Origin of the sequence: Nonomuraea sp. WAC 01424, assembly GCF_003947315.1 — a bacterium.
GTDB classification, from domain to species: domain Bacteria; phylum Actinomycetota; class Actinomycetes; order Streptosporangiales; family Streptosporangiaceae; genus Nonomuraea; species Nonomuraea spiralis.
On record NZ_QHHZ01000010.1, the window covers coordinates 397,221 to 452,802 of the forward strand.

General features: G+C 72.2%; 53 protein-coding genes (1 of these 53 running past the window's edge). 14 read left to right on the forward strand and 39 right to left on the reverse strand.

Going from position 1 to position 55,582, the window contains the following annotated elements; translation table 11 throughout:
* Positions 1-516, reverse strand: the 5' portion of a protein-coding gene (locus tag DMB42_RS55210) for a diacylglycerol kinase family protein (RefSeq protein WP_125638049.1). It extends 360 nt beyond the left edge of the window; the window shows 516 of its 876 coding nt (coding positions 1-516); the start codon lies at positions 514-516; its stop codon lies beyond the left edge, outside the window.
* 183 nt (positions 517-699) lie between these two features.
* Here DMB42_RS55210 and DMB42_RS55215 point away from each other — a divergent pair, with 183 nt between their 5' ends.
* The 3 genes from DMB42_RS55215 to DMB42_RS28260 are packed head-to-tail and all read left to right on the forward strand — an operon-like array spanning position 700 to position 3,320.
* Positions 700-1,266: a hypothetical protein gene (locus DMB42_RS55215; protein WP_125638050.1), complete on the forward strand. Its 567-nt coding sequence runs from the start codon at positions 700-702 to the stop codon at positions 1,264-1,266.
* A 51-nt stretch (positions 1,267-1,317) separates the two neighbouring features.
* Positions 1,318-1,989 carry a response regulator transcription factor gene (locus tag DMB42_RS28255; protein WP_125638051.1) on the forward strand — a complete coding sequence of 224 codons (672 nt, stop codon included), beginning with the start codon at positions 1,318-1,320 and terminating at the stop codon, positions 1,987-1,989.
* Positions 1,986-3,320: a cell wall metabolism sensor histidine kinase WalK gene (locus tag DMB42_RS28260; RefSeq protein ID WP_125638052.1), complete on the forward strand. Its 1,335-nt coding sequence runs from the start codon at positions 1,986-1,988 to the stop codon at positions 3,318-3,320. The genes DMB42_RS28255 and DMB42_RS28260 overlap by 4 nt, the downstream gene beginning before the upstream one ends.
* An 86-nt stretch (positions 3,321-3,406) precedes the next feature.
* Here DMB42_RS28260 and DMB42_RS28265 read toward each other — a convergent pair whose 3' ends face one another.
* From DMB42_RS28265 to DMB42_RS28275, 3 genes are all read right to left on the reverse strand, one after another.
* A complete protein-coding gene (locus DMB42_RS28265; RefSeq protein WP_125638053.1) occupies positions 3,407-4,381 on the reverse strand; it encodes a hypothetical protein in 975 nt (324 codons plus the stop codon).
* Positions 4,382-4,473: 92 nt separating this feature from the next.
* A complete protein-coding gene (locus DMB42_RS28270; protein ID WP_125638054.1) occupies positions 4,474-5,586 on the reverse strand; it encodes a low temperature requirement protein A in 1,113 nt (370 codons plus the stop codon).
* Positions 5,587-5,621: 35 nt separating this feature from the next.
* Entirely contained in the window at positions 5,622-6,773 is a 1,152-nt protein-coding gene (locus tag DMB42_RS28275; protein ID WP_125638055.1) for an IS701 family transposase, read from the reverse strand.
* Between the two features lie 330 nt (positions 6,774-7,103).
* On the opposite strand from DMB42_RS28275, the gene DMB42_RS28280 reads away from it, so the two are divergent.
* On the forward strand, positions 7,104-7,982 hold the full coding sequence (locus DMB42_RS28280; protein ID WP_125638056.1) for a sensor histidine kinase: 879 nt from the start codon (positions 7,104-7,106) through the stop codon (positions 7,980-7,982).
* Positions 7,960-8,598, forward strand: a complete 639-nt coding sequence (locus DMB42_RS28285) for a response regulator transcription factor (protein ID WP_125638057.1) — start codon at positions 7,960-7,962, stop codon at positions 8,596-8,598. The genes DMB42_RS28280 and DMB42_RS28285 overlap by 23 nt, the downstream gene beginning before the upstream one ends.
* Here DMB42_RS28285 and glgB read toward each other — a convergent pair.
* The 17 genes from glgB to DMB42_RS28370 are packed head-to-tail and all read right to left on the reverse strand — an operon-like array spanning position 8,581 to position 27,469.
* A complete protein-coding gene (glgB, locus tag DMB42_RS28290; RefSeq protein WP_125638058.1) occupies positions 8,581-10,470 on the reverse strand; it encodes a 1,4-alpha-glucan branching protein GlgB in 1,890 nt (629 codons plus the stop codon). The two genes, DMB42_RS28285 and glgB, sit on opposite strands and share 18 nt — an antisense overlap.
* Complete coding sequence (locus DMB42_RS28295) at positions 10,470-12,452, reverse strand: alpha-1,4-glucan--maltose-1-phosphate maltosyltransferase (protein WP_125638059.1); 1,983 nt, start codon at positions 12,450-12,452, stop codon at positions 10,470-10,472. The genes glgB and DMB42_RS28295 overlap by 1 nt, the downstream gene beginning before the upstream one ends.
* Positions 12,453-12,455: 3 nt before the next feature.
* Positions 12,456-13,763 (reverse strand): NDP-sugar synthase, encoded by a 1,308-nt coding sequence (locus DMB42_RS28300; RefSeq protein WP_125638060.1) that lies wholly within the window; start codon positions 13,761-13,763, stop codon positions 12,456-12,458.
* Entirely contained in the window at positions 13,760-14,932 is a 1,173-nt protein-coding gene (locus tag DMB42_RS28305; protein ID WP_125638061.1) for a PP2C family protein-serine/threonine phosphatase, read from the reverse strand. The genes DMB42_RS28300 and DMB42_RS28305 overlap by 4 nt, the downstream gene beginning before the upstream one ends.
* 9 nt (positions 14,933-14,941) lie before the next feature.
* A complete protein-coding gene (locus DMB42_RS28310; RefSeq protein ID WP_125638062.1) occupies positions 14,942-15,373 on the reverse strand; it encodes an ATP-binding protein in 432 nt (143 codons plus the stop codon).
* On the reverse strand, positions 15,357-15,677 hold the full coding sequence (locus DMB42_RS28315; protein ID WP_125638063.1) for an STAS domain-containing protein: 321 nt from the start codon (positions 15,675-15,677) through the stop codon (positions 15,357-15,359). The genes DMB42_RS28310 and DMB42_RS28315 overlap by 17 nt, the downstream gene beginning before the upstream one ends.
* Before the next feature lie 19 nt (positions 15,678-15,696).
* A complete protein-coding gene (gene glgX, locus DMB42_RS28320) occupies positions 15,697-17,829 on the reverse strand; it encodes a glycogen debranching protein GlgX (RefSeq protein ID WP_221762373.1) in 2,133 nt (710 codons plus the stop codon).
* A complete protein-coding gene (locus tag DMB42_RS28325) occupies positions 17,826-18,185 on the reverse strand; it encodes an STAS domain-containing protein (protein WP_125638064.1) in 360 nt (119 codons plus the stop codon). Before DMB42_RS28325 ends, glgX begins: the two co-directional genes overlap by 4 nt.
* An 11-nt stretch (positions 18,186-18,196) precedes the next feature.
* Complete coding sequence (locus tag DMB42_RS28330) at positions 18,197-19,999, reverse strand: AGE family epimerase/isomerase (RefSeq protein ID WP_125638065.1); 1,803 nt, start codon at positions 19,997-19,999, stop codon at positions 18,197-18,199.
* Positions 20,000-20,007: 8 nt separating this feature from the next.
* On the reverse strand, positions 20,008-20,607 hold the full coding sequence (locus DMB42_RS28335) for a DJ-1/PfpI family protein (protein ID WP_125638066.1): 600 nt from the start codon (positions 20,605-20,607) through the stop codon (positions 20,008-20,010).
* The gene (locus DMB42_RS28340) at positions 20,604-22,247 is read right to left on the reverse strand and encodes a thiamine pyrophosphate-binding protein (protein WP_125638067.1); all 1,644 of its coding nucleotides are present in this window, start codon (positions 22,245-22,247) and stop codon (positions 20,604-20,606) included. Before DMB42_RS28340 ends, DMB42_RS28335 begins: the two co-directional genes overlap by 4 nt.
* Positions 22,248-22,256: 9 nt before the next feature.
* Positions 22,257-23,084 (reverse strand): type 1 glutamine amidotransferase domain-containing protein, encoded by an 828-nt coding sequence (locus DMB42_RS28345; RefSeq protein WP_125638068.1) that lies wholly within the window; start codon positions 23,082-23,084, stop codon positions 22,257-22,259.
* Positions 23,081-23,782, reverse strand: coding sequence for an EthD domain-containing protein (locus DMB42_RS28350; RefSeq protein WP_125638069.1), 702 nt, complete (start codon positions 23,780-23,782; stop codon positions 23,081-23,083). The genes DMB42_RS28345 and DMB42_RS28350 overlap by 4 nt, the downstream gene beginning before the upstream one ends.
* The gene (locus DMB42_RS28355; protein WP_125638070.1) at positions 23,779-25,386 is read right to left on the reverse strand and encodes a GMC family oxidoreductase; all 1,608 of its coding nucleotides are present in this window, start codon (positions 25,384-25,386) and stop codon (positions 23,779-23,781) included. The genes DMB42_RS28350 and DMB42_RS28355 overlap by 4 nt, the downstream gene beginning before the upstream one ends.
* A gap of 6 nt (positions 25,387-25,392) precedes the next feature.
* Positions 25,393-26,922, reverse strand: a complete 1,530-nt coding sequence (locus tag DMB42_RS28360; protein WP_125638071.1) for a GMC family oxidoreductase — start codon at positions 26,920-26,922, stop codon at positions 25,393-25,395.
* Positions 26,919-27,227: a Nif11 family protein gene (locus tag DMB42_RS28365; RefSeq protein WP_125638072.1), complete on the reverse strand. Its 309-nt coding sequence runs from the start codon at positions 27,225-27,227 to the stop codon at positions 26,919-26,921. The genes DMB42_RS28360 and DMB42_RS28365 overlap by 4 nt, the downstream gene beginning before the upstream one ends.
* On the reverse strand, positions 27,224-27,469 hold the full coding sequence (locus DMB42_RS28370) for a hypothetical protein (RefSeq protein ID WP_221762374.1): 246 nt from the start codon (positions 27,467-27,469) through the stop codon (positions 27,224-27,226). The genes DMB42_RS28365 and DMB42_RS28370 overlap by 4 nt, the downstream gene beginning before the upstream one ends.
* Positions 27,470-27,752: 283 nt before the next feature.
* Here DMB42_RS28370 and DMB42_RS28375 point away from each other — a divergent pair, with 283 nt between their 5' ends.
* On the forward strand, positions 27,753-28,133 hold the full coding sequence (locus DMB42_RS28375) for a MerR family transcriptional regulator (RefSeq protein ID WP_125638074.1): 381 nt from the start codon (positions 27,753-27,755) through the stop codon (positions 28,131-28,133).
* The gene (locus DMB42_RS28380) at positions 28,130-29,377 is read left to right on the forward strand and encodes an MFS transporter (protein ID WP_125638075.1); all 1,248 of its coding nucleotides are present in this window, start codon (positions 28,130-28,132) and stop codon (positions 29,375-29,377) included. Before DMB42_RS28375 ends, DMB42_RS28380 begins: the two co-directional genes overlap by 4 nt.
* A 59-nt stretch (positions 29,378-29,436) precedes the next feature.
* Here the strand turns inward: DMB42_RS28380 and DMB42_RS28385 are convergent, their stop codons facing one another.
* From DMB42_RS28385 to DMB42_RS28400, 4 genes are all read right to left on the reverse strand, one after another.
* Entirely contained in the window at positions 29,437-30,522 is a 1,086-nt protein-coding gene (locus DMB42_RS28385) for a hypothetical protein (protein ID WP_125638076.1), read from the reverse strand.
* Positions 30,523-30,655: 133 nt separating this feature from the next.
* Positions 30,656-31,117: a nuclear transport factor 2 family protein gene (locus DMB42_RS28390; protein ID WP_125638077.1), complete on the reverse strand. Its 462-nt coding sequence runs from the start codon at positions 31,115-31,117 to the stop codon at positions 30,656-30,658.
* A 25-nt stretch (positions 31,118-31,142) separates the two neighbouring features.
* Complete coding sequence (locus DMB42_RS28395) at positions 31,143-32,039, reverse strand: alpha/beta fold hydrolase (protein WP_221762375.1); 897 nt, start codon at positions 32,037-32,039, stop codon at positions 31,143-31,145.
* A gap of 180 nt (positions 32,040-32,219) precedes the next feature.
* Positions 32,220-32,711 carry a GNAT family N-acetyltransferase gene (locus tag DMB42_RS28400; protein WP_260478001.1) on the reverse strand — a complete coding sequence of 164 codons (492 nt, stop codon included), beginning with the start codon at positions 32,709-32,711 and terminating at the stop codon, positions 32,220-32,222.
* 259 nt (positions 32,712-32,970) lie between these two features.
* On the opposite strand from DMB42_RS28400, the gene DMB42_RS28405 reads away from it, so the two are divergent.
* Positions 32,971-33,642, forward strand: a complete 672-nt coding sequence (locus DMB42_RS28405) for a hypothetical protein (RefSeq protein WP_125638079.1) — start codon at positions 32,971-32,973, stop codon at positions 33,640-33,642.
* Positions 33,643-33,655: 13 nt separating this feature from the next.
* Here the strand turns inward: DMB42_RS28405 and DMB42_RS28410 are convergent, their stop codons facing one another.
* Both DMB42_RS28410 and manA read right to left on the reverse strand, forming a co-directional pair.
* The gene (locus DMB42_RS28410; RefSeq protein WP_125638080.1) at positions 33,656-34,279 is read right to left on the reverse strand and encodes a flavin reductase family protein; all 624 of its coding nucleotides are present in this window, start codon (positions 34,277-34,279) and stop codon (positions 33,656-33,658) included.
* A 59-nt stretch (positions 34,280-34,338) separates the two neighbouring features.
* Complete coding sequence (gene manA / locus DMB42_RS28415; protein ID WP_260478002.1) at positions 34,339-35,508, reverse strand: mannose-6-phosphate isomerase, class I; 1,170 nt, start codon at positions 35,506-35,508, stop codon at positions 34,339-34,341.
* Positions 35,509-35,624: 116 nt separating this feature from the next.
* Here manA and DMB42_RS28420 point away from each other — a divergent pair, with 116 nt between their 5' ends.
* Positions 35,625-36,230, forward strand: a complete 606-nt coding sequence (locus DMB42_RS28420; RefSeq protein WP_125638081.1) for a TetR/AcrR family transcriptional regulator — start codon at positions 35,625-35,627, stop codon at positions 36,228-36,230.
* Here the strand turns inward: DMB42_RS28420 and DMB42_RS28425 are convergent.
* On the reverse strand, positions 36,170-37,249 hold the full coding sequence (locus DMB42_RS28425; RefSeq protein WP_125638082.1) for a hypothetical protein: 1,080 nt from the start codon (positions 37,247-37,249) through the stop codon (positions 36,170-36,172). The two genes, DMB42_RS28420 and DMB42_RS28425, sit on opposite strands and share 61 nt — an antisense overlap.
* Before the next feature lie 136 nt (positions 37,250-37,385).
* On the opposite strand from DMB42_RS28425, the gene DMB42_RS28430 reads away from it, so the two are divergent.
* A complete protein-coding gene (locus tag DMB42_RS28430; protein WP_125638083.1) occupies positions 37,386-38,114 on the forward strand; it encodes a ThuA domain-containing protein in 729 nt (242 codons plus the stop codon).
* Position 38,115: 1 nt separating this feature from the next.
* Here the strand turns inward: DMB42_RS28430 and DMB42_RS28435 are convergent, their stop codons facing one another.
* Entirely contained in the window at positions 38,116-39,090 is a 975-nt protein-coding gene (locus DMB42_RS28435; protein ID WP_125638084.1) for an NAD(P)-dependent alcohol dehydrogenase, read from the reverse strand.
* A gap of 331 nt (positions 39,091-39,421) precedes the next feature.
* On the opposite strand from DMB42_RS28435, the gene DMB42_RS28440 reads away from it, so the two are divergent.
* Entirely contained in the window at positions 39,422-41,278 is a 1,857-nt protein-coding gene (locus tag DMB42_RS28440; RefSeq protein WP_125638085.1) for a serine protease, read from the forward strand.
* Positions 41,279-41,351: 73 nt separating this feature from the next.
* Positions 41,352-42,494: a Glu/Leu/Phe/Val dehydrogenase dimerization domain-containing protein gene (locus DMB42_RS28445; protein ID WP_125638086.1), complete on the forward strand. Its 1,143-nt coding sequence runs from the start codon at positions 41,352-41,354 to the stop codon at positions 42,492-42,494.
* A gap of 118 nt (positions 42,495-42,612) precedes the next feature.
* On the opposite strand, the gene DMB42_RS28450 is transcribed toward DMB42_RS28445, so the two are convergent.
* The 8 genes from DMB42_RS28450 to DMB42_RS28485 form a co-directional block, all read right to left on the reverse strand.
* The gene (locus DMB42_RS28450) at positions 42,613-43,401 is read right to left on the reverse strand and encodes an alpha/beta fold hydrolase (protein WP_125638087.1); all 789 of its coding nucleotides are present in this window, start codon (positions 43,399-43,401) and stop codon (positions 42,613-42,615) included.
* A gap of 182 nt (positions 43,402-43,583) precedes the next feature.
* The gene (locus DMB42_RS28455; RefSeq protein ID WP_125638088.1) at positions 43,584-44,405 is read right to left on the reverse strand and encodes an SDR family NAD(P)-dependent oxidoreductase; all 822 of its coding nucleotides are present in this window, start codon (positions 44,403-44,405) and stop codon (positions 43,584-43,586) included.
* Between the two features lie 92 nt (positions 44,406-44,497).
* Positions 44,498-44,974 (reverse strand): NUDIX domain-containing protein, encoded by a 477-nt coding sequence (locus DMB42_RS28460; RefSeq protein ID WP_125638089.1) that lies wholly within the window; start codon positions 44,972-44,974, stop codon positions 44,498-44,500.
* 321 nt (positions 44,975-45,295) lie between these two features.
* On the reverse strand, positions 45,296-46,894 hold the full coding sequence (locus DMB42_RS28465; RefSeq protein ID WP_125638090.1) for a CotH kinase family protein: 1,599 nt from the start codon (positions 46,892-46,894) through the stop codon (positions 45,296-45,298).
* Between the two features lie 9 nt (positions 46,895-46,903).
* A complete protein-coding gene (locus tag DMB42_RS28470; RefSeq protein WP_125638091.1) occupies positions 46,904-47,581 on the reverse strand; it encodes a DUF4956 domain-containing protein in 678 nt (225 codons plus the stop codon).
* A gap of 6 nt (positions 47,582-47,587) precedes the next feature.
* Positions 47,588-48,499: a polyphosphate polymerase domain-containing protein gene (locus DMB42_RS28475; RefSeq protein ID WP_125638092.1), complete on the reverse strand. Its 912-nt coding sequence runs from the start codon at positions 48,497-48,499 to the stop codon at positions 47,588-47,590.
* A gap of 90 nt (positions 48,500-48,589) precedes the next feature.
* Positions 48,590-50,047 (reverse strand): cell wall metabolism sensor histidine kinase WalK, encoded by a 1,458-nt coding sequence (locus tag DMB42_RS28480; RefSeq protein ID WP_125638093.1) that lies wholly within the window; start codon positions 50,045-50,047, stop codon positions 48,590-48,592.
* A complete protein-coding gene (locus DMB42_RS28485) occupies positions 50,044-50,745 on the reverse strand; it encodes a response regulator transcription factor (protein WP_125638094.1) in 702 nt (233 codons plus the stop codon). Before DMB42_RS28485 ends, DMB42_RS28480 begins: the two co-directional genes overlap by 4 nt.
* Before the next feature lie 150 nt (positions 50,746-50,895).
* Between DMB42_RS28485 and DMB42_RS28490 the strand changes: the two genes are divergently transcribed.
* Positions 50,896-51,801, forward strand: coding sequence for a hypothetical protein (locus DMB42_RS28490; protein WP_185844904.1), 906 nt, complete (start codon positions 50,896-50,898; stop codon positions 51,799-51,801).
* Positions 51,802-51,855: 54 nt separating this feature from the next.
* On the opposite strand, the gene DMB42_RS28495 is transcribed toward DMB42_RS28490, so the two are convergent.
* Positions 51,856-52,806 (reverse strand): sulfotransferase, encoded by a 951-nt coding sequence (locus DMB42_RS28495; protein WP_125638096.1) that lies wholly within the window; start codon positions 52,804-52,806, stop codon positions 51,856-51,858.
* Positions 52,807-53,015: 209 nt separating this feature from the next.
* On the opposite strand from DMB42_RS28495, the gene DMB42_RS28500 reads away from it, so the two are divergent.
* Positions 53,016-54,044 carry a hypothetical protein gene (locus DMB42_RS28500; RefSeq protein ID WP_221762376.1) on the forward strand — a complete coding sequence of 343 codons (1,029 nt, stop codon included), beginning with the start codon at positions 53,016-53,018 and terminating at the stop codon, positions 54,042-54,044.
* A 49-nt stretch (positions 54,045-54,093) separates the two neighbouring features.
* On the opposite strand, the gene DMB42_RS28505 is transcribed toward DMB42_RS28500, so the two are convergent.
* Entirely contained in the window at positions 54,094-55,539 is a 1,446-nt protein-coding gene (locus DMB42_RS28505) for an MFS transporter (protein ID WP_260478003.1), read from the reverse strand.
* Positions 55,540-55,582 lie beyond the last annotated feature (43 nt).

Sequence of the window (55,582 nt, forward strand, 5' to 3'; positions counted from 1 at the left end):
CCGTACGCGCAGCCGCCAGCCTCCGGTGCCCGTCCCGGCCAGCGCCGCGCCCACCGCGTACGCGGCCCGATGCAGCAGCGGCTTCAGCGGGGCCGCCCGCTCGGCGGCGCGGGCGCCGACGCCGAGGTGCACGGCGTTGACCACGACACCGCCGTCGTCGTCGATCAGCAGGTCCATGGCCCGCTCGTGCCCCGCCAGCACGACGCGGACCGCCTCGGCCGGGTCGAGCGGGAGGCCCAGCGTACGGGCCAGGTCGTTGCCGGTGCCCATGGGGATCAACCCGATCGGGGCGGCGTTCAGCCGTCCGCGTTCCAGCAGCGCGGCGACCAGCGCGTGCACGCTCCCGTCGCCGCCCAGCACGACCGGGACCCGGTCGTCGCCGGAGGAGCGCGCGGCCTCCGTACCGGTGTGGCAGACCTGGACGTCGGCCTCGGCCCGCAGCAGCCGCAGCACCTCCCGCGTACTGTCGTCGCCGGCGCGGCCGGCCCGGGGGTTGCAGATCACCAGAAGTCTCACGGGGTCCTCGCCTTCCTTCCGCTCGGGCGGATGGCCACTCTTCCCCGTGCACCCGCGACAATGCCGCGCCGGCGCTTCTATGGCGTTTCTAAGGTTCCCCGACGGTGGGGTGAAGGTGGCCGCGGTTGAGTTGCCCGCAGCGCGCCGGGCCACTGGGGACCGGCCGTCAGAAGGGTGACCGACATGAACGCACGAAGGACGGCGCTGGTCGTCGGGACGGCGGTGGCGCTGACGCTGACCGGGTCCGGCGCGGTGTCGGCCGCGGCGCTGCGCGGCGCGGCGGCCGACCCCTGCGCCGACGTCCCGGCGACCTGCTCGCCCGCCGACGTCGCCAAGGCCCCGGCCCCCAAGGACCCCAAGGACCCCGCTGGCAGGGACTACGGAGGCAAGGGTTTCGACGGCGAGAAGCCCGGCGACGGCAAGCCCGGCTGCGGTCCGGGCAAACCAGGACCGGGCAAGCCGGGCCCGGACGACCTCGGCAAGCCTGGCAAACCCGGCAAGCACGACAAGAAGGACCATGGCATCTCGCAGGAGGCGTTCGCCAAGATGCTGGCGGCCGAGCTGGGCGTCGGCTACGACCGCGCGCTCCGCGCCGCCAAGGCGCTCGACGCCCTCGCCGGGGACGGCCGCCTGGACCCGGACTCGGCCGGTTTCCGCGCCGTGGCCAGGCAACTCGGCGTGACACCCGAGCGGCTGCTCCAGGCGTTGCGCAACGTCAAGCGCGCCCTGTCGGAATCCGAGCCCGCCTAGACTCCGGGATCGATCTTCCTCACCCGGGGGTGCGGAGGGGAGAGTGGCACCATGCACGTCCTTGTTGCCGACGACGACGAGGCGGTCCGCCGCTCGCTGACCCACGCGCTCACCCGCGAGGGCTACGACGTCAGCGTCGCCGCCGACGGCCTGCGCGCGCTGGAGGCGGCGAGCGGCGGCCGTCAGGACGCGGTGGTGCTGGACATCATGATGCCCGGCCTGGACGGCCTGGAGGTGTGCCGCCGCCTGCGGGCCGGGGGCGACCGCACCCCGATCCTGATGCTCACCGCCCGCGACCTGGTCGGCGACCGGGTCGCGGGGCTGGACGCGGGCGCCGACGACTACCTGGTCAAGCCGTTCGCGCTGGAGGAGCTGCGGGCCAGGCTACGCGCGCTGCTGCGCCGCAGCGCGCCCGCGCAGGGCCTGCTCCGCTACGCCGACCTGGAGCTCGACCCGGCCGCCTGCCGGGCCGCGCGCGGCGTCCTGCCGCTCGACCTGACCAGGACCGAGTACACGCTGCTGAAGGTGTTCCTGCGCAACCCGGGCCGGGTGCTCAGCCGCGAGGTGATCTTCAACTCGGTCTGGGGCTACGACTTCGGCCCCTCCTCGAACGCGCTGTGGGTCTACGTCAGCTACCTGCGCGCCAAACTGGAGGCCGGGGGAGAGCCGCGGCTGATCCAGACCGTGCGCGGCCTGGGGTACGTGTTGCGGGAGGAGCCGTGAGGCTGCGCAGCAGGGTCGCGCTGACGGTCGCCGCCGTGGTCGCCGCCGCGCTGCTCGCGGTCTCGCTGGTGGTCTACCCGGCGATCGCGGCGGGGCTGGCCGGGCAGCACGACGGCGAGCTGGTGCTGGCCGCCGGGCAGGCGCCGCGGCTGCTGGAGTCGCTCAAGGGCGCCGATTCGCCGCTGCCGACCACGCCGATCCCGGTGGGCAACACGGTGTTGCAGTTCTGCCCCGGCCCGTTCCGCGCGGGCCCGACCGACGGGTTCGTGCCGCTGGCCGAGCAGGACGAGGCGGTCGCGTTCGGCAAGCTGCCCCCCTACTACCGGGACGTGACGTACGGCGGCGTGCGCTACCGGCTCTACACCGCCCCGCTGAACCTGGGCAAGGGCATCCTGGTGCGCACGGCGTTCCCGCTGGACCGCGACGAGCAGACCCTGAACACGCTGAAACTGCTGCTGGCCGCGCTGACCGTGGGCGGCGCGCTGGTGGCCGCGGCGGGCGCGCGCTTCCTCGCCGGACGGGTGCTGCGGCCCATCGCCCGTCTGACGGCGGTGGTCGAACGGATCACGGTCACCGGCACCCTGACCGCCGACGGCCTTGAGGGCATGGGCGCCGGACGGGACGAGGTGGCCCGCCTGGCGGGCTCGTTCACGGCGATGACGCGGGCGCTGCGCGAGTCGGTGCTGGCCCAGCGGCGCCTGGTCGCCGACGCCTCCCACGAGCTGCGTACGCCGCTGACCAGCCTCACCACGAACCTGGAGCTGCTGGAGGAGGGACGCGGCACGGCCGACCCGCAGGCCCCGGCCCTGGTGCACGAGGCCCGCGTGCAGGCCGGGGAGCTGCGGGTGCTGGTCAACGACCTGGTCGAGCTGGCCAGGCACGGCGACGTCCAGTTGCACCTGGAGGACGTGCGGCTCGACCTGGTGGCCGGTCGCGTCCTGGCCAGGGCGCAGGCCCGCGCCCCGCACGTACGGCTGCGCGGCGAGCTGGCCGAGTGCCTGGTGTGGGCCGACGCCGACGCGGTCGAGCGCGCGGTCTCCAACCTCGTGGACAACGCGATCAAGTGGAGCCCGCCCGGCGGCGAGGTGCTCGTACGGGTGGACGCGGCGGGCGCGCTGTCGGTCAGCGACCAGGGGCCCGGCATCGCGCCGCAGGACCTGCCGTTCGTGTTCGACCGCTTCTACCGCGCCGAGTCGGCCCGTTCGCTGCCGGGCTCCGGTCTCGGCCTGGCCATCGTGCGCCAGATCGCCGAGGCGCACGCCGGGTCGGTCCGGGCCGAGCCGCTGCGGCCCGGCGTGCGGCTGGTGCTCGCGCTCACCCCATCCGCCTGACCCGCTGGGCCACGCGGACGGTCCGGTGAGGGCGCGACCACGGAAGCGGACCCCCGCATCCGAGGCCGCGCCGGTCAAGGGGCCGGTCAGTGGGCGCCCGGCGCGGCCCCGGCGACGGGCACCGCCGCGGGGGCGGGCGCGGCGGGCCGGGGCATCGCCCGCGGCGGCAGCGCCATCAGCACCAGGCCGAGCGCCGCCCACAGGCCGAGCACCGTCAGCGGCGTGGCCAGGGCGGCGCCGTCGAAGTAGACCACGCTGCGCACCAGTTCGAGCGCCGACCGGGTGGGCAGCACGTAGCCGAGCGCCGCGTACCACGGCTCGATGAACGCCGCGCCGAACGGGCCGCCGCTGGCGGGCAGGCCGATGGGGATGAACAACACCGCCGCCGCGATCACGCCGCGCGGCCCGAAGCGGCGCATCAGGCCGTTCACCGCCACCGAGACCAGGAAGATCACCCCGCAGGAGACGCCCAGGAGCGCGAACGGGGCGCCGGTGAGCGCGCCGAGCAGGCCGTCGACAACCCAGGTGAGCGCCAGGCCGCCGGTCACCGCGCCGAGCGCGAGCACGGCCAGCCGCAGCGCCCGGTTCATCATGGGCGCCATCCGCATGGTCAGCACGGTCGTCGCCAGCGCGGCCAGCAGCAGGCCCAGCACGTAGAACATGCCGGACACGCCGGAGGAGTCGCCCTCGGACAGCGGCCGGACGTCCTCGACGGCGAGGTCGCGCCCGGTGGCGCGCCGCATCGTCGCGGCGAAGTGCGGGGCGGCCGTGTCGCCGCCGGCGCTGGCGACCAGCAGACGGCCCTCGCCCGCCAGGTAGGCGGCCTCGACCTCGCGTCTCAGCACCGCCGTCCGCGCGCTCGCCGCGTCGCCGTACGGGCGCGCCTCCACGGCCCCGGCCGCGGCCCGCTCCAGCTCGCCGGCACCCTGGCCCACGACGGCGAGCGGCACCGCGTGCGGAACCGGGTGGTGCAGTGCGCCGACGAACGAACCGATGATCACAGCGCCGACGACCGCGGACACCAGATAGGCGACCGCGACTCGAACAGCGGGACTCTTCATGACGCTCCTCAGCTCTCCAGCCGGCTCATGTCCTGGCGCGGACGCCCTTCACGACGACGCCGCCGCCCATACCCTGCCTGTTAGAGCGCGCGCTAAGTCAAGGCGTCGCTCTCGGATCTGGCCCGCGAATGTTCCAGGAAGTTGAACGTCGTCACCACGAGCACCAGCGCGGCCACGGACAGCAGCGCCGGGGCCTGCAGCGAGATCGGGATGATCGCCAGGATGGCCACCGGCATCGCGAGCTGCGGCCCCGACCACCTGCCGAAGATGTGCCAGCGGGCGTAGCAGAACGTCGCGAAGTACAGGGCGCAGCCGCCGAACAGCAGCGCGGTCACGGGGGCGGAGAAGGTCTGACCCGGATGCGAGACGACCTCGGCCATGCCGACCGCCATCGCCATGATCGAGCCGATGAAGGCCAGGTGGCCGTAGGAGAAGACCCGCCGGATCAGGTCGGTGCGGATCACGGCCTCGTCCAAGGCCTTGGGCAGCGACTCGGCGGCGAAGATGAAGTACACCCACCACAGCGCGCAGGCCAGCACGAACGTCGCGGCGACCGCGGTGATCGAGCCCACGGCCAGCGGGCGGGCCGCCGAGGCCTGGGCGCCGATGGCCAGGATCGGCTCGCCCATCGCGATGATCAGCAGCAGGCCGAAGCGCTCGGGTAAGTGATGGGGGTGGAAGTTGACCCGTACGAGGTGGCTGCGGGTGAGCACCGGCGCGGCCAGGTCGATGGCGGCGGCCGCGGCCCACACCCACACCCGCGTGCCGCTGTCGAGCAGGCCCCCGGCCAGCAGCAGCGGCCCGGTCACGCACACCGACAGCGTGAAGGGGTTGACCAGCTCGAACGGCCTCCCGCGGAAGTACAGGGCGGCCAGCAGCGTGCGCTGGGCGAAGTACGCGGCGCCGAACATCAGCCCGCGCTCCTCGTAGGCCAGGGGGGTGGCCAGCGCCATGAACAGGCCGCACAGGCTGAGCGCCAGGATGCCCAGCCGGTCGGGGGTGTTGTTGACGTCGCGGGTGTTGGCGTGCACCGCCATCCCCACCCAGGCCCAGTACGTCGGCACCAGCACGACGACGGCCTGCCCCACGCTGCCCCATCCGTGGCCCCGGTGCAGCAGGTCGGACAGCTGGGTGACGGCGAACACGAAGACCAGGTCGAAGAAGAGCTCGACCCAGGTGACTTGCTTGTCTGCTTTCGGCTTCATCGAGCGGTGTGACTCCTCGTGGGTCGTACGGTTGCTCAGGCCGGCAGCAGCGCGGCCTCGTCGCCGGCGGCCAGCCGCCAGCGCACGTCGAAGGCGTAGGCGGCCGAGGCCAGGGTGACGTGGTGGTGCCAGCCGTGGAAGGAACGGCCCTCGTAGTCGAACAGCCCGAAGCCCCCGGCCAGCTCGCCGATGGCGTGGGCCGCCCGCCACCGCGTCTTGGCCAGAGCGACCAGCTCCTGCGCCGGCACGGACATGTTCGTCAGCCAGAACGCCCGCGGGCGGGGCCGGCCGAGCGGCCACTCCACGAGCAGGCGGCGCGAGCGCGCCTGCTCGTCGGCGACCGGCAGGGTGACGAACTGGGAGCGCAGCGACCGCCCCCGCGGCCCCTCCCCCCAGGCCACCGTGCGCCGCTCCAGCCCGGCCACGGCCTGCGCCGACCCGGCCAGGGGCACCTGGCCCCGCGGCCCGCCGCCGCGCACCACGCTCACCGAGGCCCTGACCCGGTGGCGGGGGTCCACCTCGACCACGTAGTCGAGGCCGCGGTCCTCCAGACCGCGCAGCAGGTCGGCGACACCCCGGACGTGGGTGAGGTCGGCCACCAGCGGCGCGACGGGGGTGCCCCAGTCGAGCGTCAGGTCGTCCACCAGGTCGATCACGTGCTCGCCGAAGGACCGGTGGCGCTCCTGGTCGGGCACGTGCGCCTTGGTGCGCCGGTCGTGGTCGGCCTCCCACGACTTCGGCAGGCACAGCCGCCAGTTGACCGGCACGGCCGCCTCGCCGGTCGTCATCAGCACCGCCGCCCCCACCTGGCAGTTCACCGTACGGCCGAGCCCGCGTACGTACTGCCGCTCGACGCCCGCCGACCAGCGGCCGTGCTTGGCGAAGGCCACCTCCTCCACCAGCCACGCGGCCGGCGGCGCGCAGGCCGACAACACGTCGGCGACGGTACGGCGGACCGGCCGCGGGTCCCAGCGGCTCTGGTTGACGAACTGCTGCAGCGACTGGCCGTTGTGCGGTCCGCCCACCTCGTCGGCGATACGCTGGATGGACTTGCGGCCGCCCGCGTGCAGCAGCCCGAGGACGTATGATTCAGCCGCGCTACGTTGGTCGGAGCGCGGCAGCGAGCCGAATATTGTTCCGAAGAATTCCGCGAACTCTTCGCGTTCGTTCACCGCGAGTTCTCTCATGACCGCCCCTCACCTGCATTAGAGAAGATCCGTAATGGCGAACGCGGTCAGGATCGCAGTTAAGTTTTGGTTCGCACAAGAGAGTAACACCAAGGTGGTAGCGGAGCTGCCGGGAGTATTAAAGGGGAGTACTCCGGGAGGCATCCTCGGCGTGCTCATCGATATCCCGGTATTGCATCACACCGGGCGCGAGTCAGGTGTGCGGTTAATGGCTCGAGGCCATGCCGGTCCTCGAGTGCACTCTTGCGTCCGCCGGAATCATGTGATCATATGATGCGGGGATCTGCGCCGGTGACAGAGTAAGGCGACACACACTACGGGGGATGACCAGTGCAGTGCAACATCCAGCCCACGGTTGTGATAGCCGAGCGGATCGAAGCTCATAAGGCGGCGATCTTGGCACAGCTGTGCGGCGAAATTGAAGAATCAACTTCCGGGGCCGTTCCGGAAGGATGCGCGGAGTTGGCGGAAGAGATACTCGACCTGATCGTCGCCCGCCTCAGGGCCGGTACGGCGCAGGCCCCGGCGGCCTTGTTCGCGCCTCCGGCGGCCGCCGGCGACGAACGGGAATGGCGGCGTATCGCACGTGATCTGCATGACCGGGTGGGGCATGAGATCAGTGTGGCGAGCCGGCAGCTGGAGCTCGCCGAAATTGGTCACGCACGCGGCGGAGCCGGTTTCCCTGTGCACATCAAGGAGGCGAAGGCGGCCCTCCTCAGAGCACACCAGGAAATCCGTGACGTCATATCCGACCTGCGTGTTCACGCCCATTGGCCGGGAATGGAACGAGCTCTCCAGCGGCTCATGACAACCATTGTGGACCCGCGGCTCGCATATCGGATAACCCTTATCGGCGATGTCGACGACTTACCCGGCCGCATTCGGGACGAGCTATTCCTGATATTACGCGAAGCCATTACCAACAGTATCTCCCACGCCGGTGCCGATCTGCTCGAAGTATGCGTCAAGGTGGCCCACGACCGGATCACGGCGATAGTGCGGGACAATGGCCGGGGTTTCTCGGGCTGGCGTGCGAAACATGGGAACGGCCTGACCTCAATGCGCGAGCGAGCGGTCGCTCTGGGCGGCCTGGTGACCATCGAGAGCACCCCCGGGAAGGGCACCGAGGTCGTCTTCCGTGCCTCCGTCCGGGCGGTCCGGGAAGAGCGGCCGAAGGAAACAGCGGATGCGAAGAGAAGGCAGCATTGACGTCCTGATCGCCGACGACCACACGATCCTTCGGGAGACGCTCAAGCAGACGCTGGAGCTGGAGCCCGATATCTGTGTCGTCGCCACCGCGGGGGACGCGCGCGCGACGGTGACGTCGGCGGAGGCGCTGCGGCCGGACGTCGTGGTGCTCGACGTCGAGATGCCCGGCGACGGCGTCGTACGCACCACCAAGCACATCCACCGGGTCTCGCCCCGCTCCCGCGTCATCGTGCTGAGCATGTACGACGACCCGGTGCTCGTGCAGGAGCTCATCGCCCACGGTGTGCGCGGCTACCTGCTCAAGAGCGTCGGGCGGGAGGAGCTCGTCCAGGCCATCCGCGGCGTGTGCGCCGACGCCGAGCGGGTGGTCCTGTCGGTCTCGCGCGAGAGCCTGATGATGTCCCGGCGGCCGCGCGCCGGCAAACTGTCCGAGCGGGAGCTGAGCGTGTTGTCCCTGGCCGCCCAGGGCCTCAGCAACGCCCAGATCGGCACCCGGCTGATGATCGCCGAGGGCACCGTCAAGCGTCACCTGCGCAACATCTTCACCAAGCTCGACGCCACCTCCCGCCTCGACGCGGTGAACAAGGCCATGGCCGCCTCACTGCTGACGCTCTGACACCTCCTCCACGGGGGCCAGCCAGAGCGTCGCCAGCGGCGGCAGCAGCACCTCGGCGACGCCGTACCCGCCGGTGACCGTGCCCAGGTTGCCCAGGTTCCCTCCGCCGTAGCAGGCGGCGTCGGTGTTGAGCACCTCCTGCCAGCGCCCGCCGGAGGGGAGCGCGAGCCGGTGCCCGTGGCGCGGCACCGGCGACAGGTTGCTCACGCACACCAGCGGCGCCCCCCACCGGTCCCATCGGACGAAGGAGTAGACGTTGGAGTCGGCGTCGTCGGCGTCGATCCAGGTGAAGCCGTCCGGGGAGCAGTCCAGCCGCCACAGGGCGGGAGTGGCGGCGTAGTGCCGGTTCAGGTCCCTGACCAGGTCGCGCACTCCCTTGTGCCGGGGGTCGCGCAGCAGCGCCCAGTCCAGCTCGCGATCGTGGGACCACTCGCTCTCCTGCGCGAACTCCTGGCCCATGAACAGCAGCTTCTTGCCCGGATGCGCCCACATGAAGGCCAGGTACGCGCGCAGGTTCGCCAGCCGCTGCCAGTCGTCGCCCGGCATCTTGCCGGCCAGCGAGCCCTTGCCGTGCACCAGCTCGTCATGGCTGAGCGGCAGCAGGAAGTCCTCCGCGTACGCGTACGTCAGCCCGAACGTCAGCGCGTGGTGGTGGTGCCGCCGGTGCACCGGGTCCTGCCGCATGTAGCCGAGCGTGTCGTGCATCCAGCCCATGTTCCACTTGAAGTCGAACCCCAGCCCCCCGGCGGCCGGCGGCCGGGTCACCCCCTCCCACGCGGTGGACTCCTCGGCGATCATGAGCACGCCGGGGCAGCGCCGGTGCACGGTGTCGTTCAGCTCCCGCAGGAACGAGATCGCCTCCAGGTGCTCCCTGCCGCCGTGGGCATTGGGCCGCCAGGAGCCGTCCGGGCGCGAGTAGTCCAGGTAGAGCATGGAGGCGACGGCGTCCACCCGCAGGGCGTCGACGTGGAACTCCTCGCACCAGTACAGCGCGTTGGCGATGAGGAAGTTGCGCACCTCGGCGCGGCCCAGGTCGAAGGTGAGGGTGCCCCAGTCGGGATGCTCGCCGCGCAGCGGGTCGGGGTGCTCGTACAGCGGGCCGCCGTCGAAGCGGGCCAGCGCCCAGTCGTCCCGGGGGAAGTGCGCCGGCACCCAGTCCAGAATCACCCCGATCCCGGCCAGGTGCAGCGCCTCGACCAGGGCGCGGAAGTCGTCCGGGGTGCCGTAGCGGGAGCTCGGCGCGTAGTAGGAGGAGATCTGGTAGCCCCACGAGCCGCCGAAGGGGTGCTCGGCCACCGGCATCAGCTCCACGTGGCTGAAGCCCATGCCGCGCACGTACCCGGGAAGCTGCTCGGCCAGGTCGCGGTAGGTCAGGCCGCGCCGCCAGGAGCCGAGGTGCAGCTCGTACACGCTCATCGGCGCCTCGCGGGCCGGGCCCTCGCCGCGCGCCGCCAGCCACGCGCGGTCGCGCCAGCGGTGCCGGGAGGTGAACACCACCGACGCCGTACGCGGCGGGTGCTCGGCCGCCAGCGCCAGCGGGTCGGCCTTGCGCAGGGTACGGCCGTCCGACCCGATGATCTCGTACATGTACCGGCAGCCGTCGCCGGCGCCCGGCACGAACAGCTCCCACAGCCCGCCGCCGGGCACCCGGCGCAGAGCGTGTCCCGCGCCGTCCCAGCCGTTGAGGTCGCCCACCAGGCGCACCTCCCGCGCCCCCGGCGCCCACACCGCGAACGAGACGCCCGCCACGCCCCCCACGGTACGGGTGCGCCCGCCCAGCGCCCGCCACAGCTGCTCGTGCCTGCCCTCGCCGATGAGGTGCAGGTCCAGCTCGCCCAGCGCGGACGGGACGTCCCCGGCCAGGACGCCCATCACCCCTCCACCGTCAGGATGTGGGCGGGCTGCCACGACGGGTCCAGCCGCACGTAGTTGCGCGCCCCCCACTGGTAGACCTCGCCGGTCAGCTCGTCGCGCACCCGGAAGGAGGGGCCGAGGTCGGGCAGGTCGAGCGTCACCGTGGCCTGCCGCGGGCGGTGCGGGTCGAGGTTGACCACCACGATCACGGTGTCCTCGCCGGTCTGCTTGGAGAAGCAGAGCACGGCCTCGTCGTCGGCGTGGTGGAAACGCAGGTTGCGCAGCAGCCGTAGCGCGGGATGGCGGCGCCTGATCCGGTTCAGCGTGGTCAGGAAGGGCGCCAGCGTGCCGCCCGCCGACCAGTCACGCGGCCGGTACTGGTACTTCTCCGAGTCCTTGTACTCCTCGCTGCCGGGCGCGGCCGGCTCGCTTTCGCACAGCTCGAACCCGGCGTACACGCCCCACGTGGGCGAGGCCGTCGCGGCCAGCGCGGCCCGCACCCGGCCGGCGGCCGGCCCGCCCTCCTGAAGGTAGGCGTGCAGGATGTCGGGTGTGTTGACGAACAGGTTCGGCCGCATGTACGCCGCCGCCTCCCCGGCCAGCTCGCCCAGATAGCTCTCCAGCTCCGGCTTGGCGTTGCGCCAGGTGAAGTAGGTGTAGGACTGCTGGAAGCCGACGGCGGCCAGCGTGTGCATGATGGCCGGGCGGGTGAACGCCTCGGCCAGGAACAACACGTCCGGGTCGGTGCGGTTGATCTCGGCGATCAGGCGTTCCCAGAAGAAGACCGGCTTGGTGTGCGGGTTGTCCACGCGGAAGATCCGCACCCCGTGGCTCATCCAGTGCCGCAACACCCGCAGCGACTCGGCCAGCACGCCGCCGGGGTCGGCGTCGAAGCAGATGGGGTAGATGTCCTGGTACTTCTTGGGCGGGTTCTCGGCGTAGGCGATGCTGCCGTCGGGGCGGTGCTCGAACCACCGCGGGTGCTCCCGTACCCACGGGTGGTCGGGCGAGCACTGCAGGGCGAAGTCCAGCGCCACCTGCAGGCCCAGCTCGCCGGCCCTGGCCACGAAGGCGTCGAAGTCCTCGATCGTCCCGAGGTCGGGGTGGACGGCGTCGTGCCCGCCGGCGGCCGAGCCGATCGCCCATGGTGAGCCGGGGTCGTGCGGCCCGGCGATCGGCGAGTTGCCCGGCCCTTTGCGGTTGGTCCGGCCGATGGGGTGGATCGGCGGCAGGTAGACCACGTCGAAGCCCATCGCGGCGACGGCGGGCAGCCGTTCGGCCGCGGTGCGGAAGGTGCCCGAGCGCGGCGGGTGACAGCCGGTGGGGTCGATCACCGCGCCCTCGGAACGGGGGAAGAACTCGTACCAGGCGCCGTGCAGCGCCCGCTCGCGCTCCACCAGCAGCGGCAGCTCCTCCCCGGCCGTCACGTGGTCGCGCAGCGGCCGGCGGGCCAGCGTCCGCAACACCGGCTCGGCCAGCGCGATCGCCAGCCGCGCCTCGGGCTCCAGTTCGCCGTCGCGCAGCGTCGCGGCGGCCACGCGCAGCAGCCGGGCGTCGGCGGGCGGCACCTCGGGCTGGGCGGCGGCCCTGGTCAGCAGGCGGGCGCCGGCCTCCATCGTCACGGCCACGTCCATCGCGGCCGGGATCTTCACCTCCGCCACGTGCAGCCAGGTCGCGACCGGGTCGCTCCACGCCTCCACCCGGAAGGTCCACTCGCCCTCCCGGTGCGCCGACACCTCGGCCGCGTACCGGTCGGAGCCGGCCGACAGGGCCGCCATCGGGATCCACGCGGCCTGCTTGCCGTCGGGGTCGGTGAGCACGACGTTCGCGCCCACCACGCCGTGCCCCTCCCGGAACAGCGTCGCCGACACCTCGAACGGCTCACCCGGCACCGCGTGCGCGGGCCGGCGGCCGCCCGCGACGACGGGCCGTACGCCCACGATGGGCACGCGGCCCGCGGCGATCTCGGAGATCTCGGTCAACACCAGCGTCTCAGTCATGTCTCACGCGTCCTGAAGGTCGGCGATGGTCTTGAGCGAGGTGCCGGCGGCGGCCTCGCAGTGCGCCGGCACGGTCAGCCCCGGGTACACCGTCACCCCGGACAGCCGCACCCCGGCCTGCACCGTCACTTCGTTGCCCAGCGCGCTGTAGCCGCTCAGCACGGTCACGCAGTCCACGAACGACTCCACCGTGGCCATCGTCCCGACGTGGGTGTCGGTGAGCCGCGCCCACGGCCCGATGATCGCCCCGTCCAGGCAGGCCACCCGCTGCAGGCGGCACCCGGTGTGCAGGTCCACGCCGTCGCCGATCGCGGAGTCGGAGACGACCACGCCCGGGCCGATCTCGACGTCCCGGCCGATGTGCACGTTCGGCCCGATCCTGACCAGTCCCGCGCTGATCTTCTCGGCCAGCGTCATCCCCGAGGTCGCGTCCCGCTGCCGCAACGAGGACTCGTGGATGCGCACGTTGCCCGGGTACGCCGGCCGCATGCCCTTGAGCACGTGCGGGTAGCCGCCGCTCAGCGCGTCGGTCAGGGTGTCGAGGTAGTCGCGCGGGTTGCCCAGGTCGCCCAGCTTGGCGATGGGCGCGATGCCGACCCGGTGCCCCGCCTCCACCAGCCACGGGAGCAGGTCGTGCCCCCAGTCGAGCCGGTGGCGGGCCAGCGCGGCCAGCGCCGGCTCCCCGGCCAGCTTCCGCAGCCGCCCGCAGTCGATCAGGTAGAGCCCGGCGTTGACCGGCACCCGCGCCGGGGCCGCGGCCAGGGCGTGCACCTCGGCCAGTGGCGGTTTCTCCACGAAACGCCGGATCCGGCCGGAGGCGTCGGTGACCATGGTGCCGTACTTGCCCGCGACGTCCTCGGCCGGTCGCTCGACCACGGCCACGGTGACGACCGCGTCGCTGTCGCGGTGGCGGCGTACGAGCTCGGCCAGGTCGAACTCGAACAGCGAGTCGGTCGGGAAGACCAGCGCCAGCCCGTCCAGCTCCCAGTAGTCCAGGCTGCTCAGCGTCGCCTCGCCGGAGCCGGTGTTGGTCCAGTCCATCCGGGGCCGCGAGTAGCGCAGCCGCACGTCCAGCCCCTCGCCGTGCCCCAGGACGTCCTTGGCCTGGTAGCGGTTCTCCCGGCCGTTGGCGATCAGATAGAAGTCGCTGACCCCCTGGTCGCGCAGGGCCATGATCTGCCATTCGATGACCGGCCGTCCGGCGAAGCAGACCGTGGCCTTGCTCCGCAGGTGGCCGGGGGCCTCCAGGGTGAGCGGCCGGGCCCGCAGGCCCTGTCCGCCCGCCAGTGCGATTCCAGCGATCTCGTTCATTGTCCGTACTTCCCCGTGGGTGTCCTACGTAGGGCGATCATGGTGATGTCGTCGAACTGCTCGGCGGACCCGATGTGCGCGCTGATCTCCCGTTCGAGCCTGTCCAGCAGGTCGTCCGCCCCGCTGGCGGGCTGCGAGACGAGGGTCAGCATGAGCTCCTCGCTGAAGAAGCGGCCGGACTCGTCCCTGGCCTCGGGCACGCCGTCGGTGTAGGCGAACAGCAGGTCCCCCTGGTCCAGGTGGGCCCTGCCGACCTCGAAGACGGAGTCGGGCACCAGCCCCAGCGCCGGTCCGGTGGGAGGCAGCAGGGTGTGGCCGCCGCCCGCGTGGCGGATGATGGGCGGGTTGTGCCCGCAGTTGATGTAGATGAGCGCGCCGGTGACCGGGTCGAGCACGCCGAAGAACAGCGTGGCGAAGTAGCCCTGGCGCAGGTGGTTGGCGGTCAGGTAGTCGTTGGTCGCGATCACCGCCCGCAGCAGCGGCGCGGTGTCGTCCGGGTCGGCGACGGCGTCGCCGGTCTCCACGTGGGCGGCGGTGTGCCGCAGCAGGGTCCTGATCAGGGCCATGAACAGGGCGGCGCCGACGCCCTTGTCGCACACGTCGGCCACGACCAGCCCGATCCGCGACCCGCCGAGCAGCTCCAGGGCGTCGTAGAAGTCCCCCGCGACCTCCCTGGCCGGCTGGAATCGGACGGTGAGCTGCCACCCGGCGCGGGCGGCCAGCGCGTCGGGCAGGAAGCCCGCCTGGATCTCCCGCCCGATCTGCAGCTCCCGCTCGTACTTCAGCAGCGCCTCCTCCTCGGCGCCGGGAAAACGGCCGAACACCTGTCCCGCCCGCAGCCTGCGGTGCAGCAGCTCCGGGACGAAGGGCGGGACGATGTAGTCCAGCCCGGCCAGCACATGCGGTTCGAGCTGGCGCAGGTCGCCGTCGGTGAACGCGACCACCACCGGAGGCCGCGCGCCGGCCTGGACGACCCGCGTCACCTCGCGCACGACCTCCACGTCGAGGCTCGCGTTCACCAGCAGCAGACCGGTGGGCGGAGGCGCCTCGGCCAGCAGTTGTTCGGGGGTGCGCCTGGCCACGGGAGCGCCGTCGGCGGCCAGCAGCAGGCACAGCTCTTCCGCTGCTGGTGATGGGCCACTGACGACGAGGGTCACCTCCGCATCCATCCGTACCTCCTAGACGCGGTTCATGATGATGGTCGTCTGGTTACGACCCGAGACGTACTCGTAGCGGATCTGGTCGGCGACCGTACGGGCCAGGTAGACACCCAGCCCGCCCGGCTCGCGCTCGCCCAGCGGCCGTTCCAGGTCGGGAACGGCCTCGTAGGCGGTCGGGTCGAACGGCGGGGCCGAGTCGACCAGGCGCAACCACACCCGGCCCGGCTCCACCCCGCCGGTCAGCTCCACCTCGCCCGGCCGGTCACGATGGCCGTGGGTGATGATGTTGACGATGAGCTCCTCGGCGGCCAGCCGCAGCCAGTGGGCGCGGGTACGGGTCAGGCCGCCCATCGCGCTCAGCGTCTGCACGTAGTCCACCAGTTCGTCCAGCGCCTCGGGTTCGGCGGGCAGACTGAGCCGGTCCATCGCCTGCCTATTCGGGGATCGCATCGCTGAAGTCCACGCTGTGGTGGAAGCCGACCAGCCGGATGGTCTGCTCGATGGCGTCGTTGGCGCCCACCAGGACGATGCGCACGTCGTCGGCCAGCTTCTGCCGAGCGAACACCAGGCCGCGCAGCCCCGCCGAGGACATGTAGCTGAGCTCGGACATCTCCAGCACCCGCAGCTCGGCGGCGGCCTCGGCCGCGCGCTCCACCTCCCTCCTGAAGGTCTCGGCGGTCAGGGCGTCCAGCTCGCCCTCCAGCTTGATCAGGGCGGTGCTGCCGTCGTGGGTCAGGATCGCGTTGAACGACATGGGTTCTCCTCCATGGATTTCAGGGATGGGCGCGGCCGACCAGCGCGACCGCGGCCCGCGGGCCGACGACGATCCGCCGCTGGTCGGCCAGCGGCGGCTCCTGGCCCGGTGTGTGGACGTCATCGGGGGCGGCGGCGCCGGTGTCGGCGAACAGGTGCCACACCGCGCCGTCCGGCAGGTCGGGCAGCTCCAGCTCCCGCGCCTCCCAGTGGGCGTTGGCGGCCAGGTAGAGCAGGCCGGGGCCGCCGCCGGCCGCCGTGCCGCTGCGCAGCATCGCCACCAGCGCGCTGCCCTCCGACCAGTCGGGCTCGCCGGCCCGCTCGCCGTGCCAGGACACCTGCGGCAGCCCACCGGCGCCCTCGTCGCCGCACGGGTGGCGGCGGTCGCGCACCAACGGGTGCGCCGCGCGGAAGGCCACGCACTCGCGGACGAAGCGCAGCAGGTCGCCGTTCTGCCCGGCCAGGCTCCAGTCGAACCACGACAGCGGCCCGTCGTGGCAGTAGGCGTTGTTGTTGCCCTGCTGGCCGCGGCCGACCTCGTCGCCGGCCAGGATCATCGGGATGCCCTGGCTGAGCAGGAGCAGCAGCAGCGCGTTCCTGGTCTGCCGCCCGCGCAGCGCCAGCACCTCCGGGTCGTCGGTCGGGCCCTCCGCGCCGCAGTTCCAGCTCAGGTTGTCGTCGTTGCCGTCGCGGTTGTCCTCGCCGTTGGCCTCGTTGTGCTTGCCGTTGTACGCGAACAGGTCCGCCAGCGTGAACCCGTCGTGGCAGGTGACGAAGTTGACCGAGGCGAGCGTGCCGCGGGAGGCGTACAGGTCGGGGGAGCCGACCAGCCGGGTGGCCAGCTCGCCGGCCGAGCCCGGGTCGCCCTTCAGGAAGCGGCGCAGCGCGTCGCGGTAGCGGCCGTTCCACTCCGACCAGCGCTGGTATCCCGGGAAGGAGCCCACCTGGTAGAGGCCGCCGGCGTCCCACGCCTCGGCGATCAGCAGGCAGTCGCGCAGCAGCGGGTCGTGGGCCAGCGTCTCGATCAGCGGCGGGTTGGCCAGCGGCGCGCCGTCCTGGCCGCGGTCGAGGATCGCCGCCAGGTCGAAGCGGAAGCCGTCGATGTGGTACTCGCCGGCCCAGTAGCGCAGGCAGTCGAGCACGTAGTCGCGCACCACCGGGTGGTTGCAGTTGAAGGTGTTCCCGGTGCCGCTGAAGTTGTAGTAGTAGCCCTCCGGCGTGAGCATGTAGTACGTGCCGTTGTCCAGGCCGCGGAAGTGGATCGTGGGGCCGTTCTCGTTGCCCTCGGCCGTGTGGTTGAAGACCACGTCCAGCACCACCGCGATCCCGGCCCGGTGCAGCTCCTTGACCAGGTTCTTGAACTCGTCGGCCTGCATCCCGTACCTGCCGGTGGCCGCGTAGCCGGCCTTGGGCGCGAAGAAGCCCAGGGTCGAGTAGCCCCAGAAGTTGTACAGGCGCTCGCCGGTGACCGGGTTGACGCGGCTCATGTCGAACTCGTCGAACTCGAAGACCGGCATCAGCTCCACGCAGTTGACGCCGAGCTCCTTCAGGTACGGGATCTTCTCGATCAGCCCCGCGTACGTGCCCGGCGCCGCCACCCCCGAGGACGGGTCGGCGGTGAAGCCGCGTACGTGCAGCTCGTAGACGACCAGGTCCTCCGGCGCGATCCGCAGCGGCCGGTCGTCCTCCCAGTCGAAGTCGCCGGCCGCCAGCACCGACCGGTACGGGTAGGGATCGTCCCAGTCCACCTCGGCGCCCCACACGTCCCGGCCCGACATGGCCGTGGCGTACGGGTCGGCCAGGATCTTGGCCGGGTCGAACCGGTCGCCGGGGGCCGGGTTCTCCGGGCCGGTGACGCGGTAGCCGTACTCGACGCCCTCGTGGTCGAGGCCGAACACGGTCATGGCCCACACGCCGCCGATCCGGTACTCGCCGGGGAAGGGCAGCTCGGCGAACGGCTCCCGCTCGCCGTGCCGGAACAGCACGAGCGAGACCGCGCTCGCGCCGCTGGAGTAGATCGAGAAGTTCACCCCGCCGGGCACCAGCGTGGCGCCGAACGGCATCGGATGGCCCGCCCGTACCCCGAACCCGGCCAGCTCGGCCGTCGGGAAGGAGTCGATCCTGCCGGGCACGCCCTGCGTCTCGACGCTCACGTGGCCTCCTCCCTGGGCTCGGCGGCGCGGACGATCTCCAGCCCGTCCGCCACGCAGTCGGCGACGACGAAGAAGCGCAGGAACCCGGTCGCCGCCATCACCCCGCGCAGCTCGGCCGACAGCCCGACCAGGGCGATGAAGCTGTCCACGGTCCGCGCCCGCCGGTAGACCAGCAACATCGTGCGCAGGCCCGCGCTGGACAGGTAGCTGACGCCGGTCAGGTCGAGCAGCACCGGCCGGCTGTCCGGCAGCAGCGACAGGATGCGCTCCTGCGCGGCCGGCGCCGACCTGCTGTCGAGCTGGCCGGTGAGCCCGATCACGGTGACCGGGCCGATCGTGTCCGTCGTGATCTCCATGGTCGGCACGCTCACTCCTGCACCGGCGTCAGCGTCACCTTGACGCGCAGGGCCTCCGACGAGACCGGCAGCTCCACGGTCATCGCCACCGGGTCCAGCACCTCGTACGGCTTGCCGTCCACCTCGGCCTCGGTGAGCAGCACCCGTCCGGGCGGCAGCAGGTCGGGCGCGACGCGCAGGATGCGCTCGGCGTCGGGGCCCGGCTTGAAGTGCAGCGTGAGCGGCTGCCGCGTGACCAGCAGCCGCGTGTAGACGGTCGCCAGGAAGCACAGCTCGGAGGAGTGGTACATGCTCATCGAGTGGCTGCCCTTGAACCGCTCGGTCCCGAGCAGGTACGGCAGGCCGTTGGCCAGCACGTTGAAGTAGACCGCGCCCTCGTCGTGGTCGAGGAAGAAGGCGTTGTAGAACCCGGCCGCCTGGCGCGCCTGCTCCAGATACTCGGCGCCGCCCAGCTCCCCGGCGATGATCAGGTACGCCAGGATCGCCTGCTCCTGCTGCCACCACGCCTTGCGGTCGTGCCAGGCGAAGCGGTACCACTCCTGGCCCTCGGCCAGGTGCCGCTCGACGACGTCGTACCAGCCGCCGCGCTGCTGGTCGCTGCCGATCGCGGGCATCGTGCGGGCCAGGTGCTCGGCCAGCTCCTGGTAGGCGTCCTTGGGGCGGACGCCGTGCATGCGCATGAGGTTCCAGGCGATCTTCAGGTTGTGCCCGACGACCGCGCGGTCCTGCTGCCAGCTGTGGGCCAGGTCGTGGCTCCAGTCGTCGTGGAAACGCTCGTTGACGAACGGGCTCGACGGCTCGGGGAAGTGCTCGACGATGGTGTCGAACGTGCGCTCCAGCATCTCCAGGTGGCGCTCGTCGCCCGTGGCCAGGAAGTAGTTGATCAGGTAGGCCGGGGCGTGGTCGCCGACGGAGTTCCAGTTCTTGCGCGACTGGTTCGGCCCGAGCGAGTCGTGGTGCGGGTTGAGCAGGATCGGGTCGACGTGCGAGTAGTAGCCGCCGCGCCGGTGGTCGCGGAAGAACTTCTCGAACAGCCGCAGCGTGGCGTCCACGTCGGAGGCGATGCGCTTGTCGCCGGTCACCCGGTAGGTCTGGGTCGGGCCGGCCAGGGCGTAGATCTGCTCGTACATCGGGATGGCGTCGTAGTCGTCGCCGAACTCCGAGGTGAACAACTTCTTCTCGTGCTCGCCCTCGACCTTGATGCCGTGGTACCAGTACACGACGTCGTTCTCGGGGTCCACGAAGCGCATGTGCTCGCGCAGGTAGCGGGTGCCCCGCTCGGCCACCTCCAGGTAGGCGTCGTCGCCGGTCAGCATGTACGCCGAGGCCATGCCGTAGACCAGGCGCGAGATCGTGTCGGTCTCCTGCACGTGGCTGGCGGTCTTGTCGCCGCCCAGGCGCAGGATCGTCCGGTAGTCGCGGAAGTCCACCGGCCCCTGCCCGAACTGGGCCCGCCGGTAGAACGCGGCGATCTCGTCGAGCTGGTTGATCCACCAGTCGGGCTGCTCGAAGCGGTACTCGCCGGAGCCGCGGCCCAGGAAGATCAGGCGCTTGGCGGAGAAGACCGGCTCGGCGCCCTCGGGGTAGAAGATGCCGTAGGCGAACAGGTGGCGGCCCGGGGTGAGCATGTCACGCAGGTGGTCGCCCGCGTCCACGTACGGCTCGCCCAGGTTGCGCAGCAGCTCGGCCGAGACCTCGCCGTCCAGGCGCACCTCGAACGTGCGGCCGTCGATGGTCGCCAGCCGGAAGGAGCCGGAGCCGGCGTCGAACCGTTCGACCCGCCCGGCCACGGTGTCCATGAAGGTGAAGTTCATTGGGGCTCCTACAACGTCTCGGCGAGCTGGCCGATGATGGTGTGGGCGAACAGATGGCAGTGGTACACGCTGCGCCCGGTGATGAGGTTGCCGTCGATGACCACGTCCTGGTCCACGTACTCGGCGCCCATGTTGCGGACGTCGCCCACGAGGTTGTTGTGCGCCACGACCTTGCGCCCGCGCATCGTCTCGGGTGCGGCCGCCATCAGCCACAGGCCGTGGCAGATCACGCCCGTGATGATCGACGGCTCCTCCAGCGCGCGCCGCACGAACGCCGTCGCCGGCGCCAGCCGGTTGACGTCGTCGGTGTAGCGCAGCCGGTCCGAGACGATGCCGGAGGGCACGATCACCGCCGCGTAGGAGCGCAGCTCGCGGTCGCTGATCCCCTCGAACCCGCGGTCCACGGTGAACGGCACCCGCCACTCGTGGCCGGTGAAGGTGATCGACTGCTGCCCCCACAGGCGCGTCATGAAGTGCACGTCGGCGCCGGCCTCGGCGAAGCGCCGCTCGTAGTAGAAGATCTCCGGCTCGACGTAGTCGCTCTCCATCAGGACGGCGATCTTGCGGCCGCTCAGCGCCGCGCCGGCCCGTGGCTCGATGCCGCTCACAATGGTCTCCCGGGTTCGGTGACGAGGTCGATGAGGAAGGGGCCGTCGTGGCCGAGCAGCCGCTCGACGGCCTCCTCGATCTGGTCGGCCTTCTCCACCCGCAGCCCGTCCACGCCGCAGCCCCTGGCCAGGTCGGTGAACTGGAGGTCGGGGTAGGAGAGATCGAACGACCGAGGGAAACGGTGACCGGGGATGCCCCGGCCGCGCCAGTACTCCTCGATGTTGTTGTCCAGTAGCCGGTAGCTGTGGTTGTTGCAGATCACGAACTTGGCGGCGATGTCGTACCGGACGGCGGTGGCCAGGGCCTGGAAGGTGTACATGCTGCCGCCGTCGCCGGTGAAGCCGATCACCGTACGGTCCGGGTGGGCGAGCTTGGCGCCGATCGCCCCCGGGATGCCCACGCCGAGCGAACCGCCGCGGGTCAGGAACCAGCTGCCCGGCCCGCGCGGCGGGAAGTACGCGCCGATCACGCCGGAGGCGGTCAGCCCCTCGTCGAAGACGATCACGTCCTCGGGGGCCCGCGCGGCCAGCTCGCGCATGAACGTGTTGAGGATGGAGTCCTCGGCCGGCGCCGGGCGCGGCGGCTCGGCCGTCCGCCGGGCCAGCCGCGCCGCGGCCGCCTGCTTGCCGGCCCGGCCCATCGTGCCCTCCAGCTCGGCCGACAGCGCGGCCAGCGTGAGCCGTGGGTCGGCCACCAGGCCCAGCGTGACCGGATGGTTCTTGGCGATCTCGTAGGAGTCCAGATCGATGTGCACGATCCGGGCGTCCTTGCCGAACGGGCTGGTCAGCGACGGGAACACCTCGGGGAACAGGTACGTGCCCACCACCAGCACGGCGTCGGCGTCCTTGACCGCGTCCGCGCTGACCTGGCCGAACATGTGGCCGAGCTGGCCCCGGAAGAGCGGGTGGCGGCCGTCCATGTTCGCCTCGGAGAACTCCACGCCCCACACGTCGGCGCCGAGCTGCTCGGCCACCCGGGTCAGCTCCGCCTGCGCGCCGGAGACCGACACGCCGTCGCCGGCCAGGATGATCGGGGAGCGGGCGCCGGACAGCAGCCCGGCGGCCTGGCGTACCAGCTCGGGGGCGGGCAGCACGGCGGTGTGCGGGCCCAGCGACGGCTGGACCGGCTCGTGGTTGGGCTGGTCCAGCACGTCGAGCGGGAGCGCCACGAACACCGGGCCGCGCGGCGGCGTCATCGCCATCTTCACCGCCCGCCGCAGCACCCGCAGCACCGAGCCCGGGTCGATCACGCGCATGGCGTGCTTGGTGACGGGCCGGGCCATGGCCACGAGATCGGCGGCCATCTGGGCGTCCATCGCGTCGTAGCCGACGCCGGCCTCACCGGCGACGACGACCAGCGGGGAGTGCCCCCGCTTGGCCTGATACAGCATGCCGATCGCGTTGCCCAGCCCCACGCCGCTGTGGAGCTGCAGGAGCGCCGGGCCGCCCGTGGCACGGGCGTAGCCGTCGGCGATGCCGGCCGCCACCGTCTCCTGGAGGGTGAGGATGTAGTGGAAGTCCTCGAACCCCTCAAGCGCGTCGAGGAAGCCCTGCTCGACCGTCCCCGGGTTGCCGAACATGTACGTGATGCCGTCGCTGAGGAACTGCTCGATGATCGCGGTGTTGCCGTCCCTGGCCATGGCCCGCCATCACCAGCCGAAGCGGCGCAGGCCGCCCTCGAGCACTTCGACGATCTTCTGCCCGGTCAGGAACGAGTCGGGCGTGGAACGGCCGGTGACGAACGGGAAGTCCACGATGACCGAGGTCTCCCTGCCGAAGTTGCCGATGTAGCGCCCCTCGGGCCCGGTGGCGTCCCGCAGGATGTACTCCAGCGGGTACGGCGGCGGCCCCATGTTGAAGTCGGGCACGCCGAGGAACCCGGTGCCGTCCTTGTAGTCGTACTCCTTGCAGTGACCGGTGACGCGCTTGCCCCAGATGATGCTCTTGCGGTCCTCCCAGTCGCGGGCGAAGGCCAGGCAGGCCACGCCGTAGCACTCGGCCGCCACCGGCTTGCCCGCCCGGGCGAACGCGAGCACGATCTCGTGCACCCGCTCGTTGTTGGCCAGGTCCACGATCGGTCCGCTGCCGCCGACGATCAGCACGGCGTCGTAGGGCACCAGCTCGGCCTCCAGCTTGGCGACCGCCCGGTGGTAGGACTCCAGCCGGCGCAGGTAGTCGGGGCTGCTGGTGTAGGGGCGCTCGGGCGCCCACGCCGACAGGTTCAGCGGGTTGGCCAGGCGGCCGGACTCGTCCAGGTCGCGGGTCAGCTTGGCCACCTCGGGCGTGGTGACCGAGCGGCCGAGCGGCGGGTCGACGTAGTCGGGGTCCATGCTGGGCGGCAGGGCGTGCGGCTGCTTGCCGGTCGGCGTGGCGAACACGACGTCGTAGCCGCGCTCGTCGAAGGCCGACAGCGGGCCGACGAGCTCCTCCCCCCAGTAGCCGAACTCCGAGAGGATCACGAGAACGCGCTTGGTCATACCAACTCCCCAGGGATGATCCAGTTTTCCTTGCAGGTCATCGAGAACACGTGGGCCGGGTCGGCGATCGCCTCCAGCTCCGGCTTGACCCGGCGGGCGTGGTGGGCCGAGGACAGCGCGGCGCGCAGCGCGTCCACGTCGTCGAACCAGAGCTGGTCCACGCCGTCGAAGCCGGCCTCGCCGAAGGTGTACGCGCCGTCCACGGTGTGGCAGTGCAGGTGCCTGCGCAGGCCCGGCAGCCCGGCCACCGCGGCGGCGTAGGACTCCAGGGACTGCTTGCGGTAGGTGTCCAGCGGAAGGCCGGGCCGCCGCTTGATCAGCGTGGTGACCTTCACCCAGCTCTCGGGCCGAGGCTTGGGGCCGGGCACCAGCTCGTGGGCGACGGTGTCGACCACGATCGTCGACCAGAATGCCGCCCAGTTCGGCTCGTCCAGCCGGGCGCCCTGGAGGAACTCCTCGCTCTGCAGCGAGGCGAGCTGCTCCTCGGCGTTGCGCAGCCAGATCTCGGCGATGCCCTGGTGCGGCAGCGCCGGCCGGCCCACGTCGCCGTCGAACGGGATACGGGTGTCGACCAGGTACTGCCTGATCTGCTTGATCTTGCTGGCGAACTTCACCGCGTGCACGTTGACCCAGTAGTCCTGGAACTGCTGGGCGGTGAAGCCGGGCTTGGGAGCGCCGAAGATGAACTGGTGGATCATCGCGTAGCCTCCTGACGGGCCGGGACGAAGTCCGCCGCGACGAACTCGGCCGCGCGCTCGCCGATCATCACGGTCGTGGTGTGGGGGTTGGCCGAGACGATCGTCGGCATGATCGAGGCGTCGGCGACGCGGAGCCCCTCGACGCCGCGGACCCGCAGCCGGGTGTCCACCACCGCGAGGCTGTCGGAGCCCATCTTGCAGGAGCCGGCGAAGTGGTAGTACGAGCCGACGTTCTCCGTCACCCAGGCACTGAGCTGCTCGCGGGTGCGTACGTCGGGGCCGGGAGCGACCTCGGTCAGCCCCCAGTCGCGCCGGAAGGCCGAGCTGGCGTAGATGTCGCGGGCGATCTCGACCATCGTCACCGTGCGCTCCAGGTCCGAGCGCTCGCCGAAGTAGTTCGCGCTGACCCGCGGGTAGGCCGTCGGGTCGGTGCCGGCCAGCCGTACGCTGCCGCGTGACAGCGGGCGGACCAGCCCCGGCAGGGTGAGCACGATCTTCGGGTCGACCAGCTCGCGCACCGGCGTGAGCGGCTGCCCGGTCTCCACCCGCTTGATGACGTTGGCGAAGAACTGGTCGCCGAACGGCGCCCGGTGCACCAGGCAGATCTCCATGTCGGGCACCGGCAGCCCCGGCTCCGACCCCCAGAACAGCCCGACCTCGGTCACCTGGCCGCGCGGGTCGGGCGCCGCCTTGTCCATGTACCCGATCGGGCCGATGACCAGCGGGTGGTCGTGGAAGTTGGCGCCCACGCCGGGCAGGTCGGCGACCACCGGGATGCCGAGCGCGGCCAGCGACCCGGCCTTGCCGATCCCGGACAGCTGCAGCAGCTTGGGCGACTGGATCGCGCCCGCGCAGACGATCACCTCGTGCTCGGCCCTGACCGTGCGCAGCTCGCCGTCCTTCAGGTACTCCACGCCCACGCAGCGCTCGCCCTCGAACAGCAGCCGGGTGGCCAGCGCGCCCACCTCGACGCCGATGCGCTCCACGTCCGGCTCCAGGTAGGCGGCACGCACGCCGCAGCGGGTGCCCTTGTCCACGTCGATGTCCACGTGGTGCCAGCTCACGCCGAAGCTGTCGGCGTTGAAGTCCTCGACCTGCGGGTAACCCAGCTCCACACAGGCCTCGACGAACGTCTGCGAGACGGGGTTGCCCATGTCCCTGGCGTTGACGATCTTGATCGGGCCCTCGTGGCCGGCCGTGGGGTTGGTGGCGTCCCGCTGCCCCTCCATACGCTGGAAGTAGGGCAGGACGTCGGCGAAGGACCAGCCGGGGCAGCCGTCGTAGGCCCAGGCGTCGAAGTCCGCCGGACGGCCGCGCGTGTGGATCATGTGGTAGACGTTCGAGGTGCCGCCCAGGCCGCGGCCCGCCGCCGAGTAGACCTGGCGCCCGCCGAGCCCCGGCTGGGGCTCGCTCATGTACGCCCAGTCCAGCTCGGTCAGCAGCACCTCGTTCCACCGGCCGGGGTCCACGACCGCGTCGGTGATCTCCGTGTCGCCCGCCTCCAGGACCAGGACGCGGGCCCCCGGCAGCTCGCTCAGCCGGGCGGCCACGACCGATCCGGCCGTGCCGCCGCCCACGACGACGAAGTCGACGGTCTGTGTCATCTCAGCTCACCTCCGTGCCGATGCGGTGATCAGGTCGGCGGCCCGCTCGGCGATCATGATCGTGGCCGCGTTGGTGTTGCCCCGGGTGATGACCGGCATGACGGAGGCGTCGGCGACGCGCAGCCCGTCCACGCCGCGGACCCGCAGGTCCGGCTCGACGACCGCCTCGCCGTCGCGGCCCATCCGGCAGGTGCCGGCCGGGTGCCACACGGTCGAGGCGCTGGCCCGCACGTAGTCGGCCAGGGCGGCCGGGCTCGTGACATCAGGCCCGGGGGCCAGCTCCCGGCCGCGCAGGGAGTCGAAGGCCGCGTCCGAGACCAGCTCCCTGGCCAGGACGATGGCCTCGGTCAGCAGCCGCAGGTCGGCGGCGGCCTCCAGGTAGTGCGGGTCGATGAGCGGGCGCAGCGGGTCGCCGGGGCGCAGCCGTACCTCGCCTCTGCTCCGGGGTTGCAGCAGGATCGGCGCGAAGGTGAACCCCGGGCCGTCCGTCTTGTACCGGTCGTCGATGAACTGCACCGGGCCGAAGAAGAACTGCAGGTCCGGGGCGTCGCCGCCCAGGACGTTGGTGAACAGCCCCGCCTCGGACAGCAGCTCGGGGAAGGGCAGCTCGCGCAGGCTCTCGTACCCGACGCCGAACAGCACGTGGTCCTGGAGGTTGCCGCCCACGCCCGGCAGGTCGGCGACCACCTCGACGCCGTGCTCGCGCAGGTGCGCGGCCGGGCCGAGCCCCGAGCGCAGCAGCAGCGCCGGCGAGGCCAGCGCGCCGCAGGCCACGATGACCTCCTGCTCGGCCACGGCCCGGTGCGTACGCCCGTCCTTGACGTACTCCACGCCGCCGGCCCGGCCACCCTCGACGGTCAGGCGGGTGACCACGGCGCCGGTCTCCAGCGTGAGGCCGGGCTCGCCCAGCACCGGGGCCAGGAACGCCTCGGACGTGCTGGACCGGCGGCCGTCCTTGTCCCGCGTGGACTGGTAGAAGAAGGCCAGCCCCTCCTGCCGCGGCCCGTTGTAGTCGCCGGTGCCGTCGGCGCGCCCGCGGGCGATCGCCGCCCGGACGAAGGCGCGCGAGGCGTCCGACGGCGAGCCGTAGTCGACCACCTTCAGCGGGCCGCCGCTGCCCCGGTACTCCTGCGAGCCGCCCGGGTAGTCCTCCGAGCGCCTGAAGTAGGGCAGCACCTCGTCGTAGGACCAGCCGTCGTTGCCGAGCGCGGCCCAGCCGTCGAAGTCGCGGCGGTTGCCCCGCACGTACATCATGGCGTTGACCGAGCTGCCGCCGCCCAGGAGGCGGCCCTGCGGGATGGGCACGACCCGGCCGCCGAGCTCCGGCTGCGGCGTCGTCGCGTAGTCCCACACGAACTCCGGCGAGCCCCACATCGAGGTCATGGACGGGATGTCGGTCCGGTGCACGCACTCGGCCGCGTCCGGCCCGCCGGCCTCCAGCAGCAGCACCCGGCAGCCCAGCGCGTCCAGCAGCCGCCTGGCCACGACGCACCCGGCGCTGCCCGCGCCCACCACGATGTAGTCGTAGGCGCTCACGACGGCTCCAGCAGCCGGGCCCGCTCCAGGGCGGGCAGCAGGTCGCCGACCAGGAACTCCAGATAGTGCTGGCCCCACATCGTCCGCCAGAGCGGGAAGGTGGAGTCGAAGGTGTCGCCGCGCAGGTCGGCCAGGCGCTCCTCCAGCTCCCACACCACGCCGTTGAAGTCGGCCTCGGTGAACGGCAGCCCGTGCTCGGCCGCGGCGGCGACGACCTCCGCCTTGCTCTTGGCCCGCAGCGACTCCAGCACGTCGGGACGCGAGCCCGCCAGGCGCAGGAACGCGATCAGGTTCGTCCCGCTCATGACACCGGCCGCCTCTCGTCGGCCGCGAACCCGCGCAGCTCCTCCTCGCCGAACCTGGACACCACGTGGTCGAGCAGGTAGTCCAGGTAACGCACGCCCCACATGTGCCGCCAGAGCGCGCTGTCGCCGTCGACGGTCTGGCCGTCCTTGGCGACGATGACCTCGATCTCCAGGGCCCCGACCACCGACACCAGCTCCTCCGCCGTGAAGCGGAAGCCCTCGTCGGATGCGTGGAACAACAATTGACTGAGATTTCTCGCGCTATACTCAGCGCGTCTTTGCGGATTCTCGCGCAGGTCGCCGAGGAATCTCACGAATTCGCTCTTCGCCATTGGCACCACCATTTCGTCCGGCGCTACGGGTGAATCATGTTCGGCGCTCGGAAAACGCGTCAACGCGCGACCGGGCGCGGACCGGGCCGTATGGAGGTAGCCGGTCCCATTCCGTCAAGTCCGGGGCCGCATTCACCGGAATTCATCCGTACGCACTTGACTTTGATCGCGCTCAAAGGGCGACAATGATCGTATGGATCAGAGCCTGACGATCGCGGAAGTCGCAGCCGAGACCGGCCTCAGCGCCCACGCGCTGCGCTATTACGAGAAGGCCGGCCTGATGCGGGAGACGCCCCCGCGCGGTGGCAACGGGCACCGCCGCTACACCGAGCGTGATCTGGCCTGGATCAGGTTCCTGACCAGGCTGCGCGGCACCGGGATGTCCATCGCCGACGTCCGCCGCTACGCCGAGCTCGTCCGCGCGGGCGAGAGCACGACGGCCGAGCGCAAGCAGATCCTGCTCACCCACCGCGAGGAGGTGGCCAAGCGCATCGCCCAGCTCAAGGACGACCTGGCCGCCATCGACTACAAGATCGACATCTACGAGAAGCTCGAGGAGAAGTATCAGCTGTGACCGCGCCGGCGCGGCGGGACAGCGAGCCCGGCCAGGCGTCCTTCGGCCCCCGCTTCGTCACGGCGGTCTCGGTCGGCTCGCTGCTGAACCCGATCAACTCCTCGATCATCGCCATCGCGCTCGTGCCCATCGCCCACCATTTCGGCGTGGGCGCCGACGCCACCTCCTGGCTGGTGTCGGCCCTGTACCTGGCCACCCTGATCGGCCAGCCGGTGCTGGGCCGGCTGGCCGACCGGCTCGGCCCGCGCCGGATCTACCTGGCCGGGCTGGTCACGGTCGCCGCCGGCGGGCTGCTCGGCTACTGGGCGCCGACCCTCGGCCTGCTCGTGGTCGCCCGCGTGGTGATCGGCCTCGGCACCTCGGCCGCCTACCCGGCCGCCATGAGCATGGTCCGCCGCAGGTCGCAGCGGTCCGGCGGGTCCGCCCCCGCCTCGGTCATGGGCGCGCTGGCCATGGCCGGGCAGGTCAGCATGGTGCTCGGGCCGCCGCTCGGAGGGCTGCTCGACGCGCTCGGCGGCTGGCGCTGGATCTTCCTGGTCAACCTGCCGATGGCGGTGGCCGGGGTGGTCTCGGCGTTGTTGTGGCTGCCGCGCGACGAGCCGTACGAGCAGGACGGCGCGGGTGGCGGCGGCGGCCTGCGCGACCTGGCCCGCAACCGGCCGCTCCTGGTGACGTACCTGCGCAACGCGCTGACGTTCATGGCCACCTACGGCTTCCTCTACGGCTGGACGCAGTGGCTGGAGCAGGGCAGAGGGCTGACGGCGGCGGTCGCCGGGCTGCTGCTGATGCCCACCTCGGCCGTCGGGGCGGTGGTCTCGGGGCTGGCGGCGCGGGCCGACCAGGCACGCTGGATGTTGCCGGCCGGCGCCGCGGCCCTGCTGGCGGGCTGCGCGTGGTTGCCCGCGCTCGACGGCGGGGCGTCCATCCTGTCGTTGTGCCTGCTCAGCGCGCTCTTCGGGGTGCAGAACGGGCTCAACATCGTGGGCAACCAGGCCGCGATGTACAGCCAGGCGCCGCCGGACCGGATCGGCATGGCCGCCGGCCTGCTGCGTACCTCCCAGTACGCCGGGGCGATCTGCTCGGCGCTGCTCATCAGCCTGACCTACGGCGAACGCGCCACCGACGAGGGGCTGCACCGGCTGGGCGTGGTCCTGACGGCGGCCTCGGCGGTGCCGGCGGCCGGCACGCTCGTGGCGGCGGTCCGTACGGGCGGGCGGCGGACGCGCGTGAGCGGGCGGAGGTAGACGCGCGTGGGCGGGGAGGGGCCTGCCGCCCCTCCCCGCCCGGGTCCGGGCCGGCCCGCTCAGCGGGGGCCGATCAGCTCACTGATCGCGAACCCCGTCAGGTTGGTCACGTTGGCGCCGCCCACCGACAGGATCGTGGACGTGCCGGGGACGCGGTCCACGGCGTACGAGCCCGCGTACCCGGCCGACGGGCGGGACGGGCCGCTGACCTTGCTCCACGAGGTGCCGTCGAAGTACAGGTAGGCGGGCGCGGTGGTGCCGCCGCCGCTCGGGATCACCAGGTGGCCCTCGCCGTCGCCGCTGATGCTCGCGTAGCCGTTGCCCGGGTCGCCGGGCAGCGCCGAGACGGTCCACCGGGTGCCGTCGTAGCGGGAGATCCCCGGGGTGGCGGGCCGGTTGGGGCGCGGCTGGTAGCCGCTGACCCAGATCCGGCCGGGGCCCTCGACGTAGACGCCGCGGGGGCTGAGGCCCGGCCTGCCGAGGGAGCGCAGGGCCGTGCCGTCCCACAGGACGACGCCGTTCTCGGCGGCGAAGACGATCTGGTCGCCGCCGTCCACGGCGCGCAGCAGGCCCAGGTTCTCGGTACGCGGGTAGACGGTCCAGACGCCCTGGCGCAGGCGCAGGATGTCGGTGCCGCCGGAGCTCTTGAACCTGATCGACCAGAGCGAGCCGTCCTTGGTGGCGGCGATCGGGCCGTTCCACTCGTCGCCGGGCAGCGGGGGCGTCCAGCCGGGCGGCGGCGGGATCTCCGACCAGACCGAGCCGTTCCAGTACGCCGAGCGCGGCCAGGAGACGTCGGCGATGCTCCGGCTGCCGGTCACGTACACCTTGTCCGGCGCCACGGCGGCCACGCAGCACGGGCTGGGCACGTCGTACCCGGCGGTGAGCGGCAGCCTGGTCCAGGTGGAGCCGTCCCAGCGCAGCACGGAGGTGTCCGGCGAGCCGTCGTAGCCGCGCCAGCCGACGGCGAAGGCGTTGTTCGCGTCGAGCACGTCGACGTTCCAGAGGGTGGTCGGGTCGCCGGGCGGGTCCACGGCCCGGAAGGAGGGGGCGAGGAGGGCCTGGGCGGGCGCGGCCGCCGCCAGCGCGGCGGTGACGGCCAGGGCGGCGGCGGAGGCGCGGAGGATGCCACGGAAACGGGTCATGTCTTCTCCTGTCGGCGCGGTTCCTGCGGGTCGGGGCTCCGGGGCACGAAAACGGGCGGGTACAGGGAGGTGGACGGGGTAACGCGGGCATGAGAAAGCGGGCCGGTCCGCACCGGCCCGCCGGGATGCCCGCTCAGTCGTCGGATCTGAGCCCGTTCGGGCCGATCGGGCCGAAGAACGAGCTGAAGTTGGCGGTCCCGTCACCGAAGATGCCGCCGCGGCCCTCGACGACGCGGCCGTTCTCCCACCGCATCAGGTCCACGCCCTCCATCTGGAGGTGCTCGTAGAAGGAGGTGCCGTCCGAGCCGGTGCGCTTGCGTACGGCGGTGCAGCGGTTGACGTCGATCGTGTAGCCGTCCACCGGGTTGACCAGGCAGGCGATCTGCTCCATGCGCAGCGTGCCGCCGGCCAGCCGCTGCCAGGTCCTGATGAAGCCCATGAAGGCGTCGAGGCCGTCGTGCCATCCGGCGTACGGGTGGTTGCCGGGGGACTGGAACCGCACGTCGGGGTGCCAGTACTCCAGCGCGCGCTCGCGGTCGCCGGACCGCAGCGCCTGGTGGGCCGCCGCCAGTCGCTCAGCCGTCAGATCCGACATAGCTCTCCTCTCACTGCGTCGGGTGCTACTGCATCGGGTGCTTGGCGAGGAAGGCCGAGACGCCTTCGCCGACCGCTCTCGGGTTCATGATCTGCAGGCCGTGGGTGGCGCCGACGATGCCGCAGCGCTCGGCCTGGGGCAGCCAGTTCATGAGGAAGTGCTGCGCCTCGCGGAAGCCGGGCATGGCCGCCTCGCTGTCCAGGCCCATCACGGCCAGCACCGGCATCTGCGGCTTGTTCGGCACGAGCTGGTCGGCCTTCGACATGCGGAAGCCCCAGCCGCCCAGGGCCGGGAAGTCCACCGTGAACGTGACGTCCGCGCACTCCTCGACCCGCTCCCACACGTCGAGGGGGCAGGTCATGTCGACGGAGCCGAGGTAGCTCGGCCCGCAGACGGCGGCCATGAAGTCGCAGGCGGCGGTGAGCTTGTCGCCCTTCTGCACGAGCTGGATGGCCGTCATCACGGCGTCGTTGTTGGCCTTCTCGGCCTCGGCGCCCTCACGCGGCAGGTACGGCTCCAGCAGCACCGCGGAGTGCGTGCGCTCGGGGTAGGAGAGCATGAACTGGAAGCCGATCACGCCGCCGAAGGAGTACGACATGACGTGCGCCTTGTCGATGCCGAGGTGGTCGAGGAGCTGCTTGGCGTGCTCGGCGCCCTCCTCGATGCTCAGGCTGTCCTTCTCCAGCGTGCTGCCGTTGTACCCGGCACGGTAATAGCTGATGAACTGGTACTTGTCGAGCAGCTCCGGGTTGTACTTCAGGAGCGGCGTGATGAGGCCGTCCGAAATAGAGGTGCAGTGGATGCACAGGACCGGCTCGCCGCGCCCCACGACCGTGTAGCGCAGTTCCGCGTTGTTGACCTTTACTCGCTTGTCGTGGTCGAGTTTCCAGTCTCGACCGGCGTACAAAGCATTCGCGCTCATGCCATTCCTCTCACGCGATCACTCGACCGTTCTCGTGCCCGCTTGGCGATACTCAAGAATGGTTGCCGTGGCCGTGGAGAAGGTCAACGAGAGGGCCGCTGCCGGAGTATTCACCGCGAAATACGCCGGGGAACTCTGTCAAGTCGGCGCGCGTGGGAGGGGGCGCGGGAGGGGCGCGGGTCAGGGGAAGGTCAGCTCGTACTCGACCTGTTCGACCGGGTTGCCGTCGCCGTGGTCGTGCGCGCGGGCGACGCCCGACTCGGTGAAGCCGCTCTTGGCGTAGAAACGGCGTGACTGCGGCGCGTCACGCAGCGTCCACAGGTGTACGCGGGTGAAGCCGTCGTCGCGGATCCGGCGCAGCGTGTCGGTCATCAGGGCGGCGGCCACGCCGGAGCCCCAGCCCTCGGGATGGCCGTAGAAGCTGAAGATCTCCGCCGCGCCCGGCCGGGACGGCGAGGGACCGAAGTAGGAGAAGGCCAGGCGCCGCCCGTCGAGCGCGCCGAGCACCAGGCGGCCCTTCGGCTCGGCGAGCACGTCGTGCCACCTGCCGCGCTGATGGCGGACGGTCTCCTCGACGAACTCCTCGGCGAAGAAGCCGGCGTAGGCGGCTTTCCATGATTCGGCGTGGATCTCTCCCAGCGCCTCACCGTCGCCCGGAGAGGCTGGGAACACTGTGAAAATTCCGGTCACAAGATCACACTAGTGGAGAGCCCCGCCGGGGTGTTCGGCGGCGGAGCGCGGGCACGTACCCGTGAAGCATCACGCGGGGCGGCGCGTCCGCGGCCGCGGCAGGCGTTCGAGGAGGTGCCGGCGAGAAGCTGCGCGAGACGGCCGTCCGGGCGTGGCGGCCGGGTCGGTCGATCACGCGATCCCGGCCGCCGTGCCGCGGTCGGAGGTCATCCGAAGCGCTGGTGCGCGGAATGGAGGCTCGATGAGGTGGCTGGCTCGCGGGGAGGGACACTTCCCGGCGGGAGAGGACCGGTCGGCAGGAGCGGACGACGGCCCGCCCGCCGAGCACCCGCTCGCCCGCTGGACCGTCAGGCAGGCACTGCACCTGGTCTGCCCCGGCCCCGCGGGGGACCCGGACGTACGGCGGCGGCCCGACGGCGCGGCGCAGGCGTGGCGGGACGGCCGCCCGCTGCCGGTGGGCATCTCGCTCACCAGCCGCGCCGGATGGGCGGTCTGCCTGCTCGGACTGGAGCCCGGAGCCGTCGGCTGCGACCTCGAACTGGTCGAGTCGCGCGGCCCGGAATTCGTCGCCGACCGGTTCACCCGGCAGGAGCAGCAGATCATCGGCGGCGACCCGCTGCTGGGCAGCCTGCTCTGGTCGGCCAAACAGAGCGCGTCGAAGGTGTTGCGCCGCGCCGAGAGCCGTTCGCTGGAGGTCTCGCTCGGCTGCGGCCGGCCCACCGACGGGTGGAGCGGGCTGACCGTACGCGCGGGCGGGGGCGGGGTGGCGCACGGGTGGTGGCGCAGGTTCGGCGGTCTGGTGCTGACCGTGGCGGCCGACCGTCCCACGCCGCCGCCGCGCGGGCTGGAGGAGCCCTCGGCGCTGGCGTCGGCCCGTCCGTCGTACGCGGGTTGCGCCTCGACGGCCGGCTGACCCGCCGCCGGGGTCAGGCCGGACGCGGGGTCTGCGTACGGTAGGAGTGGCCGAGCTCCGGACCGAGGCCGAAGTAGTGGCGGAAGTTGTAGACGAGCGGGCTCCAGGCGGCCGGGTCGACATGCTGGGTGCCGGGGACGACGATGCGCGGGTCGGCGTGCACCTTGCGCACGACGGCCTCGACGATGACGAAGTCGTCGGCCTCGTTCGTCCGGATCTGCGCGGCGACGGCCTCGAGCTGGAGGGGGCACTCGGCCACACGCGGCGGCCGTACGGTCTCGGAGGGCTCGGGGCGCAGGCCCGCCGCGCCGAACTTGTCGGCCTCGAACCGGCAGCCGGCCGCCTTGGTGTCCGGCACCGGGTCGCGGCCGGTGAGCGGCGCCAGCCGTTCCACCTGCGGCCACAGGTGCGGCGCCGGCAGGTTGATCACCAGTTCGGGCCGGGCCGCCAGGTTCCGCGCGGTCTGCCCGTCGGCGCCGAGGCCGAGCACGACCGTCCGGCCGAGTGCCCAGGCCGACGACATGGGGGCCAGGTTGGTCGAGCCGTCCGGGTTCTGCGTGGTCAGCAGCACGACCGGGGTGCCGAAGTAGAGGATGCTGGGCTCGATGGCGATGTGGCCGATGGTTGCCGTGTTCATGGTGGGAGCCTAGGAAGGCGACGTTCAACCGGTGGCCGAAATGTCGCCGTCCTGCTGATCTACACCGTAAAGGCGCCTGGTCCGGCCAGGTACGCCACACCCTTCCCCGACAACACGGTCCCGGCGACGGCCGCGACGAACGCCGATTCGCCCGGCCGCAGGGCCAGTTCGCCGACCCGGGTCTCGCCTTCGAGGCAGAACACGATCCGGGGCAGCCCGCCGGGCAGCTCGACGGGGTCGGCCCCGGTCAGGTCGTAGCGCGTGAGGGCGAACTCGGGAGCCGGCGGCACGTAGCTCAGCTCGCCGGCGCCGGGCCGTTCGGGCTCGACCAGGTGGGGCTCGGCGGGCGTGAAGTCGACCACTCGCATCAGCTCGGGCGCGTCCACGTGCTTGGTGGTCAGGCCGCAGCGCAGGACGTTGTCGGAGCTGGCCATGATCTCCACGCCGACGCCGCCCAGGTAGGCGTGCGGCACGCCGGCGCCGAGGTAGAGGGCCTGGCCGGGGAGCAGGTCGACGTGGTTGAGCAGGAGGGCGGCCACGACGCCGGGGTCGCCGGGGCAGGCCGCGGCGATCCCGGCGTACGGGGCCAGGCCGGGGTCGGCGGAGCCGGCGAGGGCGCGTTCGACCTCGGCGCGCAGCGGGGCGCAGGAGTCGTCGAGCATCTGGGCGAAGACGGCGCGTAGCGCCTGGCCGGCGGGCCGGGTGGCGAGCGCGTCGATCCACGGCTGGAGGCCGGGCACGCCGAGGCGGGCGAGCAGGCCGGCGGTGACGACGGGGGAGCGGAAGCCGCACAGCCCGTGGAACGGGGTGATCGCGCAGATCATCTCGGGTTTGTGCGAGCGGTCCTTGTAGGTGCGGGCCGGGTCGCCGATCGGGACGCCGCGCGCCTCCTCGGCGGCGAACCCGGCCTCGGCCTGCGCGATCGTGGGATGGACCTGGAGTGACAGCGGCCGGGCGACGGCGAGCACCTTCAGCAGGTACGGCAGCGCCGGCCCGAACCTGGCGACCGCGGGCCCGCCGAGGGCGGAGACGGGGTCGGCGGCGATGAGCCGGTCGAGGGGCACCGCCGCGGCGACCGAGGGGTCGGCCGGATGGGCGCCCATCCAGAGCTCGGCCTGCGGGCGGCCGGTCGGCTCGGTGCCGAACAGCTCGGGCATGGCGGTGACGGAGCCCCAGTCGTAGGGGCGGATGGTGGTGTCCAGGCGCATGGGCAGATCGAACGTCGGCACAGGGCAGGAGCGTAGCCGCCCGCGGCCCGTCCCGCGCGGCCCGGGGTCCGGTCGGGCTGCACGCAGGTACAGTATGCTTTCCGCGCGAACAGTCCGCTGTACGAATCGGTGGTGCGATGACGACCGTCCAGGACCCGGAGGACCTCACGGCGCGGGCGCGTATCCGCGACGCCGCGATCCGGCACATCGGCGAGCACGGGTTCGAGCGGGCCACGATCCGCGGCATCGCCGAGTCGGCGGGGGTCTCGCTCGGCCTGGTCCGCCACCATTTCGGCTCCAAGCAGGCGCTGCGCGAGGCGTGCGACGAGCATCTGATGAAGATGGTGCGCCGGCTCCACGACGAGGCCGCCACCGGGTTGTCGGCCGGGTTCAGCCCGGTGGCCGTCATGGGCCCCTACCGCGCCTACCTGGCGCGGGCCCTGACCGAGGGCGGGGCCTCGCCGCTGTTCGACGAGATGACCGGGATCGGGGAGCGCTGGTTGGCGGTGGCCGACCGGGAGCGGGGTGAGGCGCCGGACGTCCCGGCGCGGGCGCGGGCGGCCGTGATGGCCGCGATGGCGCTGTCGGTCCCGGTCCTGTATCCGCACGTCGCCCGTGCCATGGGTGCTGACCTGTCCACGCCGGAGGGCGAGCGCCTGCTGATGCGTACGCTGATCGAGATCTACTCGCGGCCGGTGCTGAGCCCGGAGGCCGCCGCCGAGGCGCGTGCCGCGCTCGGCTGACCCGCGATCAGCGCGGCCCCGCTGCGCTCGTCCGGCCAGATCGAGGAGGTGTCCACGTACGGGCGCAGCAGGCCGGTCAGTTCGGGGTCGCCGCGGCCGTTGAGCTCCTTGGAGGAGATCTTGCGTGCCACGCCCGCCACGATGTCGGCCACCTGGACGCGCGTGTCGAGGTGCGAGGCGACCAGCGTCAGGCTCGTCAGCACCAGCGGTCCGGAACGGCCGCCCGGCCGGGCGAGCAGCGACCGCAGCCGCTCGACCCGTTCCTCGGTGAGCGTCGTCTGCCGGTCGTGCACGACGGAGACGGGCCGGCCGCCCGCGCCCCAGGACGCCACCGCGTGCGCGATGGCCGGGATCAGCGGGTCGAGGGCGGGGAAGACGTGCGGGTCGTCGAGCAGGCGCTCGGTGAAGGCGTCCACGCGCGGCCTGGCCGCCCACAGCAGGTCCATGATCTCCCCGGCCGGGCCGGGCGTCGTGCGCAGGTCGGCGACCAGCTCGAAGGCCGACTCGACGGAGGTCTCGGGGGCGCGGCCGTTCCTGGCTCTGAGCAGGTGGTTGAAGGCGTCGAGGAAGGCCGTCCAGCGTCCGGGGCCGAAGGCCCGGCGGCCCTCCTGGTAGAGGGTCCGGGCCAGGGCGGTGGAGCGTTCGTCCTGGTCGAGGCCGAGGCTGGAGTGGTGGCCTGCGAGCAGGTCGGTCAGCTTGCTCACGGCGAAGTACGCCTTGTCGGTCAGGTGCACCCGGGCATGGCCCAGGATCGGTCCCGACGGGCCGAGCAGCCAGACCAGGGTGGCCCGGTTCTTCTCGCGCAGCACGTGCTCGGCCTTGTACTCGGTGACCGGGGACGGCGCTCTGGCGCGCAGCTCCCGTACGCACTCGGCGGCGGCGGCCGCGTCGAGGGAGACTCCGGCGTGGGCGAACACGTCGGTGTTGCCGCCGACGAGCTTCTCGCCCTCCGCGCCCGACTCGTCGCAGGCGATCTCGACGCCGCCGGGCTCGACGGCCGTCCGCGCGGTGCTGTGCATGACGTCCATGGTCACCGGCGAATCTACCCAAACCGCCCTTCCTTCCGCGAGGCATTTTCCGTCGTGTCCGGATCGGCCGTGCGCCGGGTAGGGACCGGACGACAGGTGCGGCAGGCCGGGAGGGAGAACATCGCGCGTGAGCATCAACGTGACCGTGTGGGGCGAGAACGTACACGAGCAGCGGGAGGAGGAGGTGCGCCGCCGCTACCCGGACGGCATGCACGGCGCCGTCGCCGACGGCCTGCGCGAGCACCTGGGCGAACGCGTGCGCGTGCGCACCGCGACGTTGCGGGAGCCCGAGCACGGCCTCGACGCCGCGACGCTGGCCGCCACCGACGTGCTCACCTGGTGGGGGCACGCGGCGCACGAGGAGGTCGGCGACGAGGTCGTGGCGCGGGTGTGCGAGCGCGTACTGGCCGGGATGGGCCTGCTGGTGCTGCACTCGGGCCACTACTCCAAGGTCTTCCGCACCCTCATGGGCACCACCTGCACGGTCAACTGGCGTGACAGCGCCGACCGCGAGCTGGTCTGGACGGTCGAGCCCGCCCACCCGATCGCCGCGGGCGTGCCCCAGCCCCTGGTCATCCCCGAGCAGGAGACCTACGGCGAGCCGTTCGGCATCCCCGCGCCCGACGAGCTGGTGTTCGTCAGCTCCTTCTCCGGCGGCGAGGTGTTCCGCAGCGGCTGCTGCTACCGGCGCGGCAAGGGGCGCGTCTTCTACTTCAGTCCGGGCGACCAGAACTATCCCGTCTTCCATCAGGACGGCGTGCGGCGGGTGCTGGCCAACGCGGTGTTGTGGGCGGCGCCGGACGGGAGGCCGGGCGAGCCGCTGCGCAACACCCGCGTGCCCGCCGGGGACTGGTGAGCTACGCCGTGCCGGGCATGATCATGATGATCTTGCCCGTCACGTGACCCGACCGCAGGTACGTCATCGCGTCGGGGAAGTCGGCCAGCGGGAAGGCCCGGCCGACCACGGGGGTGAGCTCGCCGGTCGCGGCGAGGCCGGCCAGGTGGCGCAGGTCCGCCGGGTCGGCGGCGCTGATGGGGGCCCGCAGGGTGTGCCGGACGAACGGCGACAGCGCCGCGGCCCGGAGCTGGCGGCCGGTGCCGTACAGCCAGCGGCCGGAGGCGTTCTCGCCGCCGACGATCGCGAGGGTGCCCCTGGGCGTGAGGACGCGCCGCAGGTCCGGCAGGGGGCGGTTGCCCGCGGTGTCGAGGACGACGTCGTAGCGGCGGGGCCCGGCGGTCGGGTCCTCGCGGGTGTGGTCGACGACGTCGTCCGCGCCGAGCGAGCGGACGAGCTCGTCCTTGCCGGGGCCGCAGACGCCGGTGACGTGCGCCCCGTACGCCTTGGCGAGCTGCACGGCGAACGTGCCCACCCCGCCGCCCGCGCCGATGACCAGGACGCGCTGTCCCGGGCGGAGGCGGGCGTGGTCGCGCAGGGTCTGTAACGCGGTGAAGCCGCTGGTGGGGATGGCGGCGGCGGCCTCGAAGGACAGCCCGGCGGGTTTGCGTACGAGGTGGCCGGGGCGGGCGACGGCGTGTTCGGCGAGCGCGCCGTCGCAGGTGCCGAAGACCTCGTCGCCGACGTCGAGGCCGGTGACGCCGGGGCCGAGGGCCTCGACGGTGCCGCCGTCGTCGCGGCCGAGGAAGGGGGAACGGGGGCGGCGGAGGCCGGTGGCCAGGCGGACGGGGTAGGGCAGGCCGGCGCCGAGATGCCAGACGCCGTGGTCGAGGGCGGCGGCGTGCACGCGCAGCAGCACGTCGCCGGGGCCGGGGGCGGGGAGCTCGTGGTCGGTGAGGTCCGGGGTGCCGTAGACGTGCCGGGTGATGGCCTTCATGGCAGGGTCTCCATGTCAAAGAAAGTAGACATGGTGAAGGTAAAACAGAGCGGACACAGTGTCAAGAATTATTAACATGGCTGCGGCTGTGGGGGTGCGGGGCTCGCACGTTTCCTGAGATTTCGCCTGTCGGGCGAAATATCGGTATCGCTACCGATAACGGTACGGATGTATCCGGGAGTTACCCTCTGCCCACCCCCCACCATGGCGGGCCGCCCGTTCGCCGGAGTCGCCGGCCTCCAACCGGCGCAGCGTACGCGCCGGACCGTGTCCGGCTCCCCGGCGATCGGCGGCCTGCTTCGGTCACCCCTCACGTGGAGGTGTCCCTCGCATGATTCCGTCCCGATGGAGAGCCGCGGCCACGGCGTTGATCGCAGCGCTGGCCGTCATCACGCCGGCGACCCCGGCCCCCGCTCTCGCACACGCGACCGCCGTACCCCTGCGGGCGCAGGCCGACAGCCGGGTCTCCCCGGCCGGTGAAGAGGTCCTCGCGGACCTGTCCCTGTCCTACGGCGGATCCGGACGGAGCTGGAGCACTCGCGTCAGCCGGCCCGGCTCCCGCTACGTCAAGGTGCACTTCGCCGCGCTCACCCTCGTCCCGGGCGACTACGTCACCGTCGCCGCGCCGGACGGGCGTGAGGTCCACACCTACTACGGCGACCCCACCCGCGGCCGCTACGCCGCCAACTCCGGATACACCCTGCACGGCGTCCCCGGGTTCGCCGCGCTGTCGGTCGACGGGGACACCGCGGTGGTCACCCTGCACGCGTCCGGCGCGCGGAACGCCGTCCGGCTGGCCCGGCAGGGCTTCGGCGTACGCATCGACCGGTACTTCCGCGGCTACACCACCGACGAGGCCGCGGCCCTCACGCCGAGGACGTTCAGCGTGTGCGGCACCGACGCGCGCCGGGACGTCGTCTGCTACAAGGACAGCAACCCCACCGAGTACGCCCGCAGCCGCGCCGTGGCCCGCCAGCTCCTCAACGGCCTCGGCTACTGCACGGCCTGGCGGGTCGGCAACACCAACCGCATGCTGACCAACCACCACTGCATGGAGAGCGCCGCCGACCTGAGCGCCAGCGAGTTCCAGTTCGACTACGACTGCGCGACCTGCGGCGGGAACAACCCCGGCGCCGGGACGAAGGTCGGCGGAGGGCAGTTCCTGAAGACCAGCGCCCTCGAAGCGCTCGACTACACGCTCTTCAGCGTCGCCGACTTCGCCGCGATCCAGGGGTTCGGCACCCTGTACCTCGATCCGCGACCCCCCGTGGCGGGCGAACGCATCTACATCCCCGGCCACGGCGACACCCTGCCCAAACGCCTGTCCCTGTACGAGGACACGCAGGGCGGCGCGGCCTGCAAGATCGACGTGGTGTCGTCCGGCGTCAACACCGGCTACCGCTGCGACACCTCGGGCGGGAACTCCGGCTCGCCGGTCATCGCCGCCTCCAGCCACAAGGTGATCGCCCTTCACCACCTCGGCGGCTGCCCCAACTGGGGGACGCGCATCACCGAGGTCTACAACGAGATCTCCGGCCTGATCGACAACACCCCGCCGACCGGCGGCGGCGACGACTTCGCGATGAGTCTCTCGCCCGCGAGCGGCGGCGTCACGCCGGGCGGGACGACCACGAGCACCCTGTCCACCGTCGTCACAGGCGGCGGGCCCCAGCCGGTGCAACTCGCGGCCACCGGGGTGCCCGCGGGGGCCACCGTGACGTTCGCGCCGGCCACCGTCCAGTCCGGCGGCACGTCGGTCATGACGGTGTCCACCTCCGCGCAGACGATCGCGGGCACGTACCAGATCACGGTGAGCGCGACGGGGCCGGCCGCCACCCACACGGCCGCCTACAGCCTGTCCGTGGCCGCCGCGGGCGGCTGCTCGGGCTACGAGACCACCAAGTCCGGCACGCTGACCTCCGGCGCGGAGCAGTACCAGCCGGACGGCGGGTACCTGACGACCACCGTCACCGGCCCGCACCAGGCCTGCCTGGACGGCCCGTCCGGCGCCGACTACGACCTGTACCTGCAACGCTGGAACGGGTCGTCATGGGCGACGGTCGCCCAGAGCGCCGGGTCGGGAGCCGACGAGTCGCTCACCTACACCGGCGCAGCCGGCTACTACCGCTACCGCGTGCACGCCTACTCCGGGTCCGGTTCGTACACCTTGGGCTACAACGCTCCCTGACCCATGGACAGGCGGCCGGGCGACGCCGAGATTGGGCGGCAGGCACGGTTCGCACGGACGGCGGGGAGCGCGGATGAGGATCATGGAACTCGTCTCGGTCGACGGTTATGTCGCCTTCGATCTGGAATGCCCGGTGAGTGCGGGTGGCACCCGGCTGGCGCCGGACGTCACCCGCGAGGAGGCCGGGCTGCTGGCGCGGGCGATGACGTACAAGCTGGCCGTGCTCGGGGAGCGGATCGGCGGCGCCAAGGCGGTGCTGCGGGCCGCGTCCGACGACCGGGACGCCGTCCTGGCGCGTTACTGCACGGAGATCGCGCCGCTGGTGGCGGCGGGCGAGTTCCTCACCTCATCCGACCTGGGCACCCGCACCCAGGACTTCGCCCCGCTCCCCGGCTACCGCCCCGACTCGGTGATGCACCGGGAGGCGGGCGGCGGGGAGCCTGCGGATACCGTCCACCGGTCGGCGGACAGCGGGTCGGCGGCCGCCGTTCACCGGCCGGTGGGCGGGGAACTGGTGGACACCGTCGTGACCGGGCTGGGGGTGGTCGCCGCCGCCGACACCGCGCTCGGCGGGCTCGACGGCCGGACGGTGGCGGTGGAGGGCTTCGGCAAGGTGGGCGGTGCCGTGGCACGCGAGGCGGCGCGACGTGGGGCGCGCCTCGTCGCCCTGTCCACCTTGCAGGGGTGCGTGACCGACCCCTCCGGCCTGGACGTGGCCGCCCTGGAAGAGCTGCGCGCCGCGTACGGCGACGCCTGCGTGACGCGGCTCGGCCTGCCCGTGCTCCCGTCCGAGGCGCTGTACGAGGTGGCCGCCGACGTCCTGGTCCCCGGCGCGCGTACCGGGACGTTGTCGGCACGGCGGGCGGCGACGGTACGGGCCGGCCTGGTCGCACCCGCGGCGAACGTGCCCTACACGGCGGAGGGGCTACGGACGCTGCGGGCGCGGGGTGTGGTGACGCTGGCGGACTTCGTCTGCGGAGCGGGGGCCACGATCGGGTACCTCGCCGAGAGCGCCGGGGAGATCTCCGGCGTCGAGGACGCCCGTGCCCTGGTGGACCGCCGCGTCAGCACCCTCACGGCCGCCGCCCTGTCCCATCCGGAGGGTCCGTACGAGGGTTCGTGCGCGCTGGCCGAACACTTCCTCTCAACCTGGCAACCCCCGTCCGCCCTCCCCATCACCCCACCCGTGGCCCCCGACCCGCCCACCGCTCTCTGACCTCGTTCACCCGCCCGCGCCCGCGGGCCCCGGCCGTCCCGGGCTTCGGTGAGGTGGTCGCGTAGTCGGCGAGGGCGGGTTCGAGTGGGCCGCCCCCGCCTGAATCCGTGCGGTCGGGTCAGCCGGCCTGCCCGGCGCGGGTGTCGAGGAACTCCTGTACGAGCGCCGCGAACTCCTCGGCCTGATGTTCCAGCGGGATCACGCCGCCCTTGACCACGGCCTGAGTGCTGTGGGGGAGGGCGGCGGTCAGGCGTTCGAGCTCGGGGAAGGCGAAGGGGTCGTCGGTGGCGCCGACGCACAGCACCGGGCAGCGGACCAGCCCGACACGTTCCTCCATCCGGTACGCGGCCACCGCCTCATGACCGCGTTCCACCTCCGGCAGGACGGTCAGCGCGTCGCGCACGAAACGGGTCAGCAGCGGCCAGGGATAGTAGGGCGCCCGGCGGCTCCACAGGTCACCCAGGTGGGAGCCGTCGGCGTGTTCGCGTACGGCGTCGATGGAGGGACGGCCCGCGCGGCGCCGCCGCCCCTCGGGGTCGATCAGCGGCGTGGACGACAACACCAGCGCGGTGACGCGCTCCGGCGCCCGCGCGGCCGTCTCGACCGCGACGACGCCGCCCGTGTGATGCCCGGCCACGGCGGCTCGCGGCAGGTCCAGGGCGTCCATCAGGGCCAGCACACCGGCGGCGTAGGTCTCGATCGAGTGGTCCGGCGGGTGGGCGGAGTTGCCGAAGCCCAGGGTGTCCATGGCGACGGCCCGCCGGGTACGGCCGAGCAGGGGGAGCACTTCGCGGTACTCGTCCCAGGATCGGGGGGTCTGGTGCAGCAGGAGCACCGGCTCGCCCGTGCCGCACGAGGCGTGGTGGATCTGGCCGAACGGGGTGTCGGCGTAGCCAAATCTGATCATGGCCCTCCTCGTGCTTCGGACGGGTCCGGACTCGTGGGCGACGCCCGGCACGGCGGTCGCGGCCACCAGTGAGCACGCCCGGCTGATCCCACGTCCTCACCATCGCAGACGGGACCGCCGCGCGCATCAGCCCCTGGTACGACGTTGCGGTGGCGGGGTGCTCGGGGCCGCGTGCCGGGCGGTCAGCCGGTCCCGACGAGCGCCTGGCTGCATTCCCACAGGCGGCGCGCGAGGTCGGCGTCGTCGGCCAGGCGGTGGGTGGCCGACGGGCGGCGCTTCTCGAAGTGGCCGCCGGGTGTCCAGTCGGCGCCCGGCTCGGAGGTGGCCAGCCAGACCAGCGTGTCGGCGCCCTGCTCGGGCGTGAGCAGCAGCCGCTTCAGCGGCGTGTGGTAGAGCAGCCGGGCAGCGCTGTCGCCGCCGCCGGAGAAGTTCGTGGCGACCACGCCGGGATGGAAGGAGGCCGCGGCCAGGCCGTCCGCGCCGTGGCGGCGCTGCAGCTCGCGGGTGAACAGGATGTTGGCCAGCTTGGAGTTGGCGTACGCCCGGCTGCCCGAGTAGTGGCGCACCCCGTCGAGGTCGTCGAGGTCGAGGCGGGCACGGGTGTTGAACCGGCTGGAGGTCGTGACGACCGTGCCGCCCGCGGCCGTGAGGCGGGGCAGCAGCAGCGTGGTCAGCAGGAACGGCGCCAGATGGTTGACCTGGAACGTCGCCTCATGGCCGTCGGGCGTCGTGGTGCGCGAGCCCATGATCCCGCCGGCGTTGTTGACCAGCACGTCGATGACGGGGTGGCGGTCGAGCAGCGTGGCCGCCAGCGCGCGTACCTGCGACAGGCGCGCGAAGTCGGCCACCTGGTGGTCGGCCTCCAGCTCCTCGGCCAGCGCCTCGGTCTTGCCGGCCGAACGGCCGACGATCACGACGTGGTCGCCGCCGCGCCGCAGGGCGCGAGCGGCGGCGCGGCCGATGCCGTCGCTGGCGCCGGTCAGCACGATGGTCTTTCCCGCCATGGGCCCGATCCTTCCGCACTCGCCCCCACCATAGATCGTCCGGCGGCACGCCCGCCACGCGAGCCCCGGCGCACCGGTCTCAGGCGGGCCGGTCAGGCGCCGGTCGTACGGAAACGCGCGGCGGGGTCGTCGGCGAGCGCGGCGTCGAGGCGGTCACGCATGTCGGGCGTCAGGTCCGGCAGGGCCCGCAGCGGGAACCAGCGGGCCTCGGTGTTCTCCCCGTCGGCCGGGTACGGTTCGCCCGACCGCCAGCGGCAGCGGAAGACCAGGTCGAGATAGCGGGCCCGGTCGCCGTTGGGGTAGGTGACCTCGCGCGTGACGTGCACCATGGCCAGCCGCTCGGCGACGGCGTGGACACCGGTCTCCTCGGCGACCTCGCGCAGCGCGGCGTCGGCCGGCTGCTCGCCGGGGTCGATGATGCCGGTGACCGGCGTCCAGGCCCCGGTGTCGGCACGGCGGACCAGCAGCACCTCCTGCTCGCGCAGCACGACCGCGGTCACCCCGGACAACCACAGCGGCTCGGTGCCGATCTTCTCCCGCAGCGCGACGACGAACTCAGGCGTGGGCATCGCCCCAGCATATTCACACCCGTTCCGACGGCGTCCGCGGATCATCAGGAACGGCTCTGACGTGCGGTTATCCGCGTGACCCGGCCGAGCGAGGGTAGGGAGGCGCCACACCCGATCGACACGTGACGGCCCTTTCCGAGGAAGCCCCGTCGAACGCGAGCACGTGATCGCCGCCTACACGTTCGAGCTAGACGGCTCGGCCGCCGTGGACCCGCGGGTGCTGCTCCACCTGCCCGGCCCGCCCCGACGCGGGCGAGCCGGGGGGAACGGGCCGGGCGGACGGGCCGGGCGGACGGGCTGGGGGAGCGGGAGGGCCGGGCGTCAGGTGCCGTTGAGCGCCTTGTCGGTGCGGAGCGTGTCGGTGCGGGTCGTCAGGAACGTGCGCAGGTTCTTCGCCTCCGCCTCGATCCCGGCGGAGTCGGCCCGGTCGTTCAGCTTGTACGCCGTGACCAGCCCGTCGAGCAGGCGGCCGGCCGCGCCACCCGCCAGCAGCCTGCCGTACAGCACCCGGTACTGCTCCTCGTAGAGCTTCCTGAAGGCGGCGTCCGCGAGGAACTTCTCCTTCAGCGGATGGCCCGTGCCCAGCATGCCGCCGCCCCGGCGGCCCTGCTCGGCGTTCCCTGGCGGGCGTGCCGGACCGGCGCCCATGCCGGCGCCCATGCCGATCGTGTCGTGCACGCCGGCCGTGGCGTCGCCGTTGAACGCCAGGTTGAGGTCCCAGGTGACCACCCTGAACCTGCCGGTGCCAAGGTCGTACCAGAGGTAGTAGTTCCGTCCGGGGCCGGCCATGTCGTCGAAGTTGACCATGATGTTCTGCAGGGCCAGGTAGCGGGCGAACGACTCCACGTCCAGGCGGTCCGCCAGGCCCTCGGCGAACTCGGCCGCGGAGGCTTCGTTCACCCATCTGACCAGGTCGATGACCGGCTGGAGGTCCTTGCCGCCGACCTCGTCGACCTGCTTGAAGTCGGTGGTGTACCCGGTCTGGTCCTCGCCCTTGTACGTGAAGGAACTGCCGGCCAGCGACTTGTACAGCACGCCGTCGCCGAGACCTTCGGCGTACCCCTCGTCGAGGTACTCCACCAGCAGGCGTGGCGCGGCGGAGCGGCCGTTGACGGTGAAGGAGGCGTACGTGGAGCGCTGGGTGGGCTCACCGGAGGCGCCGACCAGCGCGATCCCCAGAGCCTCGTTCAACATCGCCGCCGAGCCCGCTGTCGGGCCCGTCCCTGAGCCCGTCCCTGAGCCCGCTGTCGGGCCCGCCGCCGGGCTCGCCACTGACGGGCGTACGGCCACCTGGCTGTGGCCCTGGTAGCGCCGGCCGCGCGCGAACTCGTCGAAGCTGATCAGCCACGGCAGGTTCTCCGGCTCCTCGCCCTTCAGCCGCGCGCCGCCGGGCATGCCGCCCCCGGGCGGCTGCCCGCCCTCACCGCGCGGCGGGAACCCATCCGGCGGCTGGAACCCCTCCGGAAAGCCCTTCGGAACCCCCTCGGGGCGTCCGTCGCCCACGGGCCCGCGGCGCTGCGCCGACTTCCCCTTCCAGGTCAGGCCCATGAGCGTGGAGTTGCCCTTGAGCCGTACGCCCACGCTGGGGATCCGGGTGCCGTCGATGGTCAGGTCGGCCTCGACGTACTTCTTCTCACCCTCCTTGAGGTACTCGGTCAGCATGTCCTCGTAGGCCGCGTCGGTGAAGGTGAGCCGCACCTCGTGCGGCACGGAGGCGTCGAACAGGTCCTTCGCGCCGGTCAGGTCCGTGACGACGGTCCCGGCCTCGGCGGCCCGGACGGTGGTGACGTACGGGCGGATCGTGCCGCCGCCGAACACGCCCCAGCACGCGCCCAGGAAGGCCACGCACACCGTGACCAGCTTCCAGTTGTGCCGCAGTTTCACGGGGATGCGGTGCTTCAACCGCTTGGACGATGTCATGGGCCGGGCCTACAGGTCCGTCTGGTCGTACCCGGTCAGGACGGTGACCGACTGGCCGTGGTTGCGTTCGCGCAGCGCGGCGATGAGGTCGGCCGGTTCGCCGCCCTTCTTGATCTTGACGGTGTACATCAGCTCCGTCAGCGCCCCGCCGCGGATCGACTCCATGCTGACCAGCTCGAACTCGTCGGTGTGCCGGACGAGCACGTCCTGGATCGCCGTGCTGAAGTCCTCGTCCGCGGGCACCTGCACCTTGACCACCTGGCGGCGTACGTCGAGCTTGAACCAGTCGAACCGGTGCATGACCACGACGATCAGCGAGATGGCGACGGCGGCGACGACGGCCAGCAGGTAGAAGCGGGTGCCGACGGCCATGCCGACGCCCATGACCAGGAAGATGAAGCCGACGTCGCGGGTCTCCTTGATGGCGTTGCGGAACCGGACCACCGACAGCGCCCCGACCAGGGCGAAGGCGCGGGCGATGTTGGAGCCGACGACCAGCATGATCAGCGAGATCAGCATGCCGAGGACGACCAGCGTCTGGACGTAGGACTGGCTGTAGGACACGTTGCGGTGCGTGGCCCGGTACACCCAGCCGATCATGGCGCTGAGCACGAACGACAGGGCCATCGCGATCGCGATGTCGGCCACGCTGAACGTGCCGGACAGATCCTGGAAGGAGAAGTCCATTGGGGGTCAGGCCTCCGGGAGGACGGCCGGCCGGACGCGGCCGGGATCGAGGACGTGGCCGCTGTCGTGGCCGGGGACGTGGAAGATCGAACGCGGGGCCAGCCCATGGGCCTCGACGCTCTGGCAGTACTTGGACACCCGCACCACTTGCAGGTTCCGCCGCGCGGTCAGCTCGGTCAGCCAGTACGGCACCCGCTCGTCGGCCTTGACCTCCATGATCGCCGTACGGGCGGGGACGATCAGCCGGTTCTCGGCGTCGGCGCCCAGGTGGAAGTCCCGGTCGCGGCCCCGGACGCGGTGGTCGAAGGTGACGCGCAGGCCCACGTCGGCGTCGCGGCCCACGTAGGCGTGCCGGGTGTAGCCGGTCATCGCCACGGCCCGCAGGTCCAGCCGGAGCACCAGGTCGAGCACCTCCTCCAGGAAGGCCCGCCGGGACGGCTCGTGCCCGACCGGCTCCCGCCCGTCGCACAGGCGCAGCGCGTCGGCGTACGGCAGGCACACCCGCCGCTTCTGGGTGACCCGGTTGACGCGCTGCTTGATCTCGACGTACACCGGCGTGCCGGCCGTCACGGCGAAGCGGTCGCCGTAGTGGCGGATGCGCAGCTTCCTGCGGAACTTCAGGCCCTCGACCTTCTCCCAGTAGAAGCGCAGGTGCCTGGTGTCGTAGTAGACGCTCCAGATGCCGTAGCCCGCCTCACCGCTGTGACGGTCGCGGTCGAGCCGCCGTCCGATCTCCTCCCGGAGCTCGGCCGCCTCGGCCATGTCGACCAGGTACTTGATCTCGTACCGGTTGAAGGCGTGCAGCGTGCTGGGCGCGCGCAGCCGGTGGCCCTGCTCGCCGTCCGGTACGCCGGCGGACGCCGGCCGGTCGCCCTCGCGGCCCACCAAGACGGCCTGTCTGCGGAACTTTCGCAGCATGTCCCTCCTTTCGTCGGCACACATCCGACAGCACGAAGCTGGGAATAATGTGTGAACCGCCACCGACGAGAGAGTGAACACGCCCTGCTCTCACTCCTGCGGTGGCCGGTGGAGCGGCAGGAGCACGCGGAAGGCGGTGCCGCGGCCGGCGGCGCTCGTCACCTCGATGCGACCGTCGTGCGCCTGGACGAGCGCCGCGGCGATGGCCAGGCCCAGCCCGGTCCCGCCGCTGTCGCGGGAGCGGCCGGCGTCGGCGCGGTAGAAGCGGTCGAACACGTACGGCAGGTGCTCGGGATCGATGCCCTGCCCCTCGTCGCGCACCTCGACCAGCGCGGCCCCGGACGCCGGGGCGGGCCCGGAACCGGCGTGCACGACCGCGGGGGCCGGTGCCCCGGCCAGGGCGCGCCGGCCGACCAGGACGCGCACCTCCGCGCCCGGGGTCGCGTGCGTCACGGCGTTGCCGACCAGGTTGGCGATGACCTGGTGCAGCCGGTGTTCGTCGCCCAGCACGAACACCGGCTCGTCGGAGACCGACAGCCGGATCGGCCGCTCGCGGTCGCGGGCCTGGGCGGCGTGGACCACGTCCCCGGCCAGCACGCGCAGGTCCACGACGGTCGGTTCCAGCGTGGGCTCCTGGTCCAGGCGGGCCAGCAGCAACATGTCCTCCACCAGCACGCCCATGCGCGCGGCCTCGCCCTCGATCCGGCGCAGCAGCCGCCCGGCCGCCGGGTCCCTGGCGCCCTGGCCGTGGTGGTAGAGCTCGGCGAAGCCCCGGATCGAGGTCAGCGGCGTGCGCAGCTCGTGGGAGGCGTCGGCGACGAAGTGACGCAGCCGCCGTTCGGAGCGTTCGGACTCGCGCAGCGCGGTGGCCAGGCGTTCCAGCATGACGTTGAGCGCGCGGCCGAGCCGTCCGGTCTCGGTGCCGGGGTCGGTGTCGCTGACCCTGCGGTCGATGTCCCCGTCCGCGATGGCCTCGGCGGTGCGTTCCATGCGGGTCAGCGGGCGCAGCCCCAGCCGTACGACGGCGAGGGCGAGCGCGCCGAGCAGGAGCAGCACGAGAGCGCCCGCGGCCGCCTCGATGACCAGGATCTGGTGCACGGTCGCCCGGTTGGGCTCCAGCGACATCGACACCGCCAGCCGGACGCCGTCGGGCAGCACCCGCACCAGCACGCGCCACTCCTGCTCCCCGGCCAGGGCGGGCACGTCGAACGGCGCCCCCGGGGCCGCGGAGACCGCCGCGGCCGGGATGGCCGGCCCGTCGGCGGGCTCGGCGGGCAGGTTGCGCAGCAGCGCCCCGGAGGGGCTGTAGAAGGCGATCCTGAACTGCGTCGGCAGCTCGACGGCACGGCCCCCGTCCGGCGGCGGGGGAGGGGGGAGCGGGCGCCTGCCGAACGAGACGGCCGCCTCGGCGAGCTGGGCGTCCGTCCTGGCCTGCAGCGAACGGTCCAGCAGCAACACGCTCGCCGTCGCGAACGCCGCCAGCCCGGCCGCGCACAGGCCGAGCAGCGCGGCCAGCAGCCGGTGCCGCAGGGGCCGGGCCGATCTCACGAGGGCCCCTGAAGCCGGTAGCCGACGCCGCGCAGCGTGTGGATCAGCGGCGGGCCGGCGGCGTCGATCTTGCGCCGCAGGTAGCTGATGTAGGACTCGACGATCCTGCTCTCACCGCCGAAGTCGAAGTCCCACACGCGGTCGAGGATCTGCGCCTTGCTGACCACCCGTTCGGCGTTGATCATCAGGTACTTGAGCAGGCTGAACTCGGTCGGCGACAGGTGGATCGGCCGGCCCGCCCGCCGGACGGTGTGGGCCTGCTCGTCCAGCTCCAGGTCCGCGTACCGGAGCACGCCGTCGTCGAGCTGCTCCTCCGGCGGGCGGGTCCTGCGCATGATCGCCCGCAGCCGCAGCACCACCTCCTCCAGGCTGAACGGCTTGGTCACGTAGTCGTCGCCGCCCGCGGTCAGCCCGGCGATCCGGTCGGCGACCGCGTCCTTGGCGGTCAGGAAGAGCATCAGGGGACCGTCGCCGGCCTCGCGGAGCCTGCGTGCGACCGTGAACCCGTCCATGCCGGGCATCATGACGTCCAGCACGATGATGTCCGGCCGCTCCCGGGCCACCGCCTCCAGCGCCTGGCGTCCGCCGGCGGCGGTCCGCACGTCGAAGCCGTTCAGCTCCAGAGCCTCGGACAACAACTCGCGGATGTTCGGCTCGTCGTCGACGACCAGCACCTTCGCGGCGGGTTTTTCGTTCACGCCATCGTTCTACGCGCCCACGGTGAGAGAAAGGTGTGAACCGCGACCCGGCGGCGACCCTAACCCATAAAGTCTATAGGTAATAAGGATAATCCCAAGGAGAGGTAAGCAGCCATGTCCGGCTCCACGTCCTGGCCTAGCCTCGGTTCCATGCCGATCGACGAGAACGCCCTGCTCCCCGATCCCGGCCGCGCCGTCGTGGCGGTCGAGCCGCCGGTCCCGGCTGCCGGTCATTGGGCGGGGGCGCCGAGCGCCGTCGCCGCCGACGGGCTGATCTACCTGGCCTACCGCCTGCGCCGTCCGGTCGGCGAGGGCCGTGGGTACGCCGTCGTGGTCGCCCGTTCGGCCGACGGCGAGCGCTTCGAGCCGCTGACGACCATCACCCGCGAGGAGATGGACGCCGAGTCGCTGGAGCGTCCCTGCCTGGTGCGGACCCCGGAGGGACGCTGGCGGCTCTACCTGAGCTGCGCCACGCCGGGCACCAAGCACTGGCGGGTGGAGGTCGTCGAAGCCGACGACCCGGCCGCGTTCGACCCGCGCACCCGTACGACCGTGCTGCCCGGCGACCCCAAGACCGGGGTCAAGGACACCGTGATCGTACGGCGCGACGGCGTGTGGCACCTGTGGGCCTCCTGCCACCCGCTGACCGACCCCGACGAGGCCGACCAGATGGTGACCGACTACGCCACCAGCGCCGACGGCCTGGACTGGACCTGGCACGGCACCGCCCTGACCGGCCGCCCCGGCCTGTGGGACGCGCGGGGCGTACGGATCAGCGCCGTGCGCTTCGACGACGACCGGGTCGTGGCCTTCTACGACGGCCGGGCCAGCGCGGGCGAGAACTACGAGGAGCGCACCGGCGTCGCCGTGGGCGCCGACCCCGACGCGCTGAGCGCCCTCGGCGACCGGCCCGCCGCGATGTCGCCGCACCACGGCGGGGGCCTGCGCTACCTCCACTTCGTGGACCTGCCGGACGGCCGCCTGCGGCTCTACTACGAGTACACCCGCGCCGACGGCGCCCACGACCTGCGCACGGAACTGCGCCCCGCCCGCTGATCAACGCCCGCTGATCACCGCCTGCGTCCCTGCCCGCTGACCGTCGCCCGCCGGTCAGTGGGCGCGGCCGTTCCTGGCCTGCCGCTGGCCGGGCGGCCTGCTGCCGACCAGCCCGCCCGAACGTTCCCTCGGCCGCAGCCAGTCGCTGAAGTCCTGCCCGGTGACCTGCTGGAGCAGCTCGACGTCGTCGGCGAAGTACGGGATCAGCCGCTGCCGCTGCTCCCACGACAGCGGCCGGCGGGCCCTGCCGCGCCGCTGCAGCAGCCGTTCCAGCGGCGCGGACAGGGGCGCGGGGAGGGTGCGGCGCAGGATGGACAGCAGCGCGTGCCGTGCGCCGGGGTCCGGGTGCGCGGTCACGTTCTCCCTCGGGACGCCGGTGAGCAACCCCTGTCGTACGCCGAGGAAGGCGCAGATGCGGTCGAGCGTGTCGGCCGGCCGGTCCACGATGTCCCGGTAGCGGAAGATCAGCACCTGGTCGCGGGGGAACAGGGTGAACAGGTGGGCGAGCTGCCCGCCGTACCGGCCGAGTCCGGTGTAGTGCCAGAAGTGCGCCCATCCGGCGGCGACGCGTTCCGGCTCGGCCTCGCAGGCGCGTACCAGGTCGCCGATCGGTTCCAGGCCGGCCGACCACAGGTGGGTCCAGTTGGAGTGGGCGCGCTCGACCGGGTCACGCAGGCTCACGATGAGCCGTACGTGCGGGATCGCCGCGCGGATGCGCTTCTGGGCGTCCAGGTCGTACAGGTAGAAGGGGGTGGACTCGCCGGCGAGCGTGCCGGGGGGAGCGGCGGCGAACAGCGCCTCGTAGTCCGCGCGCCGCCAGACGTGTTCCCGGTAGGTCTCGGCGTCGCCCGGCCCGCCCCGGCCGGGCGGCGGCCCCTCGGTGAGGAAGAACTTCGGCTCCTTGATCGGCGACAGGAACAGATCGGGGTGCGGGTTCAGCGCGGTGTGCAGCGCCGTCGTCCCCGCTTTGGGCACTCCCGCGATCAGGAAATCAGGCCAGGGCACCGTCAGCCTCCCAGTGACGAGAACCGGTATTGCCTAACTTTCCTACCGGCAGTGTAGGAAATTCAAGAGGACGATCTGAGCGACTCCGGCAACGCCTCTGTGTCGCGGGGGATATGGTGACCGGATTGATCATGATCCACCAAACCGGCCGAACTACCAGCAAGGTGATGCATTTGCGTGAAAATCCCCAAACCGGCCGAACGTCTGCCGTGAGTCGTCGCACGCTCTTCCGAACGGGTACAGGAATCGCGGCCGCCGCCGCCACCGGCGGCCTCTCCCTGTACACGGCCGAATCGGCGTACGCGACCGTCCCGGCGTCGCAGCGTTTCGTGTTCGAGGGGGCCGGCGGAGATCCCGTTGTGCGGGCCAAGCTCCACCAGCCTTACTGGGCGATGCAGTCCTTCGCCTTCGACCACGTCCACGGGCACATCTACTTCGTGCAGACCAAGGTCGGCAGCACGAACGGCGACCTCTGGGTGACCAGGACCGACCCGCACGGCAAGGTGCTGGGCGCCATGGCGCTGCACGGGTTCGACCACGGTTCGTCGATGGCGATCCAGCCGAGCGCGAACGGCTCCCCGTACGTGTGGCTCGCGGGCGACTGGCGGAGCCTGTCCCCCGGCACGGCCCCGAACAGCCACACGATCTGCCGCATCAAGTACCGCGACGATGGCGAGCTCGACTACGCCAAGGACGCGGGGGTGTGGCGGTTCCCGATCGGCCTCTCCGACTTCCGCGACTGTCCGCGCCCGTCGATCGATCCCTACACCAACCGGCTGCTCGTCCGGTACATGGGGACGACGAGCCCGTGGCGCCTCGCGCTGTTCGACCTTCCCGCCGTCATCAACAACGGCATCAGCGACACCACGCCCATCCTCGCCAAGCGCGCCCTGCCCACCAACGCCGAGATGGGTCTCTCCGAGTCCGACCACTTCCAGGGCGTGACCTCGTACGGCCAGTACGTCTACCTCTCCTACGGCGGCCCGCCCGCCAAGCCCTCGGACCCGGCCAAACCGTCCTACCTGGTCCGTCTCGACATGAACAAGGCCGGGGCCTCGGTCGAGCAGGTGTACCGGACGCGAGCGGGCGAGTCGCTGCCCGGCCGCGAACCTCAGGGAATGGCGATCTGGCGATCGGCGGACGGGCCGCGCCTCGCGTTCGGCTTCTCCAGCAAGATCAGCGGCAGTCCCGACGAGTTCCGGGCGACCGTCTTCTACAAGAGCGACCTCACCGGGTAGGCCGCCCGCCCCACGGGTTCGTCCGGGCTCGCGCCGCCCGCCTCCGCCGTCAGCGGCGGGCGGGCGATGCGGGGGCGGCGGCGTCCTTCGCGGCCGCCTGCCCTCCGGGGCGGGCGGGCAGCGCCAGCGTGATCGCCGCGGCGGCCAGCGCCGACCCGCACCCGACCAGCATCCCGGCCCGGAAACCGGCCTCCGACGGCACCGTGTGCGCCCCCAGCCGGATCGTGAGCTGCGACAGGATCACCCCGACGACCGCCGCCGACACCGTGGTCCCGATCGAACGCATCAGCGTGTTGAAGCTGTTGGCCGCGGCCGTCTCCGACCGGGGCACCGCGCCCATGATCAGCGCGGGCATGGCCCCGTAGGCCAGGCCGACGCCGAGGCCGCACACGCAGGTGACGACCAGCATGCCCCAGGCCGAGCCCAGCAGGACCGTCGAGGAGCCGTACCCGAGCGCCATGACCAGGCTCCCGGCGATCAGGGTGACCTTGGGGCCGCGGGCGGCCGACAGCCGGGCGCCGAGCGGCGAGACCGCCATCATCATCAGGCCGGAGGGGGCCATCCACAGGCCGGCGGCCAGCATCGACTGGCCCAGCCCGTAACCGGTGGCCGCGGGGAGCTGGAGGATCTGCATGACGATCAGCGCCTGGGCGTACATCGAGAAGCCGACCACGATCGAGGCCAGGTTGGTCAGCAGCACCTGGCGCCGCGCGGTCACCCGCAGGTCCACCAGCGGCTCCCGGACCCGCAGCTCCCACCAGCCCCACCCCGCCAGGACCAGTACGGCCGCGCCCAGCAGCCCGAGCGTGGTCCCGCTGGACCAGCCCCAGTCGGCCCCCTTGGAGACGCCGAGCAGCAGGCACACCAGCCCCGCGCCCAGCCCGAGCGCGCCCGGCACGTCGAGCCGCCCGCCCCCCGTCAGCTGCGGCGTGGGCGGTACCAGCAGCCGGATCAGCACCGCGATCAGCACGCTCAGCACGGCCGAGCCCCAGAACAGCACCCGCCAGCTCGCGTACTCGGCGACCGCCGCCGAGACCGGCAGCCCGAGCGCCCCGCCGATGCCCATGGACGAGCTCATCAGCGCGATCGAGGGGCCGAGCCGGTCGGGCGGCAGCAGGTCGCGCAGGGCGCTGATGCCGAGCGGGATCAGGCCCATGCCCATGCCCTGCAGCCCGCGGCCGGCGATCATGGGAGCCAGCGAGCCGGCCAGCGCGCAGGTCACCGAGCCGGCGATCAGGGGCGCGGTGCACACGAGCATCATGCGGCGCTTGCCGTACAGGTCGCCGAGCCGTCCGGTGACCGGGGTGGTGACCGCGCCGGCCAGCAGGGTGACGGTGATCACCCAGGAGGCGTCGGAGGCGGTGCTGTGCAACATCCGCGGCAGCTCGCCGACCAGCGGCACGACTAAAGTCTGCATGAGCGAGGCGACGATGCCGGCCACCGCCATCACGCTGACGACACCGCCAGGGCGCGCGGTGGATGTGGAGCCCCCCACGTCGATCTCCCCTCGTCCGGAGGATGTGCACCCTACACATCAT

Coding starts and splice junctions, on each gene's coding strand:
- DMB42_RS55215 (WP_125638050.1), top strand. CDS start 700: ATGAACGCACGAAGGACGGCGCTGGTCGTCGGGACGGCGGTGGCGCTG.
- DMB42_RS28255 (WP_125638051.1), top strand. CDS start 1,318: ATGCACGTCCTTGTTGCCGACGACGACGAGGCGGTCCGCCGCTCGCTG.
- DMB42_RS28265 (WP_125638053.1), bottom strand. CDS start 4,381: ATGAAGAGTCCCGCTGTTCGAGTCGCGGTCGCCTATCTGGTGTCCGCG.
- DMB42_RS28270 (WP_125638054.1), bottom strand. CDS start 5,586: ATGAAGCCGAAAGCAGACAAGCAAGTCACCTGGGTCGAGCTCTTCTTC.
- DMB42_RS28275 (WP_125638055.1), bottom strand. CDS start 6,773: ATGAGAGAACTCGCGGTGAACGAACGCGAAGAGTTCGCGGAATTCTTC.
- DMB42_RS28285 (WP_125638057.1), top strand. CDS start 7,960: ATGCGAAGAGAAGGCAGCATTGACGTCCTGATCGCCGACGACCACACG.
- glgB (WP_125638058.1), bottom strand. CDS start 10,470: ATGGGCGTCCTGGCCGGGGACGTCCCGTCCGCGCTGGGCGAGCTGGAC.
- DMB42_RS28295 (WP_125638059.1), bottom strand. CDS start 12,452: ATGACTGAGACGCTGGTGTTGACCGAGATCTCCGAGATCGCCGCGGGC.
- DMB42_RS28300 (WP_125638060.1), bottom strand. CDS start 13,763: ATGAACGAGATCGCTGGAATCGCACTGGCGGGCGGACAGGGCCTGCGG.
- DMB42_RS28305 (WP_125638061.1), bottom strand. CDS start 14,932: ATGGATGCGGAGGTGACCCTCGTCGTCAGTGGCCCATCACCAGCAGCG.
- DMB42_RS28310 (WP_125638062.1), bottom strand. CDS start 15,373: ATGCGATCCCCGAATAGGCAGGCGATGGACCGGCTCAGTCTGCCCGCC.
- DMB42_RS28315 (WP_125638063.1), bottom strand. CDS start 15,677: ATGTCGTTCAACGCGATCCTGACCCACGACGGCAGCACCGCCCTGATC.
- DMB42_RS28325 (WP_125638064.1), bottom strand. CDS start 18,185: ATGGAGATCACGACGGACACGATCGGCCCGGTCACCGTGATCGGGCTC.
- DMB42_RS28330 (WP_125638065.1), bottom strand. CDS start 19,999: ATGAACTTCACCTTCATGGACACCGTGGCCGGGCGGGTCGAACGGTTC.
- DMB42_RS28340 (WP_125638067.1), bottom strand. CDS start 22,247: ATGGCCAGGGACGGCAACACCGCGATCATCGAGCAGTTCCTCAGCGAC.
- DMB42_RS28345 (WP_125638068.1), bottom strand. CDS start 23,084: ATGACCAAGCGCGTTCTCGTGATCCTCTCGGAGTTCGGCTACTGGGGG.
- DMB42_RS28350 (WP_125638069.1), bottom strand. CDS start 23,782: ATGATCCACCAGTTCATCTTCGGCGCTCCCAAGCCCGGCTTCACCGCC.
- DMB42_RS28355 (WP_125638070.1), bottom strand. CDS start 25,386: ATGACACAGACCGTCGACTTCGTCGTCGTGGGCGGCGGCACGGCCGGA.
- DMB42_RS28365 (WP_125638072.1), bottom strand. CDS start 27,227: ATGAGCGGGACGAACCTGATCGCGTTCCTGCGCCTGGCGGGCTCGCGT.
- DMB42_RS28375 (WP_125638074.1), top strand. CDS start 27,753: ATGGATCAGAGCCTGACGATCGCGGAAGTCGCAGCCGAGACCGGCCTC.
- DMB42_RS28385 (WP_125638076.1), bottom strand. CDS start 30,522: ATGACCCGTTTCCGTGGCATCCTCCGCGCCTCCGCCGCCGCCCTGGCC.
- DMB42_RS28390 (WP_125638077.1), bottom strand. CDS start 31,117: ATGTCGGATCTGACGGCTGAGCGACTGGCGGCGGCCCACCAGGCGCTG.
- DMB42_RS28395 (WP_221762375.1), bottom strand. CDS start 32,039: ATGAGCGCGAATGCTTTGTACGCCGGTCGAGACTGGAAACTCGACCAC.
- DMB42_RS28405 (WP_125638079.1), top strand. CDS start 32,971: ATGAGGTGGCTGGCTCGCGGGGAGGGACACTTCCCGGCGGGAGAGGAC.
- DMB42_RS28410 (WP_125638080.1), bottom strand. CDS start 34,279: ATGAACACGGCAACCATCGGCCACATCGCCATCGAGCCCAGCATCCTC.
- DMB42_RS28420 (WP_125638081.1), top strand. CDS start 35,625: ATGACGACCGTCCAGGACCCGGAGGACCTCACGGCGCGGGCGCGTATC.
- DMB42_RS28425 (WP_125638082.1), bottom strand. CDS start 37,249: ATGCACAGCACCGCGCGGACGGCCGTCGAGCCCGGCGGCGTCGAGATC.
- DMB42_RS28435 (WP_125638084.1), bottom strand. CDS start 39,090: ATGAAGGCCATCACCCGGCACGTCTACGGCACCCCGGACCTCACCGAC.
- DMB42_RS28440 (WP_125638085.1), top strand. CDS start 39,422: ATGATTCCGTCCCGATGGAGAGCCGCGGCCACGGCGTTGATCGCAGCG.
- DMB42_RS28445 (WP_125638086.1), top strand. CDS start 41,352: ATGAGGATCATGGAACTCGTCTCGGTCGACGGTTATGTCGCCTTCGAT.
- DMB42_RS28450 (WP_125638087.1), bottom strand. CDS start 43,401: ATGATCAGATTTGGCTACGCCGACACCCCGTTCGGCCAGATCCACCAC.
- DMB42_RS28455 (WP_125638088.1), bottom strand. CDS start 44,405: ATGGCGGGAAAGACCATCGTGCTGACCGGCGCCAGCGACGGCATCGGC.
- DMB42_RS28460 (WP_125638089.1), bottom strand. CDS start 44,974: ATGCCCACGCCTGAGTTCGTCGTCGCGCTGCGGGAGAAGATCGGCACC.
- DMB42_RS28465 (WP_125638090.1), bottom strand. CDS start 46,894: ATGACATCGTCCAAGCGGTTGAAGCACCGCATCCCCGTGAAACTGCGG.
- DMB42_RS28470 (WP_125638091.1), bottom strand. CDS start 47,581: ATGGACTTCTCCTTCCAGGATCTGTCCGGCACGTTCAGCGTGGCCGAC.
- DMB42_RS28475 (WP_125638092.1), bottom strand. CDS start 48,499: ATGCTGCGAAAGTTCCGCAGACAGGCCGTCTTGGTGGGCCGCGAGGGC.
- DMB42_RS28490 (WP_185844904.1), top strand. CDS start 50,896: ATGCCGATCGACGAGAACGCCCTGCTCCCCGATCCCGGCCGCGCCGTC.